This window comes from Paraburkholderia sp. XV (genome assembly GCF_020177535.1).
Lineage (GTDB): Bacteria > Pseudomonadota > Gammaproteobacteria > Burkholderiales > Burkholderiaceae > Paraburkholderia > Paraburkholderia caribensis.
Window position 1 is genome coordinate 55,649 of sequence record NZ_JAGUUD010000006.1, and the last position, 57,671, is coordinate 113,319.

General features: G+C 61.4%; 48 protein-coding genes and 3 pseudogenes (1 of these 51 cut by a window edge). 20 read left to right on the forward strand and 31 right to left on the reverse strand.

Annotated elements, in window-relative coordinates; genetic code table 11:
* The first annotated feature begins 364 nt into the window (after positions 1-364).
* From KFO72_RS05165 to KFO72_RS05180, 4 genes are all read left to right on the forward strand, one after another.
* Positions 365-1,012 (forward strand): response regulator transcription factor, encoded by a 648-nt coding sequence (locus tag KFO72_RS05165; protein WP_054935053.1) that lies wholly within the window; start codon positions 365-367, stop codon positions 1,010-1,012.
* A 360-nt stretch (positions 1,013-1,372) separates the two neighbouring features.
* Positions 1,373-2,134, forward strand: a complete 762-nt coding sequence (fnr, locus tag KFO72_RS05170) for a fumarate/nitrate reduction transcriptional regulator Fnr (protein ID WP_409372640.1) — start codon at positions 1,373-1,375, stop codon at positions 2,132-2,134.
* A gap of 258 nt (positions 2,135-2,392) precedes the next feature.
* Positions 2,393-3,424, forward strand: a complete 1,032-nt coding sequence (locus KFO72_RS05175; protein WP_225031555.1) for an Acg family FMN-binding oxidoreductase — start codon at positions 2,393-2,395, stop codon at positions 3,422-3,424.
* A 67-nt stretch (positions 3,425-3,491) separates the two neighbouring features.
* Positions 3,492-3,836, forward strand: coding sequence for a c-type cytochrome (locus KFO72_RS05180; RefSeq protein WP_062916716.1), 345 nt, complete (start codon positions 3,492-3,494; stop codon positions 3,834-3,836).
* A 186-nt stretch (positions 3,837-4,022) separates the two neighbouring features.
* Here the strand turns inward: KFO72_RS05180 and KFO72_RS05185 are convergent, their stop codons facing one another.
* The 4 genes from KFO72_RS05185 to KFO72_RS05200 all read right to left on the reverse strand — a co-directional run bounded on the left by KFO72_RS05185 (position 4,023) and on the right by KFO72_RS05200 (position 6,884).
* Positions 4,023-4,340 carry a hypothetical protein gene (locus KFO72_RS05185; protein WP_054935074.1) on the reverse strand — a complete coding sequence of 106 codons (318 nt, stop codon included), beginning with the start codon at positions 4,338-4,340 and terminating at the stop codon, positions 4,023-4,025.
* Positions 4,341-4,506: 166 nt separating this feature from the next.
* On the reverse strand, positions 4,507-5,016 hold the full coding sequence (locus KFO72_RS05190) for a hypothetical protein (protein WP_060606282.1): 510 nt from the start codon (positions 5,014-5,016) through the stop codon (positions 4,507-4,509).
* A gap of 179 nt (positions 5,017-5,195) precedes the next feature.
* The gene (locus KFO72_RS05195; RefSeq protein WP_054935075.1) at positions 5,196-6,320 is read right to left on the reverse strand and encodes a porin; all 1,125 of its coding nucleotides are present in this window, start codon (positions 6,318-6,320) and stop codon (positions 5,196-5,198) included.
* A gap of 357 nt (positions 6,321-6,677) precedes the next feature.
* A complete protein-coding gene (locus KFO72_RS05200; protein WP_225031619.1) occupies positions 6,678-6,884 on the reverse strand; it encodes a hypothetical protein in 207 nt (68 codons plus the stop codon).
* Between KFO72_RS05200 and KFO72_RS05205 the strand changes: the two genes are divergently transcribed.
* Positions 6,823-8,364 carry a methyl-accepting chemotaxis protein gene (locus KFO72_RS05205; RefSeq protein WP_054935056.1) on the forward strand — a complete coding sequence of 514 codons (1,542 nt, stop codon included), beginning with the start codon at positions 6,823-6,825 and terminating at the stop codon, positions 8,362-8,364. The genes KFO72_RS05200 and KFO72_RS05205 overlap by 62 nt on opposite strands.
* A 341-nt stretch (positions 8,365-8,705) precedes the next feature.
* On the opposite strand, the gene KFO72_RS05210 is transcribed toward KFO72_RS05205, so the two are convergent.
* A complete protein-coding gene (locus KFO72_RS05210; RefSeq protein ID WP_054935076.1) occupies positions 8,706-9,869 on the reverse strand; it encodes a porin in 1,164 nt (387 codons plus the stop codon).
* Positions 9,870-10,719: 850 nt separating this feature from the next.
* Here KFO72_RS05210 and arcD point away from each other — a divergent pair.
* From arcD to KFO72_RS05230, 4 genes and pseudogenes are all read left to right on the forward strand, one after another.
* A complete protein-coding gene (gene arcD, locus KFO72_RS05215) occupies positions 10,720-12,201 on the forward strand; it encodes an arginine-ornithine antiporter (RefSeq protein WP_225031556.1) in 1,482 nt (493 codons plus the stop codon).
* 28 nt (positions 12,202-12,229) lie between these two features.
* A pseudogene (locus tag KFO72_RS05220) lies at positions 12,230-12,553 on the forward strand (arginine deiminase family protein); the annotation flags it as partial.
* 75 nt (positions 12,554-12,628) lie between these two features.
* Positions 12,629-12,913, forward strand: a pseudogene (locus tag KFO72_RS05225) (ornithine carbamoyltransferase subunit F); the annotation flags it as partial.
* A 606-nt stretch (positions 12,914-13,519) separates the two neighbouring features.
* A complete protein-coding gene (locus KFO72_RS05230; protein ID WP_054935060.1) occupies positions 13,520-13,756 on the forward strand; it encodes a hypothetical protein in 237 nt (78 codons plus the stop codon).
* 291 nt (positions 13,757-14,047) lie between these two features.
* On the opposite strand, the gene KFO72_RS05235 is transcribed toward KFO72_RS05230, so the two are convergent.
* The 5 genes from KFO72_RS05235 to KFO72_RS05255 form a co-directional block, all read right to left on the reverse strand.
* Positions 14,048-15,283, reverse strand: coding sequence for an MFS transporter (locus KFO72_RS05235; protein ID WP_225031557.1), 1,236 nt, complete (start codon positions 15,281-15,283; stop codon positions 14,048-14,050).
* 44 nt (positions 15,284-15,327) lie between these two features.
* Entirely contained in the window at positions 15,328-15,888 is a 561-nt protein-coding gene (locus KFO72_RS05240; RefSeq protein WP_054935062.1) for a hypothetical protein, read from the reverse strand.
* 91 nt (positions 15,889-15,979) lie between these two features.
* Positions 15,980-16,780: a hypothetical protein gene (locus tag KFO72_RS05245; RefSeq protein WP_060606263.1), complete on the reverse strand. Its 801-nt coding sequence runs from the start codon at positions 16,778-16,780 to the stop codon at positions 15,980-15,982.
* A gap of 148 nt (positions 16,781-16,928) precedes the next feature.
* Positions 16,929-18,314, reverse strand: coding sequence for a sigma-54-dependent transcriptional regulator (locus KFO72_RS05250; RefSeq protein ID WP_225031558.1), 1,386 nt, complete (start codon positions 18,312-18,314; stop codon positions 16,929-16,931).
* A complete protein-coding gene (locus tag KFO72_RS05255; protein ID WP_225031562.1) occupies positions 18,299-19,783 on the reverse strand; it encodes a sensor histidine kinase in 1,485 nt (494 codons plus the stop codon). Before KFO72_RS05255 ends, KFO72_RS05250 begins: the two co-directional genes overlap by 16 nt.
* A gap of 640 nt (positions 19,784-20,423) precedes the next feature.
* On the opposite strand from KFO72_RS05255, the gene KFO72_RS05260 reads away from it, so the two are divergent.
* Positions 20,424-21,800, forward strand: a complete 1,377-nt coding sequence (locus tag KFO72_RS05260; RefSeq protein ID WP_225031563.1) for a sialidase family protein — start codon at positions 20,424-20,426, stop codon at positions 21,798-21,800.
* 44 nt (positions 21,801-21,844) lie between these two features.
* Here KFO72_RS05260 and KFO72_RS05265 read toward each other — a convergent pair whose 3' ends face one another.
* The gene (locus KFO72_RS05265) at positions 21,845-22,918 is read right to left on the reverse strand and encodes a TadG family pilus assembly protein (protein ID WP_231950034.1); all 1,074 of its coding nucleotides are present in this window, start codon (positions 22,916-22,918) and stop codon (positions 21,845-21,847) included.
* A gap of 52 nt (positions 22,919-22,970) precedes the next feature.
* Positions 22,971-23,516, reverse strand: a complete 546-nt coding sequence (locus KFO72_RS05270; protein WP_054935067.1) for a TadE/TadG family type IV pilus assembly protein — start codon at positions 23,514-23,516, stop codon at positions 22,971-22,973.
* 539 nt (positions 23,517-24,055) lie between these two features.
* On the opposite strand from KFO72_RS05270, the gene KFO72_RS05275 reads away from it, so the two are divergent.
* Positions 24,056-24,424 carry a hypothetical protein gene (locus KFO72_RS05275; protein ID WP_054935068.1) on the forward strand — a complete coding sequence of 123 codons (369 nt, stop codon included), beginning with the start codon at positions 24,056-24,058 and terminating at the stop codon, positions 24,422-24,424.
* A gap of 260 nt (positions 24,425-24,684) precedes the next feature.
* On the opposite strand, the gene KFO72_RS05280 is transcribed toward KFO72_RS05275, so the two are convergent.
* Complete coding sequence (locus tag KFO72_RS05280) at positions 24,685-25,863, reverse strand: DUF4382 domain-containing protein (protein WP_412101758.1); 1,179 nt, start codon at positions 25,861-25,863, stop codon at positions 24,685-24,687.
* 245 nt (positions 25,864-26,108) lie between these two features.
* Here KFO72_RS05280 and KFO72_RS05285 point away from each other — a divergent pair.
* A pseudogene (locus KFO72_RS05285) lies at positions 26,109-26,431 on the forward strand (hypothetical protein); the annotation flags it as partial.
* A gap of 112 nt (positions 26,432-26,543) precedes the next feature.
* Here KFO72_RS05285 and KFO72_RS05290 read toward each other — a convergent pair.
* From KFO72_RS05290 to KFO72_RS05310, 4 genes are all read right to left on the reverse strand, one after another.
* Positions 26,544-26,816 carry a hypothetical protein gene (locus KFO72_RS05290; RefSeq protein WP_060606252.1) on the reverse strand — a complete coding sequence of 91 codons (273 nt, stop codon included), beginning with the start codon at positions 26,814-26,816 and terminating at the stop codon, positions 26,544-26,546.
* 181 nt (positions 26,817-26,997) lie between these two features.
* Positions 26,998-27,222, reverse strand: coding sequence for a hypothetical protein (locus KFO72_RS05295; protein ID WP_062916734.1), 225 nt, complete (start codon positions 27,220-27,222; stop codon positions 26,998-27,000).
* A gap of 7 nt (positions 27,223-27,229) precedes the next feature.
* Complete coding sequence (locus tag KFO72_RS05300; RefSeq protein ID WP_412101756.1) at positions 27,230-31,150, reverse strand: hypothetical protein; 3,921 nt, start codon at positions 31,148-31,150, stop codon at positions 27,230-27,232.
* Positions 31,101-32,468 (reverse strand): toll/interleukin-1 receptor domain-containing protein, encoded by a 1,368-nt coding sequence (locus KFO72_RS05310; RefSeq protein WP_225031569.1) that lies wholly within the window; start codon positions 32,466-32,468, stop codon positions 31,101-31,103. The genes KFO72_RS05300 and KFO72_RS05310 overlap by 50 nt, the downstream gene beginning before the upstream one ends.
* A 678-nt stretch (positions 32,469-33,146) precedes the next feature.
* Here KFO72_RS05310 and KFO72_RS05315 point away from each other — a divergent pair.
* Together KFO72_RS05315 and KFO72_RS05320 are read left to right on the forward strand one after the other, a co-directional pair.
* On the forward strand, positions 33,147-33,839 hold the full coding sequence (locus KFO72_RS05315; RefSeq protein WP_225031570.1) for a phosphatase PAP2 family protein: 693 nt from the start codon (positions 33,147-33,149) through the stop codon (positions 33,837-33,839).
* A gap of 381 nt (positions 33,840-34,220) precedes the next feature.
* On the forward strand, positions 34,221-35,135 hold the full coding sequence (locus KFO72_RS05320; RefSeq protein WP_054935080.1) for a hypothetical protein: 915 nt from the start codon (positions 34,221-34,223) through the stop codon (positions 35,133-35,135).
* A 142-nt stretch (positions 35,136-35,277) separates the two neighbouring features.
* Here KFO72_RS05320 and KFO72_RS05325 read toward each other — a convergent pair whose 3' ends face one another.
* The 4 genes from KFO72_RS05325 to KFO72_RS05340 all read right to left on the reverse strand — a co-directional run bounded on the left by KFO72_RS05325 (position 35,278) and on the right by KFO72_RS05340 (position 40,630).
* A complete protein-coding gene (locus KFO72_RS05325) occupies positions 35,278-37,041 on the reverse strand; it encodes an MOSC and FAD-binding oxidoreductase domain-containing protein (protein ID WP_225031571.1) in 1,764 nt (587 codons plus the stop codon).
* A 96-nt stretch (positions 37,042-37,137) separates the two neighbouring features.
* Positions 37,138-38,076 carry an aldo/keto reductase gene (locus KFO72_RS05330; protein ID WP_225031572.1) on the reverse strand — a complete coding sequence of 313 codons (939 nt, stop codon included), beginning with the start codon at positions 38,074-38,076 and terminating at the stop codon, positions 37,138-37,140.
* A gap of 112 nt (positions 38,077-38,188) precedes the next feature.
* Positions 38,189-39,316: a YbdK family carboxylate-amine ligase gene (locus tag KFO72_RS05335; protein WP_225031573.1), complete on the reverse strand. Its 1,128-nt coding sequence runs from the start codon at positions 39,314-39,316 to the stop codon at positions 38,189-38,191.
* Positions 39,317-39,682: 366 nt separating this feature from the next.
* Positions 39,683-40,630 (reverse strand): hypothetical protein, encoded by a 948-nt coding sequence (locus tag KFO72_RS05340; protein WP_098021642.1) that lies wholly within the window; start codon positions 40,628-40,630, stop codon positions 39,683-39,685.
* Positions 40,631-41,364: 734 nt separating this feature from the next.
* Between KFO72_RS05340 and KFO72_RS05345 the strand changes: the two genes are divergently transcribed.
* The 3 genes from KFO72_RS05345 (at position 41,365) to KFO72_RS05355 (ending at position 45,537) form a co-directional block, all read left to right on the forward strand.
* Positions 41,365-42,933: a DUF3300 domain-containing protein gene (locus KFO72_RS05345; protein WP_412101757.1), complete on the forward strand. Its 1,569-nt coding sequence runs from the start codon at positions 41,365-41,367 to the stop codon at positions 42,931-42,933.
* 330 nt (positions 42,934-43,263) lie between these two features.
* The gene (locus KFO72_RS05350; protein ID WP_225031574.1) at positions 43,264-44,607 is read left to right on the forward strand and encodes a DUF3300 domain-containing protein; all 1,344 of its coding nucleotides are present in this window, start codon (positions 43,264-43,266) and stop codon (positions 44,605-44,607) included.
* A gap of 12 nt (positions 44,608-44,619) precedes the next feature.
* Complete coding sequence (locus KFO72_RS05355; protein WP_225031575.1) at positions 44,620-45,537, forward strand: DUF2950 domain-containing protein; 918 nt, start codon at positions 44,620-44,622, stop codon at positions 45,535-45,537.
* A 180-nt stretch (positions 45,538-45,717) separates the two neighbouring features.
* Here KFO72_RS05355 and KFO72_RS05360 read toward each other — a convergent pair whose 3' ends face one another.
* The 10 genes from KFO72_RS05360 to KFO72_RS05405 all read right to left on the reverse strand — a co-directional run bounded on the left by KFO72_RS05360 (position 45,718) and on the right by KFO72_RS05405 (position 55,234).
* Positions 45,718-46,143 carry a hypothetical protein gene (locus KFO72_RS05360; protein ID WP_225031576.1) on the reverse strand — a complete coding sequence of 142 codons (426 nt, stop codon included), beginning with the start codon at positions 46,141-46,143 and terminating at the stop codon, positions 45,718-45,720.
* 332 nt (positions 46,144-46,475) lie between these two features.
* Entirely contained in the window at positions 46,476-46,865 is a 390-nt protein-coding gene (locus KFO72_RS05365) for a BON domain-containing protein (protein WP_225031577.1), read from the reverse strand.
* 30 nt (positions 46,866-46,895) lie between these two features.
* Positions 46,896-48,041, reverse strand: coding sequence for a porin (locus tag KFO72_RS05370; protein ID WP_225031578.1), 1,146 nt, complete (start codon positions 48,039-48,041; stop codon positions 46,896-46,898).
* An 83-nt stretch (positions 48,042-48,124) separates the two neighbouring features.
* Positions 48,125-49,753 carry a 3-(methylthio)propionyl-CoA ligase gene (locus KFO72_RS05375; RefSeq protein WP_225031579.1) on the reverse strand — a complete coding sequence of 543 codons (1,629 nt, stop codon included), beginning with the start codon at positions 49,751-49,753 and terminating at the stop codon, positions 48,125-48,127.
* Positions 49,741-50,169, reverse strand: coding sequence for a Rieske (2Fe-2S) protein (locus tag KFO72_RS05380; RefSeq protein ID WP_225031580.1), 429 nt, complete (start codon positions 50,167-50,169; stop codon positions 49,741-49,743). Before KFO72_RS05380 ends, KFO72_RS05375 begins: the two co-directional genes overlap by 13 nt.
* Before the next feature lie 39 nt (positions 50,170-50,208).
* Positions 50,209-50,769, reverse strand: a complete 561-nt coding sequence (locus tag KFO72_RS05385) for an RBBP9/YdeN family alpha/beta hydrolase (RefSeq protein ID WP_225031581.1) — start codon at positions 50,767-50,769, stop codon at positions 50,209-50,211.
* Between the two features lie 19 nt (positions 50,770-50,788).
* A complete protein-coding gene (locus KFO72_RS05390; protein WP_225031582.1) occupies positions 50,789-51,637 on the reverse strand; it encodes a TauD/TfdA dioxygenase family protein in 849 nt (282 codons plus the stop codon).
* Between the two features lie 10 nt (positions 51,638-51,647).
* Complete coding sequence (locus KFO72_RS05395) at positions 51,648-52,628, reverse strand: quinone oxidoreductase family protein (RefSeq protein ID WP_054935091.1); 981 nt, start codon at positions 52,626-52,628, stop codon at positions 51,648-51,650.
* A gap of 77 nt (positions 52,629-52,705) precedes the next feature.
* Positions 52,706-54,025, reverse strand: coding sequence for an MFS transporter (locus KFO72_RS05400; RefSeq protein ID WP_107201549.1), 1,320 nt, complete (start codon positions 54,023-54,025; stop codon positions 52,706-52,708).
* Between the two features lie 153 nt (positions 54,026-54,178).
* Positions 54,179-55,234 carry a 3-keto-5-aminohexanoate cleavage protein gene (locus KFO72_RS05405; RefSeq protein ID WP_054935093.1) on the reverse strand — a complete coding sequence of 352 codons (1,056 nt, stop codon included), beginning with the start codon at positions 55,232-55,234 and terminating at the stop codon, positions 54,179-54,181.
* 203 nt (positions 55,235-55,437) lie between these two features.
* Between KFO72_RS05405 and KFO72_RS05410 the strand changes: the two genes are divergently transcribed.
* The 3 genes from KFO72_RS05410 to phaC form a co-directional block, all read left to right on the forward strand.
* Positions 55,438-56,439, forward strand: a complete 1,002-nt coding sequence (locus KFO72_RS05410; protein ID WP_054935094.1) for an AraC family transcriptional regulator — start codon at positions 55,438-55,440, stop codon at positions 56,437-56,439.
* A gap of 279 nt (positions 56,440-56,718) precedes the next feature.
* Positions 56,719-57,192: a MaoC family dehydratase gene (locus KFO72_RS05415; RefSeq protein ID WP_107201547.1), complete on the forward strand. Its 474-nt coding sequence runs from the start codon at positions 56,719-56,721 to the stop codon at positions 57,190-57,192.
* A protein-coding gene (gene phaC, locus KFO72_RS05420) for a class I poly(R)-hydroxyalkanoic acid synthase (protein ID WP_225031583.1) crosses the window boundary here: on the forward strand, positions 57,189-57,671 show its start. 1,278 nt of this gene lie beyond the right edge of the window; the window shows 483 of its 1,761 coding nt (coding positions 1-483); it begins with the start codon at positions 57,189-57,191; its stop codon lies beyond the right edge, outside the window. Before KFO72_RS05415 ends, phaC begins: the two co-directional genes overlap by 4 nt.

The window sequence follows — 57,671 nt, forward strand, 5'->3', positions numbered from 1 at the left end:
ACGCCGCCGAACGCGTAAAATTGAATATGAGCCTGAGCGGTCTCGGGCTGAATGGCGGGTGTTTCAGGCTAATCGTCAGAACATATGTAAAACAGCACAGATACCCGCCACGCGGGGACCTGCATGAACGTCCGGGTTAGCAACTGTTCGCGATCGAGCAGTCCGTGCTAGCGGATGTCGTGCGAACTCGCGTTGCCAACGTGGCGTCATGAGGCATTTGCGCCGTATGCGAGGAACCGTCGATTCCACCATACGAACGCCACATGCCTCGCGGTGTCGCGCAGATCGAGACCGCGCAGAACACAGATTTTTCGATATTCGTGACGTTCCTGCTGCTGTCCGTTCAACACGGAGAGATTCCGTCATGATCAAGGTTCTGCTTGCAGACGATCACACGCTCGTGCGTGATGGATTGCGCCATATTCTCCGGAGTGCAAGCGGGTTCGACATCGCTGGCGAGGCTTGGGACGCCGTGACGACCATTGCGTTAGTCCGGAACAATGATGCGAATGTGCTGGTTCTCGACCTGTCGATGCCTGGGCGCAACGGCATTGAACTCATCAAGCAGATCAAGGACGAGAAACCATCGTTGCGCATCCTCGTGCTAACCATGCACGCGGAGCAGCAGTACGCCGTGCGAGCCTTCAAGGCCGGCGCGTCAGGCTACCTGACGAAGGAAAGCGCGAGCACCGAGCTCGTCGGCGCCGTCACAAAAGTCGCTTCAGGCGGCGTGTACATCAGTCTTTCGATGGCCGAACGCTTCGCCCAGAATCTGAACGAACCCGTGGACGCGTTGCCGCACCACAAGCTTTCCGACCGCGAGTTCGACATCTTCCGGCGCATCGTCGCCGGCCAGAGCATCACCGAGATTGCAAATGAGCTCTGCCTGAGCGTCAAGACCGTCAGCACCCACAAGACCCGCATCCTCGAGAAGATGGAGATGCCCAACGAAAACGCCCTCGTACGCTATGCAATACGCAACAAGCTCATCGACGACGAGGACGACCTCTGAAGATCGCACGCCCGTGCCAATCTGACTAGGATTTTTCCTACAGCACTGCCGGCATTCCTATCTCGTCTTAAAGCAACACCGATGTATTTTTGAGATACGTCCGCCGATACTGGTTCACATGGAGAAGGTCATGTCGGTACCACGACTGACATGCCAAGTGCGATTGCGTTACCTTTGCGCCGCGCTCGTCCTGAACACAACACCCAACTAACAACGATTGCTCGCAACAGCAGAGATACGTCTCCTGTGCGAGGTATCCGCGCACACCAAGGCGCTCCGTACAACTGCCTCGATCATTAACGCGTCACGCGCGCACAACTGAGCAAAGAGGAGACGATGATGCTTTCGCCGACTGCCCACATGCCCGATCGGTTTCCCGCGCGGCACACTAACGTCATTCCCATTCAACCGGCCACCAATGACACGGAGTCAAGGCAAGGCACAGTCCGCTGCTCCACGTGCTCGATGCGTTCAATCTGCATGCCGCCCGAATTGAGCGCTGAGGATCTGGCGAAACTGGATACCGTCATCTATTCGAGCCGCTCCGTCAAACGTGGCGACACGCTGTATCGCGCCGGTGACGGATTTCAAAGCATCTACGCGATCCGGGTTGGATCCTTCAAAACCGTCGTGATGCATCGTGATGGTCGCGAGCACGTGACAGGCTTCCAGATCGCTGGCGAAGCGCTGGGTCTCGATGGCGTATGTGCAGGTCAGCACAACTGCGATGCAATCGCGCTCGAAGACAGCGTCGTCTGCATCATCCCGTTTGCCAAACTCGAAGTACTGTGCCGCGAGTTGCGGCCGATGCAGCATCATATCTATCAGATGATGAGCAGCGAAATCGTCCGCGAGTCTGGGCAAATGATGTTGCTTGGCACCATGTCCGCCGAACAGCGTTTAGCGGCGTTTCTCCTCAATCTCTCGAAGCGGTTCAAGAGACGCGGCTTTTCGGCCGCTGAGTTCAATCTGCGCATGACGCGTGAAGAGATCGGCTGTTACCTTGGGATGAAGCTGGAAACCGTCAGCCGGATGTTCTCCAGGTTTCAGCGCGACCGTCTCGTCTGCGCGAACGGCAAGACGGTGAAGATCACGGACCCGGACGGGCTCGCAAGAGTTTGATTCGCCGATGCCCCAGATGCGCCTGACTTCTGCCAGGCGCCTTGTTGCCACGGCCCTGTCCTCGAATACCATTGCGGGGGATTCCCTCACTCGGCACGCGTCTGCACACGCGTGCCGCCGCACCTGCGGGTTGACGCTTTTTACGCTGCTCCCGCCTCGCCTCAATGCATCGCCAGAAGATTGACCTGCCTCAAATGTTCCCCAACGTTGCGTGCCACGATGAAGAGAAGTCCATCAAGGATCGAAAGGAACAGTCCCATGAGCACGCCCGTGTCGACCTCTGCCTGGCAGATCGACGAGCACCTGTTCGACGCCCTCGCGCCGATGAAGGAACAGATCCGCTTCGCGCTGCAATATGCCGTGCTTGCACCCTCGAATCACAACGCGCAACCCTGGCGGTTCATCGTGGACGAGGACACCGTCCACCTCTGCGCCGACCGCACACGCGCGTTACCCGTCGTCGATCCTTTCGATCGCGAGATGCTGATCAGTTGTGGTGCGGCCTTATTCAATTTGCGCGTCGCGCTGAGCCATTTCGGACTCGCCTGGTCGATCAGGGTTTTCCCGTCCGACTTTGATCCCGATGTCGTCGCGCGTATCAAGGTCACCACTACAGGTCCCCACGACCCGTCCCTGGCGAATCTGTTCTGTGCCATAACGAAACGCGTGACAACCCGCTCGCCGTTTGCTAATGAACCCATCGCCGAATCCTTCAAAAACGGGATGATCGATGCCTGCGAGGCGGAAGGTGCCATTGCAATCTGCGTAGATGAAGAATCTTCCCGCCAGTCCATCGCGCAGTTGATCGCGGAAGCCGACCGCATGCAGTTTGCCGATCCACGCTTTCGCCGTGAGCTCGCAAGCTGGATTCACCCGCGCCGGCACTCCGACGGCATGCCGGCGTATGGCGTGGCCGTGGGTAGCCTGCTCGATTTCGCACTACCGCTTCTGGCGTCAGTCGTTCGTGTATTCGACGTCGGTGCCGGGACGCCCGCCACCCATCAGCGGCTCGTCGAGGGCTCCCCGCTGCTCGTAGGCATTGCGACCATGCGAGACGACCGGGAAGCCTGGCTGGCTGCGGGGCAAGCGCTCCAACGTATGTTGCTGGTCGCCACGGCCAACGGGTTGACAGCGTCGTATCTGAATCAGCCCATTGAAGTCGCTACGCTGCGCGATCAACTCAGATCCCTGCTGAACGTCGACGCCGTGCCTCAGTTGTTGCTGCGCATCGGCCGTGGCCCAGATGCGGACCATTCGCCGCGGCGAGCTTTATCTGAAGTCGTAGATTGATGCGGGGAAATTTGCCTTCGGTAATGAAAAGAGAACAAATCCTGAACAGACAAAAGGAGTCGTTGTCGTGATTCATGCACGCCCCATCATTTTCCTTGCCTGCGCGTCGAGCCTATTCCTCGCCAGTGCGAGTCAAGTCCGCGCTCAATCAAATGAACCGGGTGGGTTGGTCGATCAGCATCACTGCATGTTCTGCCACACATCCGATGCACCCTTTCTTGCGCCTTCGTTCCATCAGATTGCAGATCGTTACCGCAACGTACCGAACGCAACACAGATGCTCGAAATCAAGCTTAGAAAAGGTGGGCGTGCACATTGGGGCGACACGGCCATGCCGCTGCCCCCGGAACGCGGCGGGCCCATCTCAGCAGAGGACGCTCACCAGTTGATCCAATGGGTGATGACGCAATAGCAGCCGACCGACTAACACTCGATAGATGCGGTCTCGTTACTCGATCAGAAATCGGGAAGAAACCGCGCTTGATCGGATGGGTTCACGTCAAGGCGCTAGCCTTGAGAGATCGCAATGTCACGATGCAAGCGCTCTGGAATGAAATAAAGGCTCCCGAGCGCGTGGAATGGCGGCGCAGCCGCCCTGTCAATGCTGCCGTCTGTCGATATCGGTTGCGGCCTGCAGCCATTGTTCTGCCGCATCGAATGCGCAGCGAACTGCCTCTTCTGGATTTACTTTCGCGCAGTGGCCGATGGGCCAGAGGTCGTGCGCAGGCGTGATGAGGTCGAGGCGAACATCGTACGTAACGCTTCCCGCCTGGGATCGAACCGCTTCTATCGCCAGATGACAGTTCGGGACAAATGCGCAAAAGCGATTGAGCCGCACGAGTTGAGACGCCGCCTCGGCCTCGAGTTGTGACGTTCCGCAGAAGCCAAGATAGACAATTTGCATACCGATGCCCATTCTTTGCCTCCTACTCTTGCGAGCGTTTCCCGCCACTAGTTCAACCACATGGGGGCTCCCGCACATCATGACTCGCGCCCGGATAGGCTCGTTGACCCACATCAATCTTCAAACGACGCTTCAACGCGTACAGGAGAGATCGTTCGAACCAACACTGCGACGCGTCTTATCGAATAACCATAACACCATGATCCGTTGATCCGTAAAGCAGGCACCGGGGGTGATCCTGCACGATGCGCTCCACCAGTTCAAGGTGCTTATCACGAGTCTCAACGATCAGGAGAACACACCCGCGCCGTATCGCATCAATGAAATGCCTGTACCGCTCACCCGCCTCCTCGATACCAAGCGTTGTCGACAGCCACTCTCCGAACCCGACGCCAGCGAGCGTAAGTGCCAACACGGCACCTCCCGCGACCGTCACACCAATAGGCAAAAGCATCATCGCAGCAAGCCCTGCGATCGTTCCGACCACCGCGCCTGCTGCTATCCCGCGCGCCACAATCTCCTTGATTTCAGAGTTTTCGACCAGCGGTGCTTCCGGTAATTCGTCAAGCGCGATATCCTGGTTTGCAACAAGGTGAATATGACGACGCTCGATCCCGCCACGCACCATTTCGCCCACTACAGTTCGCGCGACGTCGGGATCGGGGAGGAGAAAATACACTCGGCGCATGCCAAACGCTCCATTCCGGTTTGCGTACTAATCAGGATACGAAGGCATAACCTTGGCGCGTTGATCTGTCTCAATCCCCATGGAAACAGCAATTGGCTGCACATCCGGATCGAGGCTCCGAAGCACATCGCTCCTGCCAGGCACCGACGCCACTCGTTAGTCTTTCGTGCAGTCATCCATTAAAAGCGATGACGCAGCCCGATCGCCGCCACCAGTTGATTGCTGCCTGACGCGCGCGGGAAGTTCGATATCTGTGCGCCATGAATTCCTGTACCCTCAAGCTCGTTGGCTCGCTGATAGATCACTTCGCCGTACACGTCGCTTCGCTGGGAGAGGAAGTACGTGTTTAACAACCCGACCTGATGCCATTTCGGATATCGCGTCCCCGCCGGCGTGTCGAATCGTCCGTAAGTAAAGACGTAGGCAGCGGATATATGCCATTTTGGCGTGACGAAATAGCGCACGTTCACCTCGATGTTATCGAAGCGGACGGCGTCGTGCGGAAGTTTTATCGCGGTGTCCGCCACGTTATTGATCGACGTGGCGTTGTCGAGTCGTGTCTCGCTGAGTACGAGACCGAGCGTCGCTCTGGTAAGCCTATAGTTCCCACCCGCGGCGTAGGTTCGCTGACGGTCCGCGTTAAACGGCGCGCCAGCCGGCTCCGCGCCATCCGTATTGGCAGTAGCCAGATTGGACGCGTGATTGAACTGGAAATAGCCAGCACCAACGCGCATCTCGCCGAGGTGATAGCTGGCGCCAACGCTGTATTCCCGGCTATCGCTAAAGGCACCTGGCTTGTTTGAAAAACCGTAGGTGCCGCCGAACGCGAGTCCATGTATATCCGGACTCGAATACTTTACTGCGTTGTTCGTGCGAGTGTAATTGTCGAGGTTGTCGTTATCGAAAGGGTGCGCGAACGCCGTCCCGCCGTATGTGGTCCCACCCAGCGCGAACGGTTCGACGTATTGCACGACTGCATCGAATTGCCTGCCCAACGTCAGCGTTCCTTTGCTGCGGGAACTCAACCCTACGAATGACTGGAAGCCAAACAAGCGTCCTTGTTGCGCCGCCGCGCCCGTCATTACCGAGAAGCCGTTTGTCAGCGTCATGATTGCGTTCAGGTCGTTGGTTATCGGATCTTCTCCCGTGAGTATCCAGCGGCTTATGTTGACGTCGCCATTCTTAATCTGCCATGCGGAATGAGCACCTGCTGTGCCTCCTGCATCGCTGACGTAAGCGATCCCTGCATCCATCGAACCCGTGAGCCGCAACGAACCCTGTGCATGCACGGCTGGAGCGGCCATAACGAGAAACAACCCTGACTTCCACCATGCATGAGGGCGAGTCAATCTGATGAACTTGTAAATACTCGTGACGTGCGCGAAACGCGCAGCGGCGTGGCGCTGAGCCGTAGCCTCGAATCTTTTCATTGAACGTTGGACGTTGTGATATTGACGCCGGCCAGTAGTCTCCCTGACTAAACACCGTGGCGCTCGATCTGATTGGCAAGCAAAATCGATCGCCTTTTTACCATCACGTCGCCCGTGCATTGAGACGCCAACCTGTAACAGTCCCTTCTCACACCGAAAGCGAATCGCGCAGATGCACATCCGCTTCCGTCAGATCGACAACCCATTCCTGAGCACACGTCAAAGCGGCATTCATGCAACTTCCTGCAAGGGACCTTTGCTCGACAGCCTCTGATTCGGTTTGTCGCGCTGCCGATAAAGCGTGTGCAGCAAAGAAAAGCCATCACTTGCCGCACCACACGGCACCGTCGACGACACCACATCAAGGTTGGAAAAAATGAAGCTGTCCTTCTCCCAGAAGCTTTGGCTATCACTCGTACTGAGTCTTTCTTGTCTCACGGGAATATGTATCCGTGACGCTTTCCAGACGCGACGCATTCAAATGGAAGAGCGAAAAGACGATCTGATGCATGCGACCGAGATCGCACTCGGGGTGGTTAAAGCGCTCGCGGCCGAGAGCGCGTCAGCGACGATGCCGGAGGCCCAGGCCAAAGCGAAAGCCTTGGAAATTCTTCGCAACTCGCGTTATGGAGAGGATGGGTACTTCACCATTCTCGACTCACGACCGGTCATCCTTATGCACCCGATTCATCCGGAAATGAACGGGAAAGACGCGAGCGGTTACCGCGATCCGGACGGCGCTTACGTATTTCGTGACTTTGTCCACGCAGTGGGCCCGCGCGGCAATGGCTTTACCGAATTTTCGTTTCCGCGGCCCGGCGCGCGCGAGGCGTCCCGGAAGATTTCGTATCAGTTGCGCTACGCGCCCTGGGACTGGATCATTTCCACAGGGCTATATGTCGACGACATCGATACGGAGTTCCGCGCTGCGCTGTACCGCAGTCTCGGGTGGCTGGTCGTCGCCGCCGCGTTGCTGTCCGCAGCCGTCGTCGCGCTGAATCGCAATCTGATGCGTTCGCTTGGCGGCGAACCTTCCTATGCCGCTGAAATTGCTGACAGAATCGCTAGCAACGATCTGACGGCTGTCGTCAACGTCGCGCGCGGCGACAGTTCGAGCCTGCTGTTTTCCATGCGACGGATGCAGGCGGAACTCACGGGTACGATCCGCACTATCAGCCGGTCCTCCGACGCAATCGCGTCGAGTGCGCATCAACTCGCAGCCGGGAATCGGGACCTTTCGCAACGAACCGAAGAACAGGCGGCGTCGCTCGAAGAGACGGCCGCGAGCATGGAACAGCTCACTGCAACGGTTACGCAAAACGCGGAGAACTCCAATCAGGCGAGCAGGCTGGCCGAGGAAGCAATGCGAGCAGCCGAGCACGCCGGTAGCATCGTAGACCAGGTCGTCGGTACGATGAACGAGATCAATGCCGACTCCGGAAAAATGGCGACGATCGTGGACATCATCGAGGACATCGCCTTCCAGACCAATATCCTGGCCCTCAATGCCGCCGTTGAAGCAGCACGTGCGGGTGCACTGGGCCGGGGATTTGCCGTGGTAGCGTCGGAAGTCCGTTCCCTTGCACAGCGTTCATCCGGAGCATCGAAGGAGATCCGTGAACTGATTTCCGATTCCGTGCACCGGGTTCAGACTGGAACCCGTTACGTTCAGCAGGCTGGTTCCGCGATGAGTGGCATTACCACTGAAGTCAAACGCGTGACGGGCATCATGACCGAGATAGCATCGGCCTCTCAGGAACAGAGCAAAGGCATCGGCCAGGTCAGTGAGGCGGTGACGCAAATGGACAAAGTGACCCAACAGAATGCCGCCATGGTCGAGGAGGCGGCCGCCGCGTCACGCTCTCTTGAATCTCTCGCTCACGACCTGAACGCCGCGATATCGATGTTCAAGCTGTAACGCCACTGCCGTTAATGCGCTAGACGTGAGTGATTGCAGCAAACGCAATCCGTGCGTAATCGGTAACGAACTGTTCCACGATTCGCCCGGAATTCAAGGCGTTCGACTATATACAATCCGGTTCGTCGTTCAAATGCCATCGAGGTCAATCATGTTGAGCGACGAGGCACATGGGCATCGGGATCGGTCCGTCCGGTCTTTCCTTCGGTGGGCCAGGACAAGCGATCGTTTTACAGCAAGCACCAGGCACTTGTTTGCCGACCTACCCGCTCATCCGTGAAGCGGTATGCACCGCGCCGGCATGCAACGCCGGCGCGAAGATATTGCACCGTTGCCGTTTGTTAGAACACGTGCAGCAGTGCAACGCGGTAGACCATCTGGTTGCGACCCGAAGACACGTCTGCCGAGCCTGGAATGTTCGCAAAGTCGAAATCGGTGCCTGTATTTGCACTGACCGCATGCTGATAGGCACCTTCAGCGAACACCGACGTTCGTGCTGACAGATCATAATTCAGCTTCATGCTGAGTTGATGCCACTTCGGATCGAACTTCCCAACGGTTGAGGAAAGCTGAGCCTGGGTGTACGTGTAGCATGCGCCGAGATAGAGAGCGGGTGTGAAATGATAGAGTCCGCTCACTTCGAAGTTATCGAACTTCCATGCGTTCCATGTGCCGCCAGTTGGTTGGGTGGTGCCGGTGAAGTACGCATTCGATGTTGGCGCATAGACGTCGACATGCGAATAGGCAAATCCAACCAGCGTCTTGCCAAACGTGTAGTTGACGCCAACCCCGATGTTCTGCTGTGAACGTGCATTGAACGTATTGTCGCTTGTCACCGCTCCTGACGAATTGGCCGACGACGAGGTCGAAGAGCTCGCGTTATTCAGCTTGAGATACGAGCCACCCACCTGTAGCCCTCCGTTCTGATACTGCGCACCGAAACCGTACAACCGGTTGTTTGAGAATCCCCCCGCCTGGTTGCTGAATGCGTACATGGCCTCTGCGCTGAAGCCATGAATGTTCGGCGTAACGTACTTGACCGAGTTGTTGACCCGAAACGAGTAATCGGTATTGTCGTTATCGTAAGGGTGTGAAAACAGATAACCCGTCCAATTGCCATTCGCCGTCATGGGAGAAAACATATCGACGCTGGGGTCGTACTGTCTGCCGACTGTCACTGTGCCATACCGATCGGACGCGATGCCGACAAAGGCTTGCCTGCCAAACTCTCTTCCACCCTGCCCCATCTTTCCCGTATTGACGTCGAAACCGCTTTCAAGCTGGAAGATAGCCTGGTAACCGTCTCCCAACGTCTCATTGCCCTTTAGACCCCAGCGGCTTCCGTAGTCGTAACCACTTTGCATCTGGTATGCGTCGTGGCCGCGCGCATTGGTCGTGTAATTAAAGCCATCTTCTATTTTCCCGTAAAGCGTGACGCTGCTTTGTGCGTTTGCCGATGTCGCGATCACAAGTGCTGGCAACACCAGACATATTTCTTTTCTCACCACCGCTAGCCCCCTTCCGTTGAATGTACTGACGTATCGTCGAACAGCCGATCAATGATCGCGCCACAGGACATCCGCGAACACGAATCAACCGATCGACGCCGAACGTTAAGTCATTCAAATTTCCTCGCGTATCCGCGAAGCTGGAAAGGTCCTTTACGCCTCACACAACACTTCATTCGTGGCTTGATGTTCATCGCACTGAATCCTCATCTACGTGGCCCTCCTGACTCCGATGAACCCTGATCCCCCTCGTCATAACTCCCATGTTCCTGTGGCGCAGTGCTATTGCGATGCACTGCAGCAGCACCTTCGGCGGCGAGGTTTTTGTCCCGGTAATGCGGATCTCTGCCTGCGCCGAAACGCGATCCCGCGAGTCGGAGCTCGATGATTTCCGCTTTGAGCTGATCTCTCGTGAGATCGGGAGATGACTGTGCAAGCACCCAAACAGGAACAGCAAGGACAAGCGCGACGGGCGCCACCTGAATGCAACGAAGCAGATTCGATTTCAAACTGAGACCTTACGGTAACGATGACTCTCGACACGACACCTGGTTTGAGGTTTCGCGCAGTCTACTTGTGTGACAGTTGCTCGTGAACCGTGGCAACTGGAAGGGATTGTTCCGGAAAGCGCTCTTGTTCCGGCCTGGCCGCTCGGGTGAGCGTCCTGAACTTCGTTATAGAAGTGAGTCCGTGTACAAACGCGGTCGTTTAACCTTTGCGCGATCTAAGTCACGGAGGTTTGCGTACGGTCGCATTGACCGATTCATTGCGAGGCTGATCCAGATCAATCGCGCAGAGGCACGCCAGTGACTTAATTGTCTTATCTCGAAACCCGCGAGGTCGCGACATGAAGAACCTGGCCGACTTATTGCCGCATGCATCCGTGCCTGCGCCGCAGGCAAAACCCGCCGTATCACCGACGAAACCTCTGCGCCTTGGTTTGCTCACGGCGCTGGTCATTGGCTCGATGATAGGTAGCGGAGTCTTTTCGCTTCCGCAGAACATGGCATCGGGAGCGGGCGCGGGCGCGATCCTGCTCGGCTGGCTGATCACAGGCATCGGCATGCTGATGCTCGCCTTCGTCTATCAAACACTTGCCAGCCGCCAACCGGATCTCAACAACGGCATCTACGCGTACGCGCGCGCCAGCGCCGGCGAATTTGTCGGCTTTAACTCGGCGTGGGGTTACTGGGTCAGCGCGTGGATCGGAAACGTCGGTTACCTTGTCATTGTGTTCGGCACGCTCGGCTATTTCTTTCCTGTGTTCGGCGACGGAAACACGCGCGGGGCCGTGCTTGGCGCGTCGATCGTCCTATGGATCATGCACGCGGTGATACTGCGTGGTGTACGCGGTGCGGCGGTGCTCAACGCAGTTTCGACGATCGCGAAGATCATCCCCCTTCTCCTGTTCATCGTGCTTGCGATGGCTGCATTCAGGAGCCACATTTTCACGCAGGACTTCTGGGGGGCGGCAAAGCTGGGCAGCGCGTTCGCGCAGGTAAAAAGCACGATGCTGATTACTGTGTGGGTGTTCATCGGTATCGAGGGGGCCAGTGTATTTTCAGCGCGTGCGCAACATCGCGAGGACGTTGGGCGCGCGACGCTGATCGGCTTCTTCGTCGTGCTGCTGTTGCTGATGGCGGTGTCGCTCCTGTCGCTTGGGATTGTCTCCCAGGGCGAACTGGCGGCGATGAAAAACCCGTCAATGGCGGGTGTACTCGATAAGGCAGTCGGCAGATGGGGCGCCGTGCTGATCAGCATCGGCCTACTTGTCTCAGTTGGCGGCGCCTTGCTGGCCTGGACGCTGCTCGCTGCTGAAACGCTGTTCACTCCGGCGAGCGACGGCGTGATGCCAGCATTCCTGTCGCGCGAGAACATCCACGGCGTGCCTGCCAATGCACTCTGGGTGACCAACGGCCTGGTACAGCTTTTTCTCATCATCACGCTGGTTTCGAACGCGACCTATCAGGCGCTCATCTCGCTCGCGACCTCGATGATCCTCGTGCCGTATCTGTTCTCGGCGATATACGCCACACGCATTGCGGTGCGCAGCGAAGGCTATGCACAGCCGGATCGCGCGAGGTCTCGCGACATTGCAATCGGCGCAATGGCAACCGCGTACTGCTGCTGGCTGCTGTACGCGGCCGGGCCGAAATATCTGTTGCTCTCCGCTCTGCTCTACGCGCCCGGCGCAATCCTCTATTGCTGGGCGAAACGCGAACGCGGAACCCGCCTGTTCAAGCTTTTCGAGCTTCTGCTCCTTGCAGCGCTCGGTACCCTTGCCGTCATTGCCGGCTGGCTGCTGTGGAACGGCGGACTTAGCCTGTAGACCACGAAGGATAAAAAGGAGAACAACCATGACGCATGGCGTGTATTCCGAAGTGGGCACCTTGCGCAAAGTGATCGTCTGTCGCCCGGGACTCGCTCAGGCGCGCCTGACGCCCGCCAACTGCCATGACCTTCTGTTCGACGACGTGCTTTGGGTATCGCAGGCAAAGACCGATCACTATGCATCCGTCAGCACGATGGAAGAGCATGGCGTCGAGGTGCTGGAAATGCATGATCTTCTCGCAGACGTCCTGCAAGGGCGGGAAGCCCGCGAGTGGATTCTCGAACGCAAGTTAACGCCAGGCGTCGTCGATGCAGAACTGGGCGCACAGCTCGTGCCCTGGCTTGACGAAATGAAGCCGGAAGAACTCGCTGCAGAGGTTTTCTCGAAGATCAGCGCGATGTTCTTGCCTGTGAGCCTGCGAACCGATTCCGCCAGTTCGCAACTCGGCCGCAAGGAATCGCTGAAAGACACGGCGCGTGTGTTGGGGCGCCTCTACGACGGAATTGAGTATCGTGGCTTTCATCAGACGACGGTCGAAGAACTGGCCGCGTACTCACATGTTCCCGTCTGGAACGGCTTGACCGACGAGTTCCATCCGACTCAGGTGTTGGCCGACCTCCTGTCCATGCAGGAGTTTGGTGATAAACCATTGCATGAACTGTCGTTCTGTTATCTGGGTGACGCTCGCTTCGACATGGGTAATTCGCTAGAATGCAGCACGAACGCAACACTACTGCCCAGCCCCGTCATCAATGCTCGTGCGGCGACATGGGCTGGAGCCTTGAGTCCGTGATAACGCGGTAGTTATCGCGGCACGAAGCACTTCCAGCGTATCCGGAATCGCGCGAAGAGTGATGAGCTTCGATCGAGCGGCACCAAACAAACGATGACGAGCGCGCACTCGCAGAACGGCGGCCGCGCGGGCGTTTTTAAAAGACGCATCGTACCGGCTATTGCGCGTATAGTGATTTCACATGCCACTCCCGGCGTGAAAAGGGAGCGATCATGGAAACGCAGGTCTCTACGTCATATCGTGGGTACACAATCGACGTCTCAATCCGACCCAGCGAATCAGATTGGATGAAGGGTCGTCTCCGGTATGCAGCTTCGTGGGTGATCATTCCACCGGATGTATCGGCGAGACAGGTCGAGAACCTGACGGAGCCATCCAGATTCCTGACGCGCGATGCCGCATTGACGTATGCCGAGCACACGGCAAGGAAATTCATCGACGACTGCTTCGCGCCTGCCCCGGCGAACAGGCCGCAGTGTTGAACCCCATTCTCTTCCCCGGCGCATTACGCGCGAGGCGCTCATGTTTCGAGTGATCCCATATCGCGGCTTCGAGATCCGCGTAACGTTGACGCCAGTTGAGCGCGACCTTTACAGCGTCACGTTCCAGATAACGGGGCACAACATCAGTGCTGACAATCTGGATGGTGCGCTCATCAAAGTTCGCCATGGTCCTTTCACGGAACGTTGGGCGTATCTGGTCGCGGAAATTGCTGGGCAAGCGGCGATCGACGTCCTGGCAGGGCCGCAAGGTGACTGACCAGTAACGCCTGAGTTTTGCCACCCTCGGACTTCCGGCAGCTCTTTTTGCGCGTCTGAGAACCGGATACCTTCCAGCCGCCTACTGCTAAGGCCGGACAGTATCGATGCAAGCGACTCACCGCAGATGGCAATGGGCTATGTGACGCATCTGGCCTTCGACCTGGCGAGAGTCAGTCTCGAACAGTTCCGCGACGGAACACACAAATAATCAACGAGAAGCACCCGCCGGGACGCAGTACGACGCCCGCAGTGGCGGCAAGCGCGATGCCCCAGGAGAGGAAAGTCGGATTCATGTAGTAAGCGAGTTGGGACTGGCCCGATCGCGGCGAATGCCGCAGGCCATCTTCAGGGAGGTGCCGAACCGCAACCAGAGCGCGAGCGAACCCGTCGACACGGCGCCCAGCACGAGAAATGCCGTCGCGTAGCCGAAGTGCTGCGCAAGCATGCCGCCCAACGCAGGGCTCAGCGCGGCACCGGCGCCCTGCACCGTCATCACCACGCCCTGACCCACGTTCACGCGCCCGGTGCCCTGCAGCAGCCGCACGACGAGCGCCGGAACAGCGACGCTTTGCAGCCCCGCTCCAACGCCATCGAGCGCCTGCACGGGCCACACGCCCCAGGCCGTAATGAACATTGCTGCGACGAGGCCACGCAGCGGCAACGCGAGAAAGGTGATCAGGATGACGCGCCAGTACCCGAGGCGCTCGATCAGCCGGTTCGCGACGCACGCCGCGGCCACCATCACCAGTTGCGCGACCACGATTGTTTGCGCGGTGAACGCGCTCGGATCGCCCTTGTGCGCGGCGACGACGGCAAGGCCGTAGAGCGGCAGCATCGCGGCATTGCCGAGATGAAACATCGCGAGCGCGGCGGACAGCAGCAGCAATGGCCTGCAGGTCAGTAACACGCGAAAACCGCTCGCGTGCTCGTGCTCCTGTGGGGACGACGTCGCGGCTAGCCCCCGTGCGCTGTCGTGATCGATCGAATCGCGACGGATCAGCAGCGTCGAGATGACGGACAATGCACCGAAGCCGCCCGCAAGCGCGAAAATCGCACCGAACCCATAGCGCCAGCCCAGCCAGCCCGACAACGCCGCACCGACGACATTGCCCGCGTGATTGGCCACCTGGTTGCGGCCGAACTGCCGGTCGAAGCCGCGTTCATGGAAGATTCCAAGCGTCACGCCTGCCACCGCAGGTCCAAGCGCGGCGCCCGTGACCGCCGTGAGAATCTGCGATGCCGCAACCATCCAGTACGAGTGCGCCACCCACAGCACGAGCGAAGCGAGCGTTGTCATCACGCCAGCCGTGACGATGATGCCGCGCTTGTACCGGCTTGCGTCGACGAGTGCGCCGGCTGGCGACGTAGCGAGCATGCCCGCGATGCCGCCAAGCGTCATCACCGTACCGATCGCATCGGTATGCCAGCCCTGCGCCTGCAGAAAGACGCCGAGAAACGGCCCGATGCCCGCCTGCACATCGGCCATGAAGAAGTTCAGTGCTTCGAGCGCGTACTGGGGGGTCATCGGTCGCTCACCGTTGTTCTCTACTGATTCGCCGTCGCAACGCTTTACGCGTCAACTGCTGCGTCGACCAGTTCGGCGATCTCGTCCACTTCGATGGTTCGCCCGTGCCTGGTCCCGATGCCGTGCCCCCACGCCTGAACGTGCACCTTCGGCATGAGGTATGACGCCAGTTCGGCGGCCGCATGCGGCGGCATCCGCAACGACGTGCCATCGTCCAGCAGCGCGCCGCGCAGCTCGCCCTTCGGACCGAATAGCGGCAGCACCACTTCGCCGCTCGCCTGCATCGGTCTGCGCTCCACTTCCGGCCGCTGATGTTTCTCGCCGTCGTGATGCGGACCTTCGTCGAGAATGACCCTGCCCGTCTTCGTCGTGACTGACACGGCCGCGATCATGTCTGCGCTGCGCGGCTTTACGCCTCGCACGCGGATCTCGTCGCCCACCGCCACATGCCGCGCGATCTGTCGCGACAGGTGGGGCGGAAAGTGAACCTGCCGCGGTTGACGCGAACCGAGCACCAGGCCGTCGAGTTCGCCGTGCGGGTTCAAGAGAAAACGCGTCACCGTGCCGCGTGTTTCGGGGAGGCTGTCGGGATCGATCCAATGCATGTCGCTAGTCCTTTTTCGATGGTGGTTTATCTGGCTGAAGTCGTACGCAGTTCGAGGCCAGGACTCATAGGTGTGCTCTGATAGATGTGGCTCAAGGCGCCGGTAGCGCGCGGTCGTAGAGGCGGGTCAGGTTGCCGGGCGATCCGAATGCCGTCGCCTGCAATGCCGTGCCGTACTGGTTTCGGGTGCCATAGCCCTGCGCAGAAACCTTCACGCCCGTTTGCACGAGCGTTGGAAACTGCTGGGCGACCGGCGGTGTGAGCTTGATCACGGTGCCGTCGGCGAGAATCACGCCATCGGGTTCGCCGCGCGGTGCAGTCGTGACGTGCGCCACCTGGCCCTGCGCGCTCAGGCGCGACAGCCCCGCGCCGCGCAGTTCACGCGGCAGCGGCAGCGCCCCCGGCTGCGGCGGCTGATCCACCAGTTGCTGGCCGCTGCGGGTGTCGATGATGCGCTGCGCCGTCAGATTGCCGGCCGCATTCCGCCACCCGCTAACCTGCACCTCGTCGCCCAGGCGAACCGTCGCGGTGAGCTGTGCGCCCATGTGCGGCGGGAAATGCACGAGCACGCCGTCGCTCGTCAGAAAGCCATCGACATCGCCATCCGGATTGATGAGAAAGCGCGAGACGGTGCCCTGCGCGGTAACAGCAGGCCCGACGTCGGCAAGCGGCCCGCCGCCGCGCGGCGGCGGGAACGGCACCATAGGAGCCATGTCTCGCGGCGGTACGGGTGGCATCGCGCCTGTCGCGACGGGAGGCGGAGGCGCAGCGGGCGGCTCGGGTTGCGTCTGGGCCGCGCATCCCGCGCTCGCCACGACGAGCGCCGTAACATGGATTGCATTCAGGACGCGCGCCGTCGCATGGCGGCGCGGGTACTTCGGTATCGCTTGCATGGTCCACTCCTTCAATTGGCGTGGAGTGTTTTGCAAGGGCTATGCCATTGACCGAAAGCCCGTGGCGCCGGGCAGCGATGCGATTGAGCCGGAACGCAGTGTCAAGCAACCGGACAGTTGCTGTCCGTTTTCCCGACACCTGGGCACGTCAGGCATCAGAGTCGGACAGGCCCAGACTCGCCAGACGCGTGTAGAGCGACTGCCGGCTGATGCCGAGCCGGCGCGCCGCTTCGGCGCGATTGCCATCGGCGAGCGCGAGCGCTCGCGTAATCAACGCACGTTCAAGTTGTGCGAGCGCTTCGTTCAGTGGAAGTTCGAGGAGGCTCGCGGGAATCGCGTCGGCCGGGTGCGTGCCCGAATCGAACAGGAAGGCGAAGTCTTCACGCGTGAGCAGCGAAGAGGACGCGAGCGCATGCGCGCGCTCGATCGCGTTCGCCAGTTCGCGCACGTTGCCAGGCCAGGTGAAGCTGACGAGCAGGCGCTGGGCGTCGGCGGAGAGATGCTTGCGCGCCTCGTCGGACGGTCCTGCCAGCGCCACGAGAAAGTGTTCAGCCAGCGGCAGGATGTCCGCTATCCGCTCTCGCAAGGGCGGCATGTACAGCGGAATCACATTGAGCCGGTACAACAGATCCTGGCGAAACGTGCCCGCTGCGACCATGCTCGGCAGGTCGCGATGGGTCGCGGCTACGAGGCGTACGTCGACTGCAATCGTGCGGCTGGTACCGAGCGGCGTAATCGCCCGCTCCTGCAGCACGCGAAGCAGCTTAGCCTGCATCGCCAGCGGCATGTCGCCCACCTCGTCGAGAAAGAGCGTGCCGCCGTGCGCCTCTTCGAAACGGCCGCGCCGCTCCGCATGGGCACCCGTGAACGCACCCTTGCCATGGCCGAACAGCTCGCTCTCGAGCAGATCCTGCGGAATCGCCGCGCAATTCACGGCAACGAACGGACCGTCGGCGCGCGCTGACGCACGATGCAGCACGCGCGCGGCCACTTCCTTGCCGGTGCCCGTTTCGCCTGTGATCAACACGGTCGAGTTCGTGCCCGCCGCACGGCCGAGGCGCTTCTGTACGTCGCGCATGGCTTCGCTGATCCCAAGCAACTGCGGTTCGCGTGAAGACGGCTCTTCCGCAAACGCCTGCGCCGCTTCAGGTGCCGGCGCATCGACACGGGCCGCAAGGATGCGCTCAAGGAGTCTCGCGATCTCGTCGCGGCCGACCGGCTTCGTCAAGTGCTCCCAGGCTCCGAGCCGCATCGCGCGGATCGTGTTGTCGCTGGTCGCATACGCGGTCAGCATCACAACGGGAACCTGCTGCGGACCTGTCAGTCCGCGCAGCGACTCGAGCACCGAGAGACCATCCGCGTCCGGCAACCGGAAGTCGAGAAAGATACAGTCGGGCATCGGATGCTCACGCAACGATTCAAGCGCTGCTTCACCCGAGCGCGCCTCGAGCGGCGTGTGGCCAAGGTCGCGGACAGTTTCTGCGAGGCCGTCGCGAAAGGCGTCGTCGTCGTCGATGATCAGGATGGTCGCCATGGTATGTCGATCACAAAGCAGGTCTGATTGGACTCCTGGGCGAGCCACGCGCGGCCGCCATGGGCCGACGCGATCTCGCGAACCACAGCAAGGCCGAGACCCGATCCGTCGGGCCGGCCCGTCACGAATGGCTCGAAGATGCGCTCGCGTTCGTCTGCCTTCACGCCGGGACCATCGTCGAGCACCTCGAGCCTGAGCCGCTTGCCGCCGTCGTGGGTCGTGGCACGTGCCCGGACCGTGACGTGTCCGCCGGACGGCGCATGCCGCAGTGCGTTGACGATCAGGTTATCGAGCGCGCGTGCCAGTTGCGCGGCATCGAAAGCGGGACGCGTGGCACAGGAATCGGCTTGCGACGTCAACGATATGTGCCGGTTCTCCGCGCCCGCTTCATGCGGACGAACGACATCGGAGAGCCACGCGGGCAGATCGACTTCCTGGGCGCGAATGATGACCGGCTGGGTTAGCGCAAGCAGGCTCGCGAGCTGCGACTCGACACGCCCGACCTGCTCGATGACGGTTCTCAAGGCAGCCTCCCGGCGTGCCTCGTCACCCGCGAGCGCGTTTTCCGCCTTGAGCCGCATCGCCCCTACGGGATTGCGGATTTCATGCGCGATCTGCGCGGCCATCTTGCCCAGCGCGCCGAAGCGCTCCGCCTGCCCGAGCTTTGCGCGCAGTTCGCCCGCTTCACGCTGAAGACGGTCGGCGCGCTCGACGTATCGATTGAGCGCGTCGACGATGTTGTCCAGATCACGTTCGCCGAGCCGCTCGATGTGCCTGCCCTGTTCAAGCCTGCCGTTCGGCGCAAGTGCCAGTTCGAGTTGCGTGAGATTACGCTTCCAGCGCCTGAAGGCCATGGCGAGCAAGAGCGCCAGCACCACGATGATCGCGAGTACGCCTGCCAGCAAGGTCGCCGCGCGCTGACCATACGGCCCGAACGGCGGGCGGGCGCGCGTGAGCACCCATGTGAAGAGCCCGGCATGATGCGGGACGGGGCAGGCGACGGCGATCACTGCATCAGCACTCGCGGGTACGACGTCCGCCCGCATCTGGCCGGTGCTGGCTACATTGTGCAGCGTGCGGAGAATGAGCGGCGTCTCCGCCTCGGGGATGTCGCGCTTCACGCCACTGCCTTCATAGGTAGGAAACGCATACGCGAGAAAGCCATTCGGTGCTCCGGCCGTGGGTGCGACACTCCAGAAGCCGCCTTCGATACCCTCCGTGCGGATCAGCACGAGATCGAGCACGGCATGCATGAGATCGACGTCAGCTTCATCCGGCCGCCGTATCGACAGATCGTAGCGCGATGCAACCGCCGTGCACGTCGCTGTCGCCTGTTGTTTCGCGGCATCGACACGCTCTCCGAGTGCCGACGACAGCATCAGCCACACGGCTACGATCAACATGCCACACAGGATGGCGACGAGTATCCAGAGTACGTAAAGCTGGGTGGAGAACGACGGTCTCGGCATAAGGAGCCTGCACGGGAACTGAACGAGGATGATCATTAGCAAATTCTCTGCCGCCATCCGTGGATGACAGCGCGTTCGTTCAATTGTGCCTCAGCGCGATAGTGCGGCGGACCGGGATTGCGAAAACCGATGCGTTCGCTTTGTTGCGGCATCAGTGTTCTATGCGGAAACACAGGCCGACCATGGATCGACGAATAAGAGTGCGTATCGCTTTCAATTGTTACAAAAAACTCGCGCAACGTCTTTCGTCACGACCTAGAGTCCATTCCACGCATCTGACAAATGACCGTCGTGGCAAAGAGGCCAGTCATCATGAACCGAGGTTTCTGATGCGTGAGAAAACCGTTTGCTATGCGTAGTTCAGTCTTGACCGATGCGCTGGCGGTGACCAGCGTTCGCGTTCTGTGGCGATCGAAGCGGTAGCACCTAAGGCGAGCGAACAATGGCGGAAACAAAACGCGCCGACGAAGCCGTCGTTGAAAACATCGGCGAAGAAGCAAGCCACTCCACTGATTTCGCAACCGCTAGCAGGCTACAGCACGTTGCTACAGGCCGCAATGGAAAGGAGCCTTCCATGCGTTGCTACAAGCCCCGTGTAGTGTTGAGTAGCATCCCGCTCGTTATTGTCCTCGCCACAATCATGCCGACCAGTCGTGCTGCGCCCGTTCTGGTCTCCGGTCCTAGTCCCTTTGCGAGTTGCACCACAGGCGGCCCCGGCACGAACTATCTGAACGCCGAAGTCGAGCCCTGGATCGCCAGCAGCCCGGCCAACCCCACGAAACTGATCGGCGTATGGCAGCAGGACCGATGGGACAACGGCGGCGCGCACGGCCTGGTTGCCAGTTCATCGAGCGATGGCGGTTTTACATGGAGTAAGCCAGCGCCATTGCCATTCAGCGCATGCGCGGGCGGGACAGCTTACGAGCGCGCGTCCGATCCGTGGGTGTCGATTGGGCCCGATGGCAAGGCGTACGCTGTTTCGATCTCATTCAATCAATCCGACAACAGCAATGCGGTACTCGCTTCGGTTTCGAACGACGGCGGCCTGACGTGGGCGCTACCGAGCACCATCATCGCCAACAACGAACCGACATTGCAGTTCTTCAACGACAAGGAGTCGGTGACGGCGAATCCCGTCAAGGCAGGCGTCGCCTATGCCGTGTGGGACCGGCTGGAATTGCCGAACGGGAACCCATACGCCAACCGGCATACGGCAGCGTTCCGGGGGCCGACGCTGTTCTCGAAGACGACCAATGGCGGTAAATCATGGAGCACACCAACCGAGATCGTGAAAGTACCTTCCCGCCAGCAGACCATCGGCAACCAGATCGTGGTCAATTCGCAGAAGGGAACGCTCTATGACTTCTTCAACCTGATCTCTCCGCCGTTTTCCAAAGCGGCCGGCAAAGTGGCGTTCATCAAATCGACCGATGACGGCGCAACGTGGACGAAGCCGAAAGTCATCTCGGGGCTGCAGACCGTATCGGTCTTCAATCCGAATACCGGCGATGCGGTCCGTTCAGGGGACATCATTCCCGAGCCCGCAATCGACCCGACTACCGGGCGGCTCTACGTCGTGTGGCAGGATTCCCGCTTCAATGGCGGGCAGTACGATGAGATCGTGCTTTCCACGTCAGGTGACGACGGCGCGACCTGGAGCACGCCGATACGGGTCAACACGCCCACAGGACGCCCCGCATTCAATCCGGGCATCGTTGTCAACTCGTCGGAAAGCGTTGCCGTGACGTACTACGATTTCCGCAATCTGGCGGCTGGCAACATCACTTCGCTACCGACGGATATCTGGCAAACGACATCGGCCAACAAAGGCGTCACGTTCGGCAACGAAATCCACCTGGCGGGCTCGTTCGACCTCACGACTGCACCGAATGCCGAAGGATTCTTCGTCGGGGACTATCAAGGGTTGATCGCGATCGGCTCGACATTCGTGCCGTTCTTCGTACAAACGAACACGGGAAATCTCACAAATCGCACCGACGTGTTTGCACAGCCGTAGATGCCAGGGAGCGATTCGATCCGTGAAGCGGACCTGGCGGCGGGTCACTGCACCAGGCGCGGCGGCGTGATGGCACCATAATTCGGTCCCACGCCGCCAGAGTTCGCCGCCTGGCACTTATCCGGCTGATTGCTCATCTGCACGAGTATGTACGGCTTCGATCCGTTGTCCGCCTTGAGAATGCGCACACAGGCAAACGCCACCACGGGCTGATAGCCCGTCCCGACACTGTTGACGACGGGCACCGTTTCGTACTCGCACGAATGGTCTCCGTTAGCGCTGCAGTTGTCGACCGCCGTGAAGAGCGTGTTCTTTTCGCCAGGCTGGATGTACGTGCCGGGTTGCGAGCCAATGCCGAGCGAATCGGCATTCTGGCCTGCGATCAGTCCTCTCACGAACGGCACATCGTTTTGCTGACTGGTCAGTGTCGTCCACTGCCCCGCTTCGCAACCATTTGCCTGATACGCCGACGAAATCTGGAAGACGTAGGGCGTATTAGGCGTCTGATTCACCGTCTGTCCGCTGAGGGGTGCCGTGCTCGTTGCCTGCTTCGGTGAGTTGGTCGAGGTGTTCCAGTAGTTGTCGTAGAGGCATTTCGAAATCGCGACGGGAAAGAGACCGCGGGGACCAACGTACCCTGGTCTCGACACCACCGCTGTCGCAATGGCAGCGGCCGACAGCGACGACACGCCCAGAATGCCCGCCAGATAGACGGGGATGCCACCGTTCGCATTGGCCGTACTCTTTGTCATCGTCACCTGGATAGCCGGCAGATCGTTCGCCCCAGGCGTAAATGGCACTGCCTGCAACTTGCCGGGCGCACCCGTCACGTTCCAGTAACCCGAGGCAATCTGCGTGAACTTGATCGCGGCGCCCTGGACCTTGTTCGAACTCGATGCCGTCGCAAAGCCCGATGCCTTTTGTGTCGCCGAACTCCAGTCAGGTGCCGTCGCCGTGGCATTACCGCACTGCGTACGCTGAAACAGACACGGCGCGCCCGCAAGTGCCGCAGCGTCGGCGGCATTCTGCAATTCGTTTCGCGCGACCAGCAAGTTGCCGATATCGATTGCCAGCGCCGCGAACCCTAGCAGCATGACCAGACTTATCGCAGTGACCACGGCAACGGCGCCTCGCTGCCTTGCTTTACTTTTACCGTGCATGATGGCCGTCTCACTCGTTGTTCATGATCGTGGTGGCCGTCATGACGATCGGCCCCGTGAATGCGGACAACATGGCACCCAGCCCTAACCCTGCGTACTGGTACGAAACGGTGACCGTGAGCGGCGTGCCGAACGTGCCGCCTATGCCGGATGGCACACTGACCGTCGGCGTGTTGCTTGAGCCAAACGTAATCAGATAGTTCTGGCAATAGGCCAGGACCACATTCGTGACGTCCTGTTTGCTCGGCTTCGGATTGCGTAACACGACACCAGCGCGTGCACCTTCGCGACTCGCATTCGTGATCATCGCCTTATCGTAAAGCGCCACCCCAAACTCGGCGGTGCTGAAGATGATCAGAAGCAGAAGCGGCAACACGATGGCGAATTCCACGGCCGCCACACCGCGTTGCGCCCCGAGATTCCTTCGGCGACGATTGTTCGCAACAGGTACATCGCCACTCACGCCATCGTGTGGAAGCGCACTGTCATTTACCCGTCGACTTAAATGCCGGGTGACGGTCGATGACCGGCTCTCACGTGCAGATTTGCGCTTCATGAACTCCCCCGTATTCGCTTGATGTGTTGCCGGATGAATCCGGCTTTCGTCTTGCGCGTCGTATCCGTCAGAGCGAATCGACGCGAAGCGCCTGCAACTTCGCAAATGACATGCCAATGCCGGATACACCTTGCACACATGGGTCATCGCGACTGTTGCTTCGGGTTCTGCAGCGCAGGCCCGCCATGGACGTTTCAGCCTGGACACGCATGATCGATACGTCCGACGCGAGATGTCACGTCTTTCTATAATTAATGGCGTTCGGCTGAATTAACGGTAGCCGTCCGACCTGTCTCACGCTTGAGACAAGGCGGAGAAGCGTGCGAATAACGGAAGCGCATTCGCTTAAGCATCCCTTAAGCAATCGCGGCTATAACCGCTCTTAGATCAGCTTCGCCGCGCAGAAACATTCTTCATAAAAGAGACTCCGCGCGATGACTCGTTCTGCGCTTCGACAGATGTCCAGCCGACGCAACTGTCGCTAGAGGTAACAAACGCGAAACATGGTCACGAACCATTCGTGGCGAAAGGAGCCGGGAATGCAAGTCATTCGCTACGGTTTCAGTCATCAACGATCGGTCAGCGTGCTGTGCGCTTTGATATTGTCGTCGGTCGACGCACGCGCCGAATCGGTATGTCCCGCCTATGTAGAACTGCCGACAGGCAGCGCTTTCAATCTGGCGCGCCTGATTGCGGACACAGGCTCACCTGAGCTTGCACTCAGGAAGATTCGGGCTGCACTCGCGCAAGTCTCCGCTGCGGGCGGATGCCCCAAAGCCGAAGAGCCGAGTGCGTGTCAGGAAACATTGGCCGTCGCGAGAAAGGCGATGGCCGCGCTTCAGGCCTGTACGGCGAAGCCATCGCCCGAAGAAACGGCCGAACAGAACCGACCGGCGCCATCGAAATAGCGCAATGCGTTTTTTAGTGGAAATGCATGTTGTTTCGCAGCCGCTTATCAGCAGTTTCCTTTCTTGGCCTGACCCGGCGGGCAGTAGCCATTGCCCGGCCCTCCCTGCGGCTTGCCTTGCGGTACGACCACTGCATGAGGTTCATCGGGCAAATACACCGCGCAGCCTGACAATCCAGCCATTGCTGTCGTCAACAGGATCATGATTATTTTCATGGCGTGAATGGGGAAAGACCTCGTGGCCTCTCCCGCGCTCCCGGTCTAAAAGTTGAAATTGATACCCGCCTGGCTGCCCGACGACACGTTGACGCCCGTCGATTGAGTGGCGCCGCTCGCGCTATCGGCTTCGACGATATAGCCCCCAGTCGCAGCGGCCGACTGCGACAGCGCGACTGGCAAAGACCCGTTGTAGGTGCCCGTCAACGTCGCCACTGCCGGCGCAGCGAGCGTGTATGCGCCTGTATCGAGATTGGCGTTCGTCGATGTCACCTCGTACGATCCCACGCCGTCATTTTGCAGCCCGCGCATTGTGGCCTGTGCAGATGCCGTTACCGTGCCTGAAATCGTATTGACGGCGGACGACGGCAACGTAATCGGTGCCGCCGATGTTGCGATCGTCGTTTTGGCGCCCGCCGTGACGGGCACAGCGTGAATGACGCCGTTCGCGTGCCCATTAGGTTGCCTGTTATCCACAATCACAACATCGTAATTGCCGTTCGACGAACTCTGCACAAGCGGGCTCAGAATGAACTGGCCGCTGCTGTCCGCGACCGTGCCACGAATGACGTGGCCGTTCTGTTCCGCGTAGACGGTCGCCCCGGCCTCCGCCGTCGAGACATATCCCGCGATACTGCCGCTTACCACCATTGGAGTGGCCGTGACAACCGGTTTCAGGCTGTAGGTGCCATTGCCGCGCGCAACAATCGACTTGCATGCATTGAAGTCGAGTACGAGGTCCACAAGCGTATTGGCCTGGACCGTGAAGGGCTGAATGATCTTGTATCCGCTCTGTGTCGCACTCGGTGTTGCAAGTGACTGCTCGGCCGTCGTGCCACTTACGACAACAGAGTTGGCGACCGTGTTGCCCTGATTCTGCGCGAGTACGAGTCTGATCTGCTGGTATTGGCCCGCAGCAAGCGGCGCTCGACCGAGATCAGTCAGGACGCCATTGGTCAGCGAAAGAAGATCGATCTTCTGCGGCGACGGCAGCGTGATATCGGTCCACCCGCCGTCGGTATCACCGGCAGAAGAACTTGCGTTGACGCGTACCTTGGTGACAGTCACATACACATGATCGAAACCGCAAGACGGTGCATCTGTCATTGCCACGTGCAGTGTGCCAGTGCCACTGCTGCTGTTGTCGCCGGCACCCCCTCCGCATGCAGCCAGCGCAAATGGAATCGCCAGTATGCAAAGCCGCATTTTTGTCGTTCTCATGATTCGTCCCTGATGATCTTTTTGTGTGGACAGAAGTGTACGGAAACAGGCGGTAACTTTGCTCAGAGAATTGCAATCGTCTGTAACGGATTGCGCCCAAGCGTCGACGACCCAGCATGCGTTGTGTGGATGAAAATCACTATCGACTGTATGGCCGGTATTCGCTTATACGGGCGCGGTGAAAGTCATGGTTCATGCCCGCACGGCGCCTTCTATCTTCGCTTGAAGTCAAAAGAGCATTTAATCGCGAAGAGTGCTTCGGTTTCCCCACGGGCATCACAGGTCACGCTCTCGCGGACCGCGCTTTCGTTCAGGCACAGAAGTTCGGCGCACATACCGGCATCCCATGCGAAGACACATGCGGCATCTCGATCGACAACAACGGGTTCGTACGGACGGGCAAAGATCTTCACGACGCGAATATGCTGTCGACATCGTCGCAGACCAGCGTCGAAGGTATTTCGCCAATGGCGATATTCGCTTGGGGTCGACCAGGCGTGTCGCGTCGGCAGTGGGTGAAGGCGCGGGTGTGGTGGCGCAGATCCAGGGCTTTCTGTCCCGCGTTTATTGAACGAACCTGCAGCGTGCAGCGAAACAACGGAAAAGACAAAGTAGAAACGCGCAGGCAGCCTGCGCGTCTCTTACCGAATACCTCGACAGTTACCCTGCGATCAATCCGCGATTTACGAACCGAAGTACACAGGCTTCATCCCATCGTTTGCATCCGGGCGGATCGAGCCTTCGATCTTGTGGCCCACACGGGAAACAGCGCTGCGGAACGCACGCAGTTCGTGATGGCTACCCGACGCTGACGTGCCATCGGCGACGCCGCCGGAATCTGCAGCAGCCGCGACTTGCGTGTTGATCGGTGCGGCCGTCTCGGTGGATTGAGCGAACGACGAGACAGCGGGAATGGCGAGGGCAGCAGCAACAACGAGCGATTGAACGAGTTTCATGATACTTACCTCCAGGCTTGATTTCTCCGCAAACACCCGTTTGCGTTTCAGTGATGCCAGTCTAGGCCGGAGGCGGCTCGTAATTAAGTCCTCGCAGAACAATTGAATGTTGCCGATATAGGTACAAACCCCAAGCGGCTCGACGCGGTGGCAGGCAACGGGTGCTACCCGCCTGGGCCCGTCAGATACCCAATGCGCAGCCGTCTTTGCGATGGTCCGACGCACCGGCGAGCGTGCCGTTTTCCCGGTCGATCATTGCTGCGCGCCGCCGATAGCCCAGTTCGGCGGCGCCAGCCTGAATCCGCGCCGGGTCAGTTTGTCGCGCGTTGCCGCCGGCAAGTGGCTTGAGCTTCGACGACCCCCGTGCCCGGTTGCGGAAACCTGATTCGCGCCGAGCGTTCAGCAAACCACCCTCACCGACAAACCGGCTTCGGCGCGGGCAACGCCGCACACGTCTTGCGATAAGGCATACCCGACATAAACTGCCGCCACTCGGCACAGTCAAGATTGCGATTTGCAATCGCGCAAGCATCCGTCAGCATCGACTCGCTGTCCCAGTTGCGCAACGACACGGTCCGATCCTCATGCAGCACGGCCACGCGACGTCCACCCGGACTGATGTCCACGCTCGACACCGTGCCGCCAGCGGCGCGCAGCCGGGCCAGTTGGCTCCCCTTGCGCAGATCCCACACCTGGCGTTCCCCCTTCGCTTCGCCGCTGACCAGCGCCTCGCCGTTGCCCACGAATACCAGCCGGTCAACCGGGCCGTCATGAGGGCCGAATCTGGCCACCGTTTGTCCGCTTTCGACGTCGTGCAGAATCGCCATCTCATCGTCGCCCCCCGATGCGAGCCGCTTGCCGTCAGGGCTGAACACCAGTTGCCGCACCCGATCCTTGTGCGGATCGGCCAGTTCTGTCATGGCCGCTCGCGAGCCGAAGCGGTACAGGCGCACCACGCCATCGTCGCCCCCCACCGCCAGCACCCGGCCGTCAGGGCCAAACGCGACGACTTCCGACCCGCGCTTCCCCGACAGCACGGTGTCGCGTCCGGTGTCGATCTCGTACACATGAATCGAGCCGTCCGACAGCGTGATCGCAAGGCGCCGATTGTCCCAACTGATCGCAAAGCGCTCGACGTCGGCATCCGCACGTTTCTGAAGCTGCCGAAGGACGCGACCCGTCATATCCACGACATCGACGGTGCCGTTGGCCCGCTGAATAGCGAGCAGCGAACCGTCAGGACTGAATTCGGCGCGGCGCATGCCGGGCTCGCTGCGCAATTGCGTGACATCATCAGGATTCCAGAAGTCCGCGATATCGGTGCCTTCGGGAACCGTCGCCAGCACCTTGCCGCTGCGGTTGAACTCCACTTCCTCAGCGTGATACAGGCCTTTGCCGGACCGCAACACCGACCCCGGCGCAAGCGACCATATGGTGTAAAGCGTCTCCTGTTGATCGATCTGGTACGCGACGGTGTTCCCATTCGGCGCAAACTGAAAGGCGGCCAGGCGCTGTCCTTGCCGGGTCTTGACGCGCGCGCGCCCGCCGTTGACGGGCTGAACCATCTCCTGCCCGCTGGCGAGGGCCGTGGCCAGCCAGCGGCCGTCCGGGCTCAATGCCATGCGAACGGCCCTGCCGTCTTCAGCCGCAACCGTGCCGATCTTTTGCAGTGGCTGCAGCTTCCACACGCTGGTCGTATGAGCGCTTCGAAGCGCAAAAAAACCGCCTCCGGACTCGAACACTGCCTGCAATTCGCCTTCGGCTGCGTCCAATGTTCCGATGACCGTATCCGTCGATTCATCGCGAAGCTCGACGACGCGCTTGCCGTCGGGGTTGGTGTGGAGCAGCACATCGAAGCGGCAGTCGGGTGTGCGCGTGAGCGAAGGGCGTGTGGTCCTGAGCGAAGCTTCAGCAGCCGTCCCAGGACCGGTGGCGGCTACGCCGGGCAGCGGCGCAACGACGATGCTGTCCCCGGAACCGTAAAGCAGCGTCGCGTCTTCGCGGCCGAATCCAAGGCATCGACCGTCGCCGGTGCCGACGCGCTTCAGCACAGGGACACCCGGCTGGCCGGGCATCGTCAACACATGGACGGACGAATGCCCTGCAACCGCGACGAACCGACCGTCGTGACTGACGGCTATCCTGCTGATGTCGGGGGCATTGCTGACAGAGACACGCCCGATTTCCTTCCCATCCCGCGCTTGCCAGGCAATGACGGTATGCTTCGCATCGGCCGATACGAGCCGTGACGTGTCCTGATCGTACGCCAGCGCCTGCACGGCAGCTTCGTGGCCTCGCCAACGCCGCAGCACGGTCCAATTCACCAGATCCAGGTCGATGACGTCGCCGCCGTCGGTGCCCATGGCCATCCGCTTGCCGTCAGGGCTGGTTGCGGACGCGGTCACCTTGTCGCCGATCGGCAGCATTTTGTGCACGCCGTCGTCGGCAATCAGCCGCGCCAGTTGCGTAAGCTGCGCATCCAGCCGAACCGGGGCGGCGCGGCTGGCTTCGGCGCCCAGCAGCAGCGCGCGATCGGGATGCTCCGCGTCCTCGGCGCTGGCGTTGGCAATCACGCCGGAGATGATCGCCTCGCGAGTCAGTTGCCCGGCATGAGCGGTGGCTTCGTCCGCCCGCTTCTGCTGGATAGCCGCCAACTCGGCATCCTTCACCGCGACCGCCTGTGCTTCTTTGGCCCGACGATCAGCCTCGGCGGCGGCGTCGCCCATCTTTTGCAGCTCCACTGCCGCCCGCTGCATCTGTTGCTGGGCTTCCTCGATGGCGAGCTTCGCCCGGATCGATTTCTCGGTCTCCTTGACCAACTGCTGCTTCGCGGCCACGGCATCGTTCTGCGCCATGCGGGCACGGTTTCGTTGCACCGTCGCTTCGTACGCGGCGTATCCGGCACTGGCCAGCAAAGCCATTGCAAACACGAGCGCGAAGCCAACCCACATCGCGTTGCGACGGTTACGCCGTTGTATCTCCAACGCCTCACGCACGCGCGCGGCCGCGGCCGCCGCCGCGTCACGGGCCTGCCGCGCATCGCGACTGTCCTTGGCAACGCGTGTCAGCACGTCGTGGGTCAGTTCGAGCCGGCGCACGCCGAAGCGCTCATCGACGCGCAGCAGCCGCCCGGCCACGAGCCGCTCGATATCGCCGCGCGAGATACCGGGCAGCACGAGTGCATCCTCGAGCGCATAGCTGTCCCGATGGCCGGCGTCCGTGATCAGCTCATCCTCGATGAACACGCGCACGCGCGCGTCGACATCTTGCAGTGAACGCTCATAGAAATCGACCAGTATCTCGCGCTCGGCGCTCGCCACCAGCTCGGCACCGATGTGATCGCTACCCTGTGCGATACGGCGCAAGTTCAGTTCGCTACAGATCACGCTCAGCAGTGCGGGATCGACCTCCATCCGGCCATAGTCGTCCGCCGAAGGCGCTTCGGCGCGATTGCGCCACGCGAGACCGATGATGCGTTCAGCCACCGCCGGCACCACGAGCGCGCTGCCGCTGTCGACCACCGCACGGGCCTGGTAGCCGTCCATCGGCAACAGACGGTAGCGGTTGCGCATCAGCGACGGAATGTTCGCGCGCAAGCCTTCGACGTCCGCGAGGAAGTCTTCGCGAAAGCTCAGGACGACCTTGCAGTCCCGGCGGCTGAAATCGATGCTCTGCGCGGGTACCGCACCGGCATCGAGCGCCTGGCGCAACGCTTCGGGCGGGCGGTTCTCGATCAGGTCCGACAGCTCGTTGACGAACGCAGCAGCGCGACGGCGCGTCTCCTCGTCGACCTGGCCGAGCGTGAACAGCTCTTCGAACTGGTCGAAAACGAGCACGGGAATCACGGCCCGGTTGCGGGTGTTCCAGAACCCGGCGCCCGCGCGATGAAAGTGTTCCCACAGCGACGCCTGCGGCAGCGGCGCGGTTGCATCGACGCCGGCGGCGCTGCAAGCGGCGGCGAGCGCCTGCCAGACCTGGTCGCGCAGCGGCAAGGCGGCGCCGTGCGCGAGACGTATCATCACGGGCAGATGCAGATTCTCGCGCAAACGCGGAAAAAGTCCCGCATTGAGCAACGAGGTCTTGCCCAGCCCCGAGCGGCCGAACAGGACGGTCAGCACTTCACGGCGCACCAGCCGCGCGAGTTCTTCCGCCTCGCTCTCGCGGCCGCGGAAGAAGTACTGGTCCGCCTCCGTGAAAGACGCGAGGCCTGGCCAGGGGCGCGACGGCGTCAGCGCGTCTGCCGACAGCGCTTCGTGACGGGAGTCCAAGGCATCATCGGCCATATCAGCTCCGCCGGCCGCGGCTGGAGATTCGCCGGTAGAGATCGCGCACATGCGTGACGAACGTCTCGTCCGTGCGTGCACCCGGCAGCGTCATCCATTGGGCGGCGCGAAAGCGGTCGGGAAGCCAGTCGCCGTACTTGGGCGTGTCGTCGATCACCACCGGGACGAGGAAGGGCTCGTCGGGCGCCATGCCGCGAGCGCGCTCGTCGGCGGCCATCCACTCGCGCCAGAAGTAATCCCGCCGCCGGCTCGGGTCTTCCGTGGCGCGCGAAATCACGGGCATGAACAGGCTGCTGGTGTCCACGCCGCGCCGGATGTTGCGCTGCCAGTCATCGCCGCCGCGGAGCTCGCTTTTATCGAACCATACGTCGATGCCCGCAGCATCGAGTTGTTGCGCCAATCCTTCTACGGCGTCGAGGTCCTGACTCGAATAGCTGATGAACACCGCCCCCTCGATGGCGCGCGGCGCGACGGGTGTCGACGGTGCCGTCGCAACGCCCGTGGGGTGACGCTGGCTCCAGCGGCTGCGCAACTCGGCGCAGAAGACGGTCGGCTCCAGCGACACGACGCGGGTCGCCGGACTGAAGTCCGCAAGAAAAGCCTTCAGCGCCGGGTCGCGCGCGGCCATTGGATCGACCAGGTACTCGACCGTCTGGCGAGGTGACGAGAGCCGCTCGTTCTTGGCCGCGCGCAGGAAGAAGCGCGCGAGCCAGTCGGGGAGCCGGCAGCCGAGCAGCAACAGATGATCGTCGCGCAACGCATCGAATAGCAGCTTCGGCCGGCGCGCGTCGTCCTGCAACGCGTGCAGGAACTCCAGACGATCCTCGTCGCAGATCACCCAATCGGGCGCTGACGACTGGCGGCCGAGCAGATGGAACACGGTCGGCGCGGCGAGGCGCCCGCGAGGCAGCGGCAGATCGGCAGGTCGATTCGGGGAGAAGCTCACAACGGAAGTGCGCGATTCCCCGCCGTGACGGACAAGGTCGATCGCGCGAGTCAGCAAGCCGTCGAACGAAAGCGTCACGAACAGATCGAACGGAGCCACGGCAGCGAGGTCCAGCAACGCTTGAGGAGGATCGACCGCCAGATCTCTCACAACCTGAGAGGTGCGAACGTACAGATCTTCCTTACGCGCGCGCGGCAGCAGCAGGTAACGGCTGACGACGTCGTCCAGCCGCGGAGGGTTGTCGAACTGAGTCAGGCCGATGCGGAGCTTTTCGGCCAAGCGGGTGGCTACGAGCGCATCGAATCCCAACGATTGACCGTCTTGACTGACGGGCAACAGCCCGTCATCCACCACTGCAACGACCCGCCCTTCGTCGATGTAATCGAGAAGGTCGCTCCAGAAGAATTCGTCGAGTTCTTCCACGAAATTCACTCCTGGAAATGTAAACTCCCCTGCTCATTTGACGGGTGCGGGTAGCCGGCTCCGCCGCGAAGCACTGACGTCTGCCATGACGCACTCGTCATCCGTCGCTCTTTCGACTGATAAAAAACGATTGGATCATGCCTTTTGTCAAAAGACGCCGGTTATGGGAGCAATGAGGTTCGCGCCGGTCACCAATTTGTCTGAACACACTGACTCAGATCGACGATAGAACATCGGGTGGCGCAGCGACAGGGCGCTAGGTGGGACAGCGCACATTCGGCGCTGCAAATTCCTTGCAGGAAAAGCGGCAGGCGGTGAGAAATCGCCTCGTCTGTCGGCGTTCACCGTCGTTCCAGCGCACCCTGCGCCAACGATGCGCCTCCCGTCACGAAGGGATTCTTCGCCCCAATGAACCCGAACGCTGATTTCAATCGCGGATAAATTTTATATTTACTTCGACATACTTAATAGTTATCAGAAACCACCCAATGTCCTGCTCAACGGTGAATTCAGAGCGCGCATGCGCCGCCCAGCGAGGATACGCGCGCAGTACGCTTCAGTTAAGGCCGACGATGAAATTGCGCGGTAAAACTTGTCAGGAAAAGTAAGCGCCATAAATGCGGCGCACCGGGTGGGCTATGCTAATCCCGATGTTACCGGCTCCTTTCTTACTAACTAATGAATAGCTTCGATTCGTCTATTGAAACATATCTGTCCAACATACACCTCGGTCAATTCGCGACTCGCAGCATAGAAGCCATTGCTGACCTTTACACCTTCAAAGGCCTCGTACTCCTACCCCTGCTGTGGTGGATGTGGTTTCAGCAGGGCGAGCGCCGCGAATGGCGGCGACAGATGGTTCTCGCGACGCTACTCAGCGGTGTCGTGGCGCTGTTCGTCGGAAGGCTGCTGACTCACTGGCTGCCGTTCAGAGTGCGTCCCATCTATAGCACCGAACTGCATATGAACTTCGCCGGCAGCAATATCAAGGACGCACTGCTGACGAACTGGAGTTCCTTCCCAAGCGATCACGCGATGCTATGGATGGCGATCGCCACCGGCATCTTCCTCGTGTGGCGCGGCATCGGTGTGCTGGCGATTCTCTATGCCATTCTGTTCATTTGCGTACCACGCGCCTATCTCGGCTATCACTACCCAACCGACTTGCTGGTGGGCGCCGCTGTGGGAATCGGGATTACTTATGTCATGACGCGAGAGGCGATCCGCGTGCGCTATGCAGCTCCGGCGCTGCGATGGATCGAACTACGCCCAGGTCTGTCAGCGATGCTGGCCTTCATTCTGTGCCTCGAACTCGTGACACAGTTCGACGAACTGCGCAAGCTGGCGAGCGGTGTGATCAAAAATCTATGAACCACTCGTTGCGGTGCGGCTGGAAGCGCGTCGGCGCTCGTGTAGCGACCTGGGCCGTCAGCGCATCCCCGGCGCGTCCGCGCTGCTGACGTCCCGTCGTCTGCTGCAAAAGCACAAAGCCGGGCAGCGCCCTGCTCGCCAACATGGTCGACATGCTTGCTGCAAAGCAATGCGCTCAACGTCGATACGGCCGATCCGCTCCACCCCGCCCGATGCGATGAACTCAGCAACCAGAAGGGTGCGCTAGCGCACCGAACCGCGTTTGATCGGTTTTGCCTCAGGTGTACGATTTCCGCAAATCCCACGCATTGCGCGGTATTTGGCTTTGACGACAATATATTTCGTTTTCCTTACGGAACTCACATTGCAAGGAGTGATTGCATGGACATCTCCGCGGGTTTTCCGGTCCCTGAAACGACATTGCCAGACAAGTGGATCGACGTAGATTCCTCAGTGTTTCGAGAGCGTTTCGAGCGGAAGAGCTTCGAGGTCGCCCATCACCTGGCATCTCATCCGCAGTTCCAACTCTCTCAATTGATGGAGTTGACGGAGCGAACCCTGAGAACGCGCCCATCTGATCTCTACTACGACATGGGTGACGTCGCGCCGGGTCAAAAATGGAAAGATACGAATCATGCGTTCTCACCGCTGGATGCGTTGGACCAACTGGAAGATTCAAACGCATGGTTCATCCTGAGAGATGCGCAAAGAGATCCGGCCTACACCGAGCTATACCGGCATGCGATTGCAGAGGTCAAGGATATGATTGGCGGCGGCATCGAATCCAAGATCAGAAATGAGGAGATCATCATTTTCATAACGTCGCCGAAGCGGGTGACGGCATATCACATCGATCGTGAATGCAATTTCATTCTTCAAATCCACGGAGAAAAGGATTTGTACGTGTTTGATCGGGAAGATCGGCAGATTCTTCCGGAGGAGGAAATCGAGCAGTTCTGGACGATCGACAACAACGCGCCAAACTATAGACCCGAACTGCAGGACCGATCGCGCTTGTACAGATTGGCCCCGGGAAATGGCGTTCACGTTCCGGTCAACTGCCCGCACTGGTTGAAGAACGACGACAATATCTCGGTGACTTTAAGCGTAAATTTCCAGTTTATTGACTCTATTCGAGCGGATATCTATCGGGCCAACTATTACCTCAGGCGGCTTGGATTCAATCCCAATCCGCCTGGACAGAGCGCGGTGCGTGATCGGGCCAAGGCAATGGCGTATTCGACGGCGAGTGCCGTCCGCAGAGCGGCCCGGTCCGCTTTGAAAAAAGGCGGCTAGTCCCGAGCCGGCCCGTATGATTCCCAAGGCCCTCGTGGAAACGAGGGCCTTTTGCCTTATGGGCTTTCATCGCGTGCAACCGGCGCCTTGTATATGCACCGGCCCTGCCACCCCTTTCGTCCACCTCACCGCGAAAACGACATCACAAATCGACTACGATGTCTCCCGCAGGTCGCGCGCAGCAGATGAGCACATTGCCGTCGGCAGGCTTGTCGAGCGGTTCCGGCTCATAGGCAACCGTCCCCGAAACAAGCCCGCTCTCGCAGTTGTGACATACACCCGACCGGCATGACCATCGGACGGGCACGTCGCAGGCTTCGGCCAGTTCAAGAATACTTGGGTAGGCAAGCGCATTCCAATGTGCGGCGATGCCGCTGCGCGCGAACGACACCAGTGGCCCCTCGGCGACCTCCGACGGCGGCAGATGCGGAGCGCGCACCGACGTCCCCGTCACGCCAGGATTGAACGACTCGACACCGCCGAAGCGCTCAAGGTGGAGTCGTGAACCCGGAACGCCCATGCGCTCCAGCGTTCCCTTCATGTCGTGCATGAACGACGCCGGCCCGCAAAGATAGACATCGGCATCGACGGGAAGGCCGATCTTTTCCAACACCGTTTGCGACACACGCCCCGTGTCGTCGAAGTCGTCACCCATCCGATCGCTCGCGGCCGGCGCGCTGTAGCACACGTGGCCGCGCGCGTGCTCGAGCATGTTGAGCAAGCGCCTGGATTCGGCGCCGAACGGATGATGCTCGCCATCGCGGGCAGCATGTATCCAGAGAACCTGTCGCCTGGACCCCGCCACCGACAGCGCATGCAGCATCGAGAGGACAGGCGTCACGCCGATTCCGGCACTCAGCAATACAACGGGCCCGATGCCTTCTTTGAGAACGAAGTCCCCGCGCGGAGCGCTGACATCGAGCGTATCGCCCACGCGAACACGATTGCCCAGATAGGTGCCGGCCGCACCGTTCGGCTCCAGCTTCACGCTGATGCGATAGCGGCCAGTCGACGGCGCACCTGAAAGCGAATAACTCCGAAAGAACGCCGGATCTTTAGCGCCCTGTCTCAAACGCAATACCACATATTGCCCCGGACGAGCCTGCTGAAGTGGCAGCCCATCCGTTGCCTCGAACACGAATGAAAGAACGTCGGCGGACTCTCGCTGGATTGCCGCGACTCCGAGCTGTCGAAAGCCTGGGGTGGCCGCATTCGACGTCGCAGCGGGGGCAAGTCCCGCGTTGCCGCTAGTCGCGCCTGAGTCGATGGCGCCGAGTAGCGTGTTGAACGACGCTCGCCATCCGGGAGACAGCGCATCGATACACACTGCACGCTCCAACCGGTCACGTGGATGGGCAGGCGAATACAGCAGCGCATTGATCTCTTCGACGGTCATCTGCTCCTTCGCCCCTCGCAGCTTGACGATCTCGTCGCCCGCACCGACGTCGCCTTCCTGCAGGACGCGCAGATAGAACCCCGGGCGTCCGCTGGAAGTCAACAAGGCCGCCATGCGCGGCTCGCCCATGCGGATGCCGAGGCGATAGCAGGTCACGCGCGGTTGCGTGACTTCGAAAATTGCATGACCGATCTTGTAGACGTCGCCGATACAGACTTCACGGTCCGGCAACCCATCGATGGTGAAGTTCTCGCTGAACTGTCCAAAGCCGAATTCCTTCCTGTGCAGAAACGCCTGCCAATGTCGATACGAGTCGATCTGATAGGCGAGCACCGCGCGTTGTTCCCCGCCATGTCCGCCAAGGTCCCCTTGACCGTCGCCGTCAAGGCCCAGACGCCTCGCGACGCACCGCCCTTGCACGGGCAGCTTCCAGCTTCCCGTATGCACGGTCCGCCCGTTCCATTCGATGTCGCGCGGAAGGCCAACATTCACCGATAGCAATCGTGCCATGTCACTCATACCTCGATACGGTTTCCGGCAGAGCGCGTCATTCCCGCAGCGCTCCGATGCGTCAAGCGATTCGTTAACAAGGGCAGTAAGCCGCTCTCATTGACGTGACGGAATGAATCCAGGCGTGCCCGTCTTCACGACTTCGTTGTATCGTCGTCTGGTCTGAATCTGATTGATCTCTTCGAATGCGTCTGCGGGGAGCGCGGAGATATTGAAGTTTTCTCGCGCGCGAGCTGCCGTCTTTGGCGTGGTCAGCATAGCCGTGCCGCGTTGCACGGCCCAGGCGAGTAGAACCTGCGCCGGTGTTTTCTCCACGCGCGCGGCGATCGTTGCGACGGCGGGATCGTCGAGCGGGCCCGGCCTTATCCCATGTCCCAGCGGAGCAAAGGCCAGAAATATGATCCCGTTCGCGTTGCAGAACTCGAGAAGCTCCGTCTCAGGCAGATACGGATGGGCTTCGACCTGCACCGCCGCCGGTTTGATTCTTGCCGCTTCGTATAGGGGTTGCAGTTCATTCAACGTAATGTCGGACAGCCCGATCGCCCGGCATCGTCCACCGTCGACGAGCGCTTCCATCGCGCGCCATGTGTCGAGCAATGTGACACCGACGTCGTAGATGACGTCGCCATTCCTGTCGCGCGGGTCCTGGTCGTCTCCCGGCTGGAACGCAAATGGCGTATGGATCAGGTATAGATCCAGATAGTCGGTTTCGAGCTTCTTGCAGCTTGCCTCGAAAGCCAGTGGAACGCGCTCGGGCCGATGATTCGAGTTCCAGAGCTTGGTCGTCACAAAGACCTCTTCACGAGCCATCCCCCTGGCCGCGAGCCCTTTGTGCAAGGCCTCTCCCACTTCGCCCTCGTTTCTATATCGCTCGGCACAGTCGAGGTGTCGATACCCCTGCATCACGGCATCGTAGACAGCCGTCCTGGTCGTGGCTGCATCGGGGATCAGCGTGCCGAACCCAATGGCAGGCATGGCGCCAGGCCCGTGTTTGAGCGGAATTTCTCGCAACTGGAAATCTGTCGGCAGATCCATGGCGCTACCTCCGTAGCCTCGCATCCGGGAACCGATGCATGCCGGCTACGATATCCGCTATCACCCATGGGTGCAGCGGACGTGCCCTGCCGCTGTCCGCACAAGCCGGCGTCTATGCCGGCATCTGCGCGCCGCGCCAGACCTGACATTGCTGGCGCGCGACCTCATGCAACGAATTGTGCACGCCGTAGATACGGCGCAGCCACATTGCGTCGCTGACACCTTCAGTCACGGTACGCCTGACGATATCGATACCTTCTTCCGCGCCGAGTATGCGCGCATGCTCAGCGACGGCGTCCAGCGTGACGAGAATGTCGTCTCGAATCGGACCGCGATGCCCAGTCTCCGGATTCACGCATAGACCGTCCAGACCATAGCGGCAGGCCATGAACCGGTTCGTCCGATACACTTCGTAATCGCGGTCGCTGAGGTGCACAGGCTTATCGACCAGCAGATAGCGCGCAACCGCCTGGATATAAGCAGCGATCGCGGCGGCCCATTCGATGCGTAGCGGCGTGTCCATGACGCGTATCTCGATCGTGCCGTATCCCGGGCTTGGACGTATATCCCAGTAGAAATCCTTCAGGCTATTGACGAGGCCCGTCTTCGCCATGCGCTCGAAATAGGCTTCGAATTCGGACCACGTCGTCACGAAGGGCGCGCGTCCCGACAAAGGAAAAGGCGCAACCGAATTGAGCCGGGCGCACTGAAACTTCGTGTCACTGCCCTGCACATACGGCGAGGAAGCAGCCAGCGCAATGAAGTGCGGAACGTAACGCGACAGCGAATGCAACAGAACGAGCGCCGAATCGGGATCCGGGCAGCCTACATGCACGTGCTGGCCAAAGATCGTGAATTGCTGGTATAGCGCGCCATATAGCCCCATCAGATATTCGGAGCGCTCGCGCCCGTCGGAACGCTGGTCGTACCAGTTCTGGAAAAAATTCGTGCCGCCGCCGCAAACCCCGACATTCAGAAAGTCGGCGGCCCGGACCAGGGTATCGCGAAGCCCCTGCAATTCGCGCCTCGCCTGGTCGAAGTTCTGGCATATGCCTGTCGACAGCTCGATCATCCCCTCGGTTGTCTCCGGCTTGATCGCGCCTGCGAAGCTCTGTTCGCTCACCCGGTTCAGTAACTCCGTCGCCGCCTTCGTCAAGTTGTAGTCATGGGTATTGACGACCTGGACTTCGAGTTCGACGCCCATGGTGAATGGATCGGATGATGCAAATGGCTGCAGCATGAGATGCCCTCTCGCACATCGATGCTCGCGCCCGGCCGTGACTTACGCGCCGGCGCTGCCGCATCGGGTCGGATAAGCGTTGAGCATGAGCGCTGCCGAATGCAGTACCCGACTCAACCGCACTGTCGCATGTCGATCGGAGACGAGCCCGAACGGGGTATTTCATCATACGCGCCCCTGGCTGTCCGCATTGCGTCCACTCTCGAAGTCCACCGCCGGAATGCGTGCACGCATTTCGTGCAGGACGTCGCGCCAGCCCGTCAACGCCCGGCAGCCGCTCCTTGCATCGCACGATTCAGGGTTTATACCGACTCCCGGTGCGGTCAACGACTCTTTCGCTGACGAGACGAGCGTTGCGCCGATACCTTAGAAACTCACGGCGAACCCGAACGACACGCCGTGCACGTTGTGTCCAAAGACGTATCTCACGAGAGCACGCGTGCGGGTGATGACGATGGGATATTTGCTGCTGTCGAGTTCGAGTCCAACGCCCAATGACGTGAGATCGTTGAAACCGAGCACCCCGGCGCTGTCGCCGAAGTAATGCGAGTAAGCGAATTCCAGTACATAGCGGACCGGCCGGTCGAGTGCATGCCAGCCTGTCGGCGCGCGCCAGCGCGTCCACAGGCTCACCTGTTGCGCCGTGGCCGAACCCTGAACAGCCTCCGACGAGCCGCCGAAGCTGCGCAGATAGATATCGGTCGCGCGCAATTCAGCGTCGATCTCATAGGTTGCGCGGTAGTGTTCGAAGTCGAGCACGAGCGAGCCGCCATAGCCATATGCATCCAGCGATCCATTGTTCAGGAACTGAAGGTTGCTGTCGGTCACACGGTTGACGACAGACTGCCCGATCTTCAGATCGCTCGATACGCGCCCGATCGTGCCGTTGAGAATCGGACGGAATACGAGTTCATCGGTGATCCGGAAGTCCCAGCCGATCCCGACCGTGCTGCTGAACGTGTTCCACCTGGTTGGCAATGTGCGCTGATCGGCTCCGTCCGTGGCGACGAACATCGGGTCGTAGCGGCTGTACGCGAGCGTGCCCTCGACGTACAACGGAAAGGACCTGCTGATCGTAAACCCGCCCCCCAGTTGCGACTGACCGAAGCCAGGGTTTCCGGAAGTAGCATTGTTGATCGAAAGCGAACTGGTGGTGACATCCGGGACCGTCGTATAGCTCATCACGGCGAGCACCGCATCGGCGTGCCGCTTCACGTTGCCGCCGATGACGGTGCGGTTCGACAGTTGTTGATCCGGTACTGCCTGGGCGTGAGCCGGAAGCGGCAGCAAGGCGATGATCAGGCCCGTGCCCATCGCCAGGCATAACGTGTAACGCGGCCGTGGCCGCCGGAAGATGGCCGTCGCCAGTCTGGCCTGGCGACCGTCCTCGAGACTGCAAGCTGACTCAATGTTGCGAAACCGCATCAAGCCCTCCCGTCAATTGACGCGTGCAGTTGCTTTACTTTGGTGGCGGCCAGTCTCCAACGGGAGCCGCGCCACGGCCACACTACCGCCCGGCGGCCGCTCGCGGCTTTCGATTCATGCCGGGCTGCCGAAGCGCGGCTCATCCTTCGTATCGTGGTGGTTCACATCCGCTTCGTCAATCTGTCGACACGCGATGCCCCCAACCGACGCAGCCAACCCATGCGGGCGACACATCAGCGCCACTACCCGAAACAGGCATCGCGAACAATGCGAAAAGCGAATCCATTGGCCGGATTGTTTCAGTAAAGATGGTGCGTGAAGGCATATGAGATCGAACGCAGCGCGCGATATGCGCTTCTTGTCTCGATGACTCTAGTTGAATGCCGCGATCCCGCCAACCTGTCGATGGAGTACTTCGTGCGCGCCTGTCATCTTCCGGAATTGCAGTATTGGACCCGACTGGATCTAACTGTACCGATCGTGCATCGAGTACTAATCTAATGAGTAAATCATCATCGGCTCGTCGTGCAGCGTCGCATCAATCTCTACTGGTCAGCGGACTCATCTGCTTCTCATGCGGCCTTGTGCGGTAGACGCCGCCTGACGGACAAACAGGGGTGGCCATGTCGATAAGGATTACACGACTGTTGAGCAGCAGCCTCGTCGTCCTGTTGGCGGGCTGTCCATCGAAACAGCAGGAGCAGCAGACCCAGACGCAAGCCGCTTCGGCGCCTGCTTCCGCGCCAGCCTCCGCGCCAGCTTCTGCTCCCGCCACGGCCTCGATCGCGGCCGTGGCGTCGGCACCGCTCGCGGCCTCCGTGCCGCAGCCTCAGGCCCAGCCATTCCCGCCGGAAGAAATCGAGGCGTTGGTCGCACCGATCGCGCTCTATCCCGACTCGCTGCTATCGCAAGTCCTGATGGCATCGACATATCCGCTCGAGATCGTGCACGCTGCCCGCTGGGTGAAGACGCACAAGGACCTGAAGGGCGACGCTGCCGTGCAAGCAGTGCAAGACCAGCCATGGGACGTCAGCGTCAAGTCGCTGGTGGCTTTTCCGCAGGTTCTTGTACCGATGAATGACAAGCTCGACTGGACGCAGAGGCTTGGCGATGCATTCCTCGCAAATGAAAAAGACGTGCTCGACGCTGTGCAGCGCTTGAGGATACGTGCGCAAAAAGCCGGACATCTGGCGTCTAACGAACAACAGAAGGTCATTGTCGAAGCACCCGCCCCGAGTGCGAACGGCCAGCCCGTCCCGGCGCAACAAACCATCGTGCGCATCGAGCCATCCAATCCCCAAGTCGTCTACGTGCCCTCCTACAACCCGACCGTCGTCTACGGCGGCTGGAGCGCTCCCGCCTATCCGCCCACCTACTGGCCGCCGTATCCCGCCTATTATCCGGGCGCCGCGCTCGCGAGCGGATTCGCGTGGGGGCTCGGTATCGCTGCGGCAGGCGCGATATTCAGCAACTGCAACTGGGGCGGCGGCGACGTCAACATCAACGTGAACAAGGCCGCCAACATCGACCGCAACTTCGACCGCACCAAGGTGGAGGGCGGCAAATGGAAACACGATGCGGGGCATCGTCAGGGTGTCGCCTATCGTGACAATGCGACTCGCAACCGGTACGCGAACGGTGTGCAGGGCGCCGACGCGCGACGCGACTATCGCGGCCGCACCGGCGGCGCTACGGAGCGTGCGGGGGTCGCCAATCGGGCCGAAGCCGCAAATCGCGCGGATCGTCAGAACAATGTGACGACGGCCAACCGTGCGGGCCGCAACGCGAGCGCCGGCAACCGGTCCGACAAGGCGGCTCGAAGCACCACAGCCGGCAACCGGGCCCAGACGTCCAACAGGACAGCTGGCGTCAACAATCGCGCACAGACGGCCAACCGCGGCGCGGCAACCGGCGACCGCGCACAACTGTCCAATCGCACGCCGACGGCGAGCCATGGCGCGCAAACGCCCACCCGCGCGCGCTCGTCGAGCGCGCAAACCGGATACGGCGGCGCAGGCGGGTACGCGGGCGGCGGCCGCGACTCGGCATTCCAGGGTGTCGGCGGGGGCGCCGCGGCGACGCAGCGGGACTTCAATCGCGGGCACGCGAGCGCGCAGTCTTCGAACTTCAACCGCGGGAGCGGCGCAGCCCGAGGCGGCGGAGGCGGAGGCGCACGCGGCGGCCGGCGCTAGTTCGTCGCGTGACAGCCCCTTGCCGAAAACATATCGCTACCCCGGTTCACGAGCGGTGAGCCGTTACGCTTCGTCTACTGATCGGATGCGATGAAGCATGAACCCGTCGCGAAGCAGAGATGTCAGGCACGCCAGCGCCGTCGTCAATCGCCGCCGCCCAGTTTGCCCTGCGCCCGGAAGCACTGACTATTTGCATCGCAAGCGCCGATAGATGTTCTAACATCATATTGAGAAGACGCCGCAATATCCCGCAAGCCATTGTGCAATCTGCCATCAGTCGCAACAGGACCGTTCATCGAAGTTCCTGTCATCCAGTCTGAAGGAGCGGCCATGTCCTCGTGGAATCTACGACGGGCCAAAGCCACGTGTCTTTGGCTGCTTGTCGTGCTGGCGCTCGGAGCGGGCTCCGCACGTGCCCAAAACGAGCAGCCTGCGCCTGCCGAAGCATTCAAGCCGGAGGAAATCGAGGCGCTGGTCGCGCCGATCGCGCTGTATCCCGATTCCGTGCTGTCGCAGGTATTGATGGCGTCGACCTATCCGCTGGAGATCGTGCACGCGGCACGCTGGGTCAAGGCCAATCCCAACGTCAAGGGCGACGCTGCCGTGAAGGCCGTCGAAAACCAGCCGTGGGATGTCAGCGTGAAATCGCTCGTCGCGTTCCCACAGATTCTCGAACCGATGAATGACAAGCTCGACTGGACCCAGAAACTCGGCGACGCATTTCTCGCGCAACAAAAGGAAGTGTTCGCCGCCGTGCAGCGACTGCGCGCCCGCGCGAAAGACTCGGGCAACCTGAAGTCGAACGAACAGCAGAACGTGGTCGTCGAACCGGCACCTGCGGGTGGCCAGACCATCGTGAAGATCGAGCCCGCGAATCCGCAGGTAATCTACGTGCCCGCCTACAACCCGACCGTCGTCTACGGTGCCTGGAGTTATCCCGCCTATCCACCGACCTACTGGCCGCCCTACCCGGCCTACTATCCGGGCGCGGCGCTGATGACGGGGTTCGCATGGGGCATCGGGCTCGCCGCGGCAGGCGCGATCTTCAGCAACTGCAACTGGGGCGGCGGCGACGTCAACATCAACGTCAACAAGGCCGCGAACATCGATCGTAACTTCGACCGCACCAAGGTGGAAGGTGGACGCTGGCAACACGACGGCAGTCATCGCCAGGGCGTGGCGTATCGCGACAATGCGACCCGTGAGAAGTATTCGCGCAATGTCGGGGGCGCCGAGGGACGCAATGATTTCCGCGGGCGTGACGCGGGCGCAGGTGGACGCGCCAATACAGCCGACCGGGGGAACGCAGGCAATCGCGCATCGGTCGCGGACCGCTCGAATCTGGGAGATCGGACGGGAGATCGGACGGGCGATCGGACGGGCGATCGGACAGGGGACCGGGGTGGCGTGGGGGGCGTTGACAGATCCGCTGGCGGCAATTTCGGCGGCGGCGCGAACCGCGCGGGCACCAGCGACTTCTCGCGCGCCAGCGATCGCGTGGGTGGCGGTGGCGGCGTCAGCGGCGGCCGCGACAACGCATTTCAGGGCGTAGGCGCAGGCGGCGCCACGCAACGCAGCTATGACCGGGGACGCTCCAGCATGCAGGGCTCGGGCTTCAGCCGCCCGGCCGGCGGCGGCATGCGGGCGGGTGGCGGGCGCGGCGGAAGACGCTAGGGAGACACGAGCATGAAATCCACCTCAAGATTTCGTCCGGCATGGCTTGCGGGCATCGTGCGCACCTTTACCGTTGGCTGTGCACTGTGTTTCGCCACATTGACGGCGGCGCACGCCGAGAAGGACTTCAACACGCCCGATGCCGCGATGAACGCATTCGGCGAAGCCGTCACGAACAACGACGAAGCGACACTGCAATCCATCTTCGGGCGCGACTTTCGCGATCTGATTCCGCCCGTCGGCGCCGACATCCGCAGCCGCTTCCTCGACGAATGGGGCAAGGCGCACCAGGTCGAGCAGACCGGCGACAATCACGCCCGTATTACCGTCGGCAACGACGGGTGGACGTTTCCTGTTCCACTCGTGAAGGGTGCGAAAGGATGGCACTTCGACATGCAGGCAGGCGCGGAGGAAATGCGCTTGCGGCGCATCGGCCGAAACGAACTCGCCGTCATTCAGACGATGCTCGCGATCTACGACGCGCAGCGCGAATATGCCCTCACCGATCACGATGGCGTCGGCCTGCTCAGGTATGCGTCGAAACTGTCGAGTTCGCCGGGAAAGCACGACGGCCTCTACTGGCCGACCGAACCCGACGCGCCTCCTAGTCCGCTCGGCCCGGCTTTCGTGCAGGCGGCCACTCGCCACGCCGCGGATGCCGGATACCACGGCTACCACTACAAGCTGCTGACGTCGCAAGGTCCGCATGCGCCGGGCGGTGCCTACGACTATGTCGCGCATGGCAAGCTGTTCGGTGGCTTCGCCGTTCTCGCGTGGCCTGTGCGCTATGGCGACACGGGCATCAAGAGCTTCATGGTCAGCCATGCGGGCCAGGTCTACGAACGCGATCTCGGTCCCGATAGCGCGGCGAAGGCGAAGGCGATTTCCTCGTTCGATCCCGGACCCGGCTGGGCGAAGGTGCAGCCTTGAAAAGACGCAGGCCAGCCGATTGGTGTGCGGCGTGACCCCGTGGCGGCAGCCGGCGTCTTTCTGCGCTCATTGCCGCCAACGTCGCGGTCGCCAGTGCGACGACCAGTAAGGCGATACGAGAGCGATACGAGAGCGATATGAGAGCGATACGAGAGGCCGTCATGCCGAGGCGCAAGACCCTCAGCGCCCCATGCGCCGATCGTAGCTGCGCGAAATGCGGTCGAGCAGCGTGGGGTCACGCGCGTCGCGTGAGTTGAACTGCACGACCACGCTGCCGTCGGCTTGCTGGCGTACGCTCGCCGTCACGGTGCTGCCATCGAGCGTGCCGACGACGTTGCCGCTGCCCGGGTCCTGGACGGCGACCGACACGCCCTCGTCATGCATGGCGCCCGACGCAGCGGCAAACGACCGATCGTAGCTGGCTGGCGTCATCACGACGGTTCCTGGCGGCGCCGCGTAGTAGGGACATCCCGCCAGCGGCAGCAGGAACGCCCAAAGGCCGATGCGCAGGATGCGCGCGACGTCGAAACGTTCGCGAGCCGCGGGCCCGGGCCCGACGGCGTTTCCCGAGTCTGCGTGAAAGTACCGTTTGCTCCATGGCGTCATCGCGATTCCCCTCGACCGGATACGGCGATCAGCACTGCACATGTGCTCGCGAATGCCGTCGCCGCTTGAACCTGACATCGACATTCAGATAGCTACGACTGAAAGTAAAGCATAGCTCCCCTTCCGCAGGTTGCCGATGCATTCAAGAAACAGCGTCAGATACTACGGTTGACGCTGACATCATGATGCCGCGCGTGTTCGACCGCGATCCGACGGCAGCGCGTAATGCTCGCTCTTCGGCGCAGCCGTTCACGACAGAACTTGCCCGCCTGATGTCGTGATGCGAGGCCACGGCGACGAAGAGCGACCCGCACGCCGCCGCCAGCGTTTGCCTACATCCCGCCGAAAGGCTTCTTCACGGCCAGTTTGTTGGTCACCGACGTCACGCCCGGAACGCCTTTGGCGATCTCCACGACCTTGTCGATCTGCGACGCATCGGCCACCGAGCCGTTCAACGTTATCGCGCCGTCTTTCGCCGTGACACTGATATCCCCGGCGCTGATCTCCTTTTGCTTCCCGATGGCGGCATACACCTTCCGGCGCAGCGCCCGATCCGCTTTCCTGCCTGTTGCGGGTGCAGCCGCACCGGACGCCGTCGTCGCGGATGCGCCCGGTACGCTGGCGGGCGCCTTCGCCGGCTGCCCCGACTGGCACCAGGCACTCATGGATGCTGCGACGAGCCATGCCACGACGGCCAGTTGAACTACGTAATTGCTTTTCATCGAATACTCCCGTTGATCTCCGTGGCGGACTCAGAACGTATGGCGAATGCCGATCATCGCCGCAGTGGTCGACTCTCCCGGCGCAACCGGCGCGCCGTAGATAATCGTCTGGTTCATGGTCCCCTTGTTGTCGACATAGCCGACCTGCGCGTAAGCCCTGGTCCTCTGCGACAGGCTGTATTCGGCGCCCACTGCGAACTCGCTCGAGTGGTTCGCTGAATGGTTCCGGTCTTTCAGGTAGTAGTACCCGGACGTGACCTTGAAGCGAGGATTGAACTGGTAGCCAAGACCGCCCGATATCATTTCGAAGTCGGCGGTGTTGCTCTTCGCTGGATTCTTGCCGACGCCGTAAGACGCGGATAGCGAAAACCCGCTGATCGTGTACATCGCGCCGAAGTAGTAGAAACGGTTATTGGCAAGACCTGTCGCGGGCACGGCGGGCGCGGCCGGATAGGTCAGCGGGAACGGGTTCGTGTCGTGTCCGTTGTAGTACACGGCAGACAGGTTCAGACCGTAGTTCGAATACTTGAGCACGGCGGATTCACGCGTGCCGCCCTGGAACTGACCGCCGACGCCGCCCGGCGCATACTCGAGCGCAACCGAGGCCCCATAGAATTTCGGCGAATTGTAGACAAGCGCGTTGCTGTCATACAGCGCGCCGATCGGCGCGTTGGTACTCGTGCCGGGCCAGCCGGCCGCCTGATTCATGCCCAGCCACGCAGTCAGGATACTGCCGAAATACTGCGCGCCGCGCACGTCGGTTTCGGCCATCGCGTAGATCATCGGGATGATCTGCCGCCCGGCGTCGAACGTGCCGAATGGCCCGGCTACCCCGACCGTCGCAAACTGGTTGAAGATCGCCGTCGTGCCCGGCGTATCGGCGAGACCGAACTTGCCGTTCGTGGAATTGAACACGCCCTGCAGCTTGAAGTTGATCTTGTAGCCGCCGCCGAGATCCTCGCTTCCCTTGAGCCCCCAGAAGCTGGCGTAGATACCGCCGTCCTTGAGCTGATAGACGTGGCCAAGGTTCGGCGCATGCGGCTGAAAGGTCGCCGCCGACGTGCTCTGATACAGCATTCCGGTGTCGATCACGCCATACAGCGTCACCGACGATTGCGCATGGGCTGCCGTGGCGAAAACCACCAGCGCAGCAGCGCAGCATGACTTCAGTTTCATTCCGTCTCCTCTGGTTCCATACATGCCGGGATGTTCCCGGTCGTTTCTTGATCGAAAGTACGCGTACCGCGCCGCGTCGCGTGTCAGGCCGTCAGGTAATAGTCTGCGAACCGATCTCTCAGCTGGTTCTTGAGCACTTTGCCCGTCGCGCCGACGGGCACGGTATCGATGAACACCACCGCGTCGGGTTTCCACCAGCGCGCCACGCGCCCGTCGAGGAATGCGAGCAGTCCGTTCGCGTCCAGCCCGCTTCCCGGCTTCTTCACGACCAGCAGCAACGGCCGTTCGTCCCACTTCACATGGCGCGCGGCAATGCAGACGGCAGTCGCGACGTCGGGATGCAGGTACGCGACGTTTTCGATGTCGGTCGAACTGATCCATTCCCCGCCCGACTTGATGACGTCCTTGCTGCGATCGGTGATCTGCATGAAACCGTCGGCGTCGATCCTTGCGATATCGCCCGTCGGAAACCAGCCGTCACGCAGCGGCGGCTGCCCTTCGCTGCCAAAGTACTCCCGCGCGACCCATGGGCCCCGCACCAGCAGATCGCCCGCCGCGACGCCGTCCCACGGCAACGCGGCGCCATCCGCATCGACGATCTTCATGTCGATGCCGAACACCGCGCGCCCCTGCTTCGCCTGCACCTCGTAACGCTTGCAGCCAGGCAGCGAGAGCTGATGCGCCTTGAGGCTGCAGACCGTGCCGACCGGGCTCAATTCCGTCATGCCCCAGGCGTGCAGGACCTCGACGCGATGCGCCTCCCTGAACGCCGCCGTCATCGCCGTCGAACACGCTGCGCCGCCGACGATCGTGCGCCTCATGTGCGAGAACGCGCCCTTGATCGCGTCGACGTGTGCGAGCAGACCCTGCCAGACCGTCGGCACACCCGCCGACAGCGTGACCTGCTCGGCTTCGATCAGTTCGTAGAGGGATTGACCGTCGAGCGCCGGGCCCGGAAACACCAGCTTCGCGCCGACCATGCACGCGATATACGGCAATCCCCACGCGTTCACATGGAACATCGGCACGACGGGGAGAATCGCATCGCGCGCCGAGCAGTTGAGCGAATCGGGCAACGCCGCCGCATAGGTGTGCAGCACGGTCGAGCGGTGGCTGTACAGCACGCCTTTCGGGTTGCCCGTGGTGCCCGACGTGTAGCACAGCGACGAGGCGCTGTTTTCGTCGAGCAATGGCCATTCGAACACATCGTCGTGAAGATCGACGAGGTCTTCGTAGCACAACAGCATCGTGGACAGGCCGTGCGTTTGCGGCATGTGCGCCCGATCGGTCATCGCGACGAAGAGCTTCGGGCTTTTCACGCGCGGCGCGACGCTCTCGATCAACGGCAGGAACGTGAGGTCGAAGAACACCACGCGATCCTGCGCGTGTTCGATGATGTAGGCGAGCTGATCGACATGCAGCCGCGGGTTGAGCGTATGCAACACGGCACCGGAACCCGACACGGCGAAGTAAAGCTCCATATGGCGATAGCCATTCCACGCGAGCGTCGCAACCCGCTCGCCATGCCCGATGTCGAGAGCCGCCAGCGCATTGGCCATGCGGCGCGCGCGTTGCGCCAGATCCCGGTACGAATAGCGGTGAATATCGCCTTCGACGCGTCGCGACACGATCTCCCGCCCGCCGTGATGGCGTTCCGCGTGCGTCAGCAGCGACGCCACCAGCAGCGGCTGCTGCATCATCAAACCTTGCATTGTTGCTTCTCCTGTCTGGTCGCGCATTGCCGCGCTTCCGGTTGCCCTGCTGCCTTGCCGTCTGTACCGTCTGTGCCGTCTGTGCCGTCCACCGGCACCGCGCCCTGTTCGTCGAGATTCAGGACCAGCTTCGAACCGACCGTCGCGACAGCAAACGCGGTAAGCCTCAAGCTCCCCGCGCCGGGCGTGCATCCCGTGCGCAGATCGAAGCGCAGGCCGTGTGCGGGACAGCGCAGCATGGACCCTTCCATCTGCCCATTCCCGAGCGACGCGCCGTTGTGCGGGCACGAGTCGTCGATCGCGTAAATCGCGCCGTCGACGTTGAAGACCACGATGCAGCGACCGTCGACGAATACCCGCTTGCGCTGGCCCGGCCCGATTTCGCCGGCAACACCGATCCCTACCTGACGTGACATCGCAGGCTCCTTTCCTTGCCAAATGAGGTAACCGTCAGATCAGAGCAACTCGCTGATCAGGGTCGTCGCCCGCGGCCATTCTCCAAAGCCCGCAGCGGGATTGAGATGGCCGACTTCGCCGAGATCGACGAGACGGCTGCCCCAGTCGCGCGCCATTCCTTGCACCCGCTCGAACTGCGCGAGCGGATCGTTGCGGCTCGCACCGACGATGCTCGGAAACGGCAGCCGTTCGCGCGGAATGGGATGCCAGCCGTTCGCTGCGAGCACATCGAAACCCGGATAGCCGGCCGGCAGCGGCGTTTCGAGGTCGGCAGGCGCGGCGAGCAGCGCGCCGTGAATCTTGCGGTCGTGCTGCCTCGCCCAATGCACCGTGATCATCACGCCCGCGCTATGTGCGACCAGAATGACCGGGCCATCGATCTTCGCGAGCGCCGCATCGAGTGCCGCGACACGCGCCGCGCAACTGAGCCCGTCGTGTTCGAGCGGCGGCACGCAAGCCGCGTTCGGCAGCGTCTGCGCGAGCAGCGTTTGCCAATGCCCGGCGACGTGATCGCGCAAGCCCGGCACGATCAGAACGGTGGGTGTGAAAACGGGAGTCATGACAAGCTTGCCTTTCCCGTCAATACGGCTTGTCGCCGATGATCCCCGCACGCTCCATCTTGCGATGGCTCGGCGGGTAGTCCATCACCGCATAGTGTTGCGTGCTGCGGTTGTCCCAGATAGCGATGCTGTTCGGTTTCCAGCGCCAGCGCACCTGGTATTCGGGTATGTACGCCTGGCTGACCAGATAGCGCAGCAGATCGCCCGCGCCGGGATTCGCGTCCTGTCCGAAGCGCACCCGCGCCGCCGTGTGATAGTTGGTGAAATGCGTGGTGAAGGCGTTCACGAACAACACCTTCTCGCCCGTTTCCGGGTGCGTGCGCACCACCGGGTGCTCCGCGTCCGGGAACTGCGCCTTCAGTGCGAGGCGTTTCTCGACGGGCATCGCCGCGCCGAAACTCGCCTCGATGCTATGCCGGGCACGCAAGTCCGCGATCTGCGTCTTGATGTGCTCGGGCAGGTTCTCATAGGCGAGGACCATGTTCGCCCACATCGTGTCGCCGCCCACGGGCGGACACTCCACGCAGCGCAGCACCGCGCCGAACTGCGGCGCTTCCCGCCAGGTGGCGTCGGCATGCCACGCGTTCTCGTAGCGGTCGTTGGGCTGCTCCGGATTCTTGTAGATGCGCACGAGGCCGGGATGATCCGGGTCGCTGCCTGCGACGGGATGATCTTCCAGTTCGCCGAAGCGCCGCGCGAACGCCACATGCTGGGCGCGCGTGATGTCCTGGTCGCGCAGGAAGATCACGCGGTGTGTCAGCAGCGCCGCGCGGATCTGCGCGAACAGGCCGTCATCGTGGATCGCATCGGCGAGCTGCACGCCCGTCAGTTCGGCGCCGATCGTGCACGTCAAGGGTTCGACTCGCATGACTTGTTCCTCAGATGACGAAGACCGACGAGCCGGTCGTCTTGCGCGCTTCCAGGTCGCGGTGCGCTTGCGCTGCGTCCTCGAGTGCGTAACGCTGGTTGAGTTCGATCCTGATCCGGCCCGCGGCGATATGCCCGAAGATTTCGCCTGCCAGTTCGTTCTTTTCGACCGGATCGGCGATATAGTCGGCCAGCGCCGGGCGCGTCAGATAAAGCGAGCCTTTCACCGCCAGCATCTGCGGATTGAGCGGCGGAATCGGACCCGAAGCCGTGCCGACGCAGACCATCAGACCGCGACGCTTGAGCGAATCGAGCGAAGCCTCGAAGGTATCCTTGCCGACGCTGTCGAACACCACGTTCACGCCCACGCCGTCCGTGAGTTCGCGCACGCGCTTCGCGACGTTCTCCCGGCCGTAGTAGACGATATGGTCGCAGCCATGCGCGCGGGCAACCTCGCCCTTGGCTTCCGTCGAAACCGTGCCGATCACGGTCAGGCCCAGCAGCTTCGCCCATTGCGACACGATCAGCCCAACGCCACCCGCAGCCGCGTGCAGCAGGATGACGTCGCCCGGCTTGAAGCCGTAGATACGGCGCATCAGATACGCCGCCGTCAGGCCGCGCATGGTCATGCCAGCCGCCGTTTCGCTGGAGATCGCATCGGGCAGCTTGATGAGCGGACCGGCGGGAACGAGGCGTTCGGTGCTATAGGCGCCGAGCGTATTGACGAAGCCGGTGTAGGTCACGCGATCGCCCACCGCGACGTTCGTCACATCCGGGCCAATCGATTCGACCACGCCCGCCGCCTCGACGCCCATGCCTGCCGGGAGTGGGACGGGATAGAGGCCGCTGCGGAAATACGTGTCGGCGAAATTCAGACCCACTGCCTCGTGACGCAGGCGGACCTGTCCTGGGCCGGGGTCGCCCACTTCCACGTCCTCGTAGCGCAAGACTTCGGGACCACCCGTTTCATGGAAGCGCACTGCCTTTGCCATGTTGAATCTCCTGTTCATTACTCAAACTACACATCGTTTCTTGCCTGCGTCATCACGCACGCGCTGCCACCGATCAATCAGCGTGCGGCTTCTTCACGCAGCGTATTGAGACGATCGAGGTCGCGAGCGTAATTCCGCTTGCCGATAAAGAATGCAATCGCGGCGACGAGCGGCGCAAACGGCACGAGTTGCAATGCGCCAAGCAGTCCGAGCCGGTCGGCCATGACGCCCGTGAGCACTGCGGCGGGCGCCAGACCCAGCAGGTTGTTCGCGAGCGTCAGGGTCGCAAATGCCGAGGCGTGGATCGACGGCGGCGTGAGGTTGGCCACCATCGCACCCGACGGACCGCTCGCGCCTGCGCAGAAAAACATGCCGGCACCGATCACGATCAGTTGCAGCGGACCCGCGGGCATCCGAAAGCCGATCGCGAGCAGCGTGAAGCACACGAGGCAAAAGGCGATCGCGGCGGCCCACTTGCGTTCGCGTCCCTGCTTGCTGAGGCGGTCGGCGAGCGCGCCGCACACCACCATGCCGACGCCCGTCACCAGCACGAACACTGCCGCGCTCGTTGCAGCCTTGCCGGTGGGCATGCCGTAGTAGCGATTCAGGAAGCTCGGCATCCACGCCCAGACAGCGGCGGGAACCAGCAGATGCATACCGCTGCCGACATAGGCGCACACGACGGACTTCGTCGAGAACAGCCCCTTCATCAACGCGCGCAGGCTCATCCGCACGCCGAGCCCTTCCGCCTTGTTCAGGCTTGCCGGCTGCAGCCGGGCGAGACGCTTTTCAGTAACGACCAGCCGGTAGACGATCACCAGCACGATCCCCAGCGCCGCCATCGCGCCGAACGCCATGCGCCAGCCCATCTGGGCCGCGACCGCGCCGCCCAGCGCCATGCCCAGCACCGAGCCGAACGCGCCACCCGCCATGAACGTGCCCGTCAGCGTGGCGCGCAGCCGCGCGGGGAAAATGCTCAGGACCACTGCGATCCCGACACTGCCATAGGCAGCCTCGCCGATACCGACGAACGCCCGAGCCAGCAGCATCTCGCCGTAGTTCGTCGAGATCGCGCAGCCCAGCGTCGCGAGACTCCACATCGCCGCCATCAGGACAATGCTTTTCACGCGGCCCCAGCGATCGGCAAGCACCGACAGCGGAAAGGTCAGCACGCCGACCATCAGCGCGACCACGCTGCTAAGCGAGCCCAGCCGGGTATCCGAAAGGCCCCACGCGGCCTTGAGCAGCGGAAACACGGCATTCAGCACTTGCCGCGACATGTAGTCGGAGAGCAGCAGCCCGACCGTCAGGGCAAATACGATCCACGCATAGCCGCGCACATCCGTTTGTGTGGCGGCAACATTGCCCGCCGTGGGCTCGGCATGCTGCATGAGCATGATGTGTCTCCTTCGTCCCGCTTGGTGGCGGCCGCCTCTGCCCGCAGGTCACGGCGACCGGTTATGAATATCGCAGTTCGTTCCCCGGCGCTAGCCGGGGAACCCGACCTTCGAAGGCCGCGACAAGCGACATCTGGGTTGCACGCCCACCCGTCACGCCGCGCGCAGCGGCAAGTTCCTGACGCCCGCCTCGCGGTTCGGCGCCATGCCGTTGGCAGCGAGCGTCTCATCGGCCGTCTCGTACTGCACGCCGATGCGGTAGATCTCGCGTGCCTCCTTGCCGGTGGCGATGTCGCGCCCGAGTTCGCGCGCCACACGCACGCACTGCTCGATCTGCTGCACCGACGTGAAGCGGTTGCCGTGCTGGTCGATGATCGTGTCTTCGATACCGCAGCGAGGATGCAGGCCCATCGCCATTGCCATCATGTTGAACGGCAACACGTTCTTCAGCAACGACTCGGCAGTGAGCGTGCAGCCATCCGGCGCGCGATGCACGAAGTTGAAGAAATTGAACGGATTCGGACCGTCGAAGCCGCCGCCGATGCCGATCCACGTCAGGTTCAGCGGCCCCTTGTAGACGCCCTTGCGCACCAGGCGCTCGAGCGTTTCGAGCGCGTGGATGCCCGTGAGCTGGAAGTGCGGCTGAATGCCCGATGCCTGCAGGCGGCGCAGATGTTCCTCGACCCATGCCGGGCCCGCAGGCACGGTCATCTCGCTGTAGGCAGCCATGAACGCGGGGTTCGACAGCGACGTGCCTGCCAGGTACTCCGGATAAAGCAGCTCCATGATGTTCATTTGCGTCGTGTTGATCGCGACCGTCACCTGGTCCGGTTTCGGGTCGAGATCGGCGAGCATGTGACGCGTATCGTCGGAGAGCCACTTCGCGGCCTGTCCGTCGTCTTCCGGTGCGAACGATATCGAGCCACCCACCTGGATGATCATGTCGGGCACGGCGGAACGCACACCCGCGATCAGTTCGTTGAACTTCGACAGACGCTTCGAACCCTTGCCATCCAGTTCGCGCACGTGCAGGTGAAGCACCGTGGCGCCGGCGTTATAGCAATCGACGGCCTTCTGGACCTGTTGCTCCATCGTCACCGGAATGTCTTCGGGGAAGTCATCGGGCATCCACTCCGGACCATACGGGGCGGTGGTGATGACGACCTTGTCCTGGTTCTCCGGGTGGAGCGAATCGTCGAGAAACTGCATCTTGGTTCTCCAGTGCGGGGTGATGGTTTTCGGTGTCGCATCGCATCTGCAACAACACCTGACCGTTATCCGCACAGTACGGGAATCACGCGCTACACTTTTGTGATTGGGCGCCATTGTTTTAGCGTTGCATGCCACTGCGTGAAAACCCTGGCCTGTGGCAGATGCGAACTGGCCGCCTGCACGTTCAAGCGGGAGTAGCGATGGAAACGATGCTGCGATCGGTGGCGATGGGCGGCTATTTCGATGTGACACGGCGGCTCGGACTGAACCCGATCGAACTCGCACAGCAGGTCGGGATCGATGCGGCCGCGCTCGCCAATCTGGACGATCGCGTGCCCGCCGCCGCGTGCTGCCGGCTCATCGAACTGACGGCCGACAAGGCCTCTTGCCCGACCTTCGCCCTGCAAATGGCGGAAACCCGCCAGAAGTTCGGCACGGGCGTGGTCAACGTCCTGCTCGCCCACAAGCGCACGTTGCGCGAAGTGTTGCTCGCGGCAGCCGAATACCGGCACCTGCTCAACGAAGCGCTGGCCGTCTACGTCGAGAACGCGGGCGACACGGTCACCATCCGGGAGGAACTCGTCGTTGAACCGGGCACCCCGACAAAGCAGGCAATCGAGCTGGCGGTCGGCGTACTGGCGCGCCATGCCAGCGCTCTGCTCGGCGACCACTGGAAGCCGCGCACTGTTCACTTCACTCATGCCGGACCTGCCGACCTGACCTTTCATCGAAGGTTCTTCGGCTGTTCACTGCAGTTCGGCAGCGACTTCAACGGCTTCGTCTGTGCGGCGGCCGATCTCGACTACCCGAACCCTGCCGCCGATCCAGAACTGGTGCGATACGCTGAAAGCCTCGCCACGCCGCTGAACGCGGCGAATGCCGACTCGGCTGCGCTCGAAGTGCGCAAGGCGATCTACCTGCTGCTGCCGATCGAGCAAGCCACGGTCGAGCTGGTTTCGCGGCAATTGGGCCTGAGCGTGCGCACCATGCAGCGGCAGCTCGAATCGGCGCAGACCAGCTTCTCGACGCTGGTCGAGGAAGTCCGGCGCGAACTGGCCGTGCGCTATATGAGCAATCCACGCTATCCGATCGGCCGGGTTTCGGCACTGCTGGGCTACTCGCAGCAAGGCTCGTTCACGAAGTGGTTCACTTCGCAATTTCATATGACGCCGCGCGACTGGCGAAACAGCCGGTCGAAATGACGATACGGCTGACGCCGTCATCACGCACGCCGGCTTCCATCCGGCGTATCGCTCTCGACAGACTGGCGCGCGCCCGCGCGCGACGGTCCCGCTTTGCCGCGACGGCCAGCATGGCCTGCTTTGTCACTGCAACGGCAGATTTGGACACCGGCATGAACAGGCGCTGACAGTACGATGTCGAGCACGACAGACGGCTCGGACCCACTGGCCGACGCCGTTCCATGACGTGCGAGACACGATGAAAGCGGGGAATGCACGCCCCGGCAACTGGACAAGCGCATGAACGAACTGAACGGATACGACTACGAAGACCTGCAACCTGGCATGAGCGCCAGCTTTGCCAAGACCATCACGGAAGCCGACATTCTGTTGTTCGCTGGTGCGTCGGGCGACATGAACGCGGTTCACATCAACGAGCAATTTGCGCAGACGACGCCCTTCAAGGGGCGCATCGCGCACGGCATGCTCACGGCGAGCATCATCTCCGCGGCCATTGCCGGCCGGATGCCGGGTCCTGGCACCGTCTATCTTGGACAGAACCTCCGCTTCAAAGCCCCCGTTCGCCCAGGCGACACGGTGCATGCGGAAGTGACCATCAAGCAACTGATACCGGAAAAACGCCGCGTGGTGATGTCGACGATCTGCACGGTCGGCGGCAAGGTCGTGATAGAAGGCGACGCGCTCGTCATGCCCACTTCGCGCCGCGGCCTGGCTGTGGCATCCACGGATCTTTCAGGCCGGGGATCGAAATGAACAGGTTATTTAGCATTCCGGATGAGTTTGCCAAAGGCTGGCTCGATGCCGGCTTCAATTTCTGGCGCGGCATGCCACTGACGGAGCGTCCCGGCACCACCGTAACGGACGCCGACGGCAACGACATCCATCCCGTCACGCCCGGTGCGAGCAACATCATGACGCGTGCCCAAACCCGATACTGGCAACAGCAAACAGCGCTTTGGCACGGCGTCTTTTCTCGCGTGCCCGGCGCACACCCGGGCACGGGTGCTGCCGTGAAGCCAGCGCGTGGCGACGGGCGCTTTCGTGCCGAAGAATGGTCCGCAAATGGCTGGTTCAGCTTTCTGAAGGAAAACTATCTGATCAACGCGCAGATGCTCGAAGACCTGACCGAGGCGAGCGCGTTGAACGAGAAGGAAAAACACAAGCTCCGTTTTTTCATGCGGCAATTCATCGACCTTGCGAGTCCTTCGAATTTTGCTGCGACCAATCCCGAA

Coding starts and splice junctions, on each gene's coding strand:
- KFO72_RS05165 (WP_054935053.1), top strand. CDS start 365: ATGATCAAGGTTCTGCTTGCAGACGATCACACGCTCGTGCGTGATGGA.
- fnr (WP_409372640.1), top strand. CDS start 1,373: ATGCCCGATCGGTTTCCCGCGCGGCACACTAACGTCATTCCCATTCAA.
- KFO72_RS05175 (WP_225031555.1), top strand. CDS start 2,393: ATGAGCACGCCCGTGTCGACCTCTGCCTGGCAGATCGACGAGCACCTG.
- KFO72_RS05185 (WP_054935074.1), bottom strand. CDS start 4,340: ATGGGCATCGGTATGCAAATTGTCTATCTTGGCTTCTGCGGAACGTCA.
- KFO72_RS05190 (WP_060606282.1), bottom strand. CDS start 5,016: ATGCGCCGAGTGTATTTTCTCCTCCCCGATCCCGACGTCGCGCGAACT.
- KFO72_RS05195 (WP_054935075.1), bottom strand. CDS start 6,320: ATGGCCGCTCCAGCCGTGCATGCACAGGGTTCGTTGCGGCTCACGGGT.
- KFO72_RS05205 (WP_054935056.1), top strand. CDS start 6,823: ATGAAGCTGTCCTTCTCCCAGAAGCTTTGGCTATCACTCGTACTGAGT.
- arcD (WP_225031556.1), top strand. CDS start 10,720: ATGAAGAACCTGGCCGACTTATTGCCGCATGCATCCGTGCCTGCGCCG.
- KFO72_RS05230 (WP_054935060.1), top strand. CDS start 13,520: ATGTTTCGAGTGATCCCATATCGCGGCTTCGAGATCCGCGTAACGTTG.
- KFO72_RS05235 (WP_225031557.1), bottom strand. CDS start 15,283: ATGACCCCCCAGTACGCGCTCGAAGCACTGAACTTCTTCATGGCCGAT.
- KFO72_RS05240 (WP_054935062.1), bottom strand. CDS start 15,888: ATGCATTGGATCGATCCCGACAGCCTCCCCGAAACACGCGGCACGGTG.
- KFO72_RS05245 (WP_060606263.1), bottom strand. CDS start 16,780: ATGCAAGCGATACCGAAGTACCCGCGCCGCCATGCGACGGCGCGCGTC.
- KFO72_RS05250 (WP_225031558.1), bottom strand. CDS start 18,314: ATGGCGACCATCCTGATCATCGACGACGACGACGCCTTTCGCGACGGC.
- KFO72_RS05255 (WP_225031562.1), bottom strand. CDS start 19,783: ATGCCGAGACCGTCGTTCTCCACCCAGCTTTACGTACTCTGGATACTC.
- KFO72_RS05260 (WP_225031563.1), top strand. CDS start 20,424: ATGCCGACCAGTCGTGCTGCGCCCGTTCTGGTCTCCGGTCCTAGTCCC.
- KFO72_RS05270 (WP_054935067.1), bottom strand. CDS start 23,516: ATGAAGCGCAAATCTGCACGTGAGAGCCGGTCATCGACCGTCACCCGG.
- KFO72_RS05275 (WP_054935068.1), top strand. CDS start 24,056: ATGCAAGTCATTCGCTACGGTTTCAGTCATCAACGATCGGTCAGCGTG.
- KFO72_RS05290 (WP_060606252.1), bottom strand. CDS start 26,816: ATGAAACTCGTTCAATCGCTCGTTGTTGCTGCTGCCCTCGCCATTCCC.
- KFO72_RS05300 (WP_412101756.1), bottom strand. CDS start 31,150: ATGTGCGCGATCTCTACCGGCGAATCTCCAGCCGCGGCCGGCGGAGCT.
- KFO72_RS05315 (WP_225031570.1), top strand. CDS start 33,147: ATGAATAGCTTCGATTCGTCTATTGAAACATATCTGTCCAACATACAC.
- KFO72_RS05320 (WP_054935080.1), top strand. CDS start 34,221: ATGGACATCTCCGCGGGTTTTCCGGTCCCTGAAACGACATTGCCAGAC.
- KFO72_RS05325 (WP_225031571.1), bottom strand. CDS start 37,041: ATGGCACGATTGCTATCGGTGAATGTTGGCCTTCCGCGCGACATCGAA.
- KFO72_RS05330 (WP_225031572.1), bottom strand. CDS start 38,076: ATGGATCTGCCGACAGATTTCCAGTTGCGAGAAATTCCGCTCAAACAC.
- KFO72_RS05335 (WP_225031573.1), bottom strand. CDS start 39,316: ATGCTGCAGCCATTTGCATCATCCGATCCATTCACCATGGGCGTCGAA.
- KFO72_RS05340 (WP_098021642.1), bottom strand. CDS start 40,630: ATGGGCACGGGCCTGATCATCGCCTTGCTGCCGCTTCCGGCTCACGCC.
- KFO72_RS05345 (WP_412101757.1), top strand. CDS start 41,365: ATGTCGATAAGGATTACACGACTGTTGAGCAGCAGCCTCGTCGTCCTG.
- KFO72_RS05350 (WP_225031574.1), top strand. CDS start 43,264: ATGTCCTCGTGGAATCTACGACGGGCCAAAGCCACGTGTCTTTGGCTG.
- KFO72_RS05355 (WP_225031575.1), top strand. CDS start 44,620: ATGAAATCCACCTCAAGATTTCGTCCGGCATGGCTTGCGGGCATCGTG.
- KFO72_RS05360 (WP_225031576.1), bottom strand. CDS start 46,143: ATGACGCCATGGAGCAAACGGTACTTTCACGCAGACTCGGGAAACGCC.
- KFO72_RS05365 (WP_225031577.1), bottom strand. CDS start 46,865: ATGAAAAGCAATTACGTAGTTCAACTGGCCGTCGTGGCATGGCTCGTC.
- KFO72_RS05370 (WP_225031578.1), bottom strand. CDS start 48,041: ATGAAACTGAAGTCATGCTGCGCTGCTGCGCTGGTGGTTTTCGCCACG.
- KFO72_RS05375 (WP_225031579.1), bottom strand. CDS start 49,753: ATGCAAGGTTTGATGATGCAGCAGCCGCTGCTGGTGGCGTCGCTGCTG.
- KFO72_RS05380 (WP_225031580.1), bottom strand. CDS start 50,169: ATGTCACGTCAGGTAGGGATCGGTGTTGCCGGCGAAATCGGGCCGGGC.
- KFO72_RS05385 (WP_225031581.1), bottom strand. CDS start 50,769: ATGACTCCCGTTTTCACACCCACCGTTCTGATCGTGCCGGGCTTGCGC.
- KFO72_RS05390 (WP_225031582.1), bottom strand. CDS start 51,637: ATGCGAGTCGAACCCTTGACGTGCACGATCGGCGCCGAACTGACGGGC.
- KFO72_RS05395 (WP_054935091.1), bottom strand. CDS start 52,628: ATGGCAAAGGCAGTGCGCTTCCATGAAACGGGTGGTCCCGAAGTCTTG.
- KFO72_RS05400 (WP_107201549.1), bottom strand. CDS start 54,025: ATGCTCATGCAGCATGCCGAGCCCACGGCGGGCAATGTTGCCGCCACA.
- KFO72_RS05405 (WP_054935093.1), bottom strand. CDS start 55,234: ATGCAGTTTCTCGACGATTCGCTCCACCCGGAGAACCAGGACAAGGTC.
- KFO72_RS05410 (WP_054935094.1), top strand. CDS start 55,438: ATGGAAACGATGCTGCGATCGGTGGCGATGGGCGGCTATTTCGATGTG.
- KFO72_RS05415 (WP_107201547.1), top strand. CDS start 56,719: ATGAACGAACTGAACGGATACGACTACGAAGACCTGCAACCTGGCATG.